Source organism: Clostridium sp. USBA 49 (genome assembly GCF_900167505.1).
Lineage (GTDB): Bacteria > Bacillota > Clostridia > Clostridiales > Clostridiaceae > Clostridium_AT > Clostridium_AT prolinivorans.
In genome coordinates this window covers 1-57671 of sequence record NZ_FUYD01000009.1, presented here as the reverse complement: position 1 = coordinate 57671, position 57671 = coordinate 1, and the positions used below count along the sequence as shown (strand labels likewise).

Sequence of the window (57671 nt, the reverse complement as noted above, 5' to 3'; positions counted from 1 at the left end):
TGAACCACCTCATTCTTGGTTTATAGGTTTTGCACCTTATGAAGATCCCAAGATAGCTATATCGGTTATTGTAGAAGAAGGAGGAACAGGAGGAAAAGCAGCAGCTAAAATTGCGGGTCAAGTTATTAAAGAAGCTTTAAAAAAATAGAGAATATAAGCATTTATAAGTATATGAACATATGTTTCTGTGATATAATAAAGTTAGGTATGTGTAAAATTTTGACGATACCTGACTTTTTTTAATTTATTAAGGAGAAATAACATGAATGGTAAGACACATGCAGGAATAGGATTGGCAGCTTTTGTAGCTCTCAGCAATAAATTGCCTGGTGGTTTTAGTTATTTAGGTATGGGAGTAGTTGTTATAGCTTCTTTATTCCCAGATATAGATCATCCTAAAAGTATTATAAATAAATATATACTTCCCTTTAAAAATAAAGGAGCAAAAATTACTTTATATATTTGCAGTGGTATAATTGTTTTATATTTCGATTATGTATATACAAATCAGCCAGCATATAAAGCGTTAGGTGTGGCACTTATTTCAATAGGCATATCTTCACACAGAAACGGGCTTACTCATAGCCTTCTTGGGATGATAACTTTTAGTTTTATAATCTCGTATATAAGTAATAAATATAGTTTAAAAAATATAACATATTATTTTATTATAGGATACAGTCTTCATCTCATTTGCGATATGTCTACAAACAGAGGAGTACCTCTTTTTTATCCTTTCAAAAATAAAAAAATAAAATTTCCTGTAACATATAGAGTAGGATCTAAATTTGGTAACTTTATAGAGCTAATATTGGTAATAGCAGGATTGATTTATATAATATACAGACTGCCAGGGATTTAATAAAAATTTTTAGTTTTAACTGGTATAGTGATATAATAATTAAGTAAATAATTGCACATTATTTTAAATTTACAATATGATTAACCTGCAATAAGACGTAAATTAAATTTAACTCTACAATTTATAGTGTTTCTAAATTTCTATTACGTCTATATATAAGCATTCAATATTTAATAAAAAGACTTTTCATAAAATAATCACAATATGAAAACTAAATATAATATAAAATGATAAAATTTCACTTTTATAAAATGGAGGTGAAAAAATTGTTTGATTTTGAATATCAATTAAAAATACTGCCGGAAAAGCCAGGAGTTTATATTATGAAAAATTCTTTAGGCGAAGTTATTTATGTTGGAAAAGCAAAAATACTTAAAAATAGAGTAAGGCAGTATTTTCAATCTTCCAAAAATCATTCTGATAAAGTTAAAGCTATGGTTAAGAACATAGCTGAATTTGAATATATAGTTACAGATTCTGAAATGGAAGCTCTTATACTTGAATGTAATCTTATAAAGAAGTATAGGCCTAGATATAATATTCTTCTTAAAGATGATAAACATTATCCTTTTATAAAAGTTACAATAAATGAGGATTTTCCTAGAGTTTTTATGACAAGAACACATGCTAAAGATGGAGGAAAGTATTTTGGACCTTATACAGATTATAGTGCAGTATATGAAACTTTAGATTTAATAAAAAAAATTTTCCCAGTTAGAACTTGTAAAATGACTATTAGAGATAGAGAAATAAAAGCAAGACCATGTCTTAATTATCATATAGGTTTATGTACTGCCCCATGTGCTGGACTTACAACAAAAGAAGAGTATAATAAAACTATACAAAATATTATAGATTTGCTTTCAGGTAAAGATAAACAGATAACAAAAGATTTAAGAATTCAAATGGAAAAGGCTGCTGAAAACTTAGAATTTGAAAAGGCAGCTTCATATAGAGATAAGATAATTGCTGTGGAAAAAATTATAGAAAAGCAGAAAATTATTATTGGAAATTTTGAAGATGAAGATTTTATAAATATTTATAGTGATGAAACTGATACTTGTGCTATGATATTTTTTTTAAGAGATGGAAAGATAGTAGGAAGAGAACATTATATGCTTGAAGACACATCAGGAATAGAATCTAAGGAGATAGTATCAGATTTTATTAAAGAGTTTTATGGTGGTACTGCATTTGTTCCTAAAAATATATATGTTAATGAAGTTGAAGACTCAGAACTTTTAGAACAATGGCTTACAATGAAAAGAGAAAGTAAAGTTTATATTAAAGTCCCTCAAAGAGGAGAAAAAAAAGAAATTTTAGACATGGTATTTAAAAATGCTAAGATTACTTTAGAGCAATTTAAATCTAAACTTAAAGCAGATAAAGAAATACACAAAACAGCACTTAAAGAATTAGCTGAACTTTTAGATTTAGAAAATCTACCAAATAGAATAGAGGCTTATGATATATCAAACATTCAAGGATTAGATTCAGTTGGAAGTATGATAGTATTCGAAGATGGTAAACCTAAAAATAGTGATTATAGGAGATTTAAAATAAAAAGCGTAATCGGAGCAAATGATTATGAAAGTATGAGAGAAATTTTAAATAGACGTTTTAAGCATGGACTTGAAGAAGTTAAAAAAATTAAAGAAAGAAATTTAGAATTAAGTGCAGGTAAATTTTGTATATTTCCTGATTTAATTTTAATGGATGGAGGAAAAGGGCAAGTTAATGTAGCATTAGAAGTTTTAAAAGAACTTAATATAGATATACCTGTATGTGGTATGGTTAAAGATGATAAACATAATACAAGAGGACTTATATATAATAATAATGAGATGATAATTAAGCAAAATTCTAATGTTATGCATCTTATTACAAGAATACAAGATGAAGTTCATAGATTTGCTATAACTTATCATAGAAGCTTAAGAGATAAAAGAATTTTACACTCTGTCCTTGAAGATATACCAAATATTGGAGAAAAGAGAAGAAAAGAACTTTTAAAAAAATTTGGTAGTATAGAAAATATTAAAAATGCATCTATTGAAGAATTAGAAGAAACACCAAGTATTAATAAAAAAGCTGCAGAAAGTATTTTTAATTATTTTAATAAAAATAAGGACAATAAATAAATTTATATGAAATATTTATAAAATTGAATTTTAAAAAAGGAGTGACAAAGTTGAAGTATGTTTTAGATACGCATACTCATACAGTTTCTAGTGGGCATGCATATAATACTTTATTAGAAAACTTAAAAGAGGCTAAAGAAAATGGAATGGAACTTGTAGCAGTTACTGATCATGGTCCTAATATGCCTGGAGGACCTCATATTTTTTATTTTTCAAATTTAAAGGTTCTACCTCAAGAAATTTATGGAATAAAGCTTCTTAAAGGATGCGAAGCTAATATAATAGATTATGAAGGAAATTTAGATATACCTCTTAGAATTCAAGAGAGATTAGATATAATAATAGCTAGTTTACATGATGTATGCATAGAAACATCAAGTAGAGAAAAGAATACAGAAGCTCTTATAAATGCTATGAAAAATCCATATGTAGATATTATAGGACATTGTGGTAATCCATATTTCCCTATATATGAAGAGGAAGTAGTAAAAAAGGCTAAAGAAGAAAATGTACTTATTGAGATAAATAACAGTTCTCTTACTCCTGGTGGTTCTAGAGAAGGAAGTGTTGAAACTTGCACAAAAGTAGCTAAATTATGTAAACAGTATGGGGTAAAAATAGTAATAGGAAGTGATGCTCACTGTGCTTTTCAAATAGGTAAATTTGATTCTGCTCATGAAATGCTTATGGAAGTTGGCATGCCAGAAGAACTCATAATAAATACTGAAACAAAAAAACTTATTACATATTTAAAAAATAAAGGTAAATTAGTAAATTTTAATATTGATTAATTTGTTAATTATACATTATACTGAATAAGTAAGCATTAATGTTGTTAAGGAGATATGTGATGAATCAATGTAAAAATTTTATTAATGATTTTAATAATATTTTGGGGAAAGAAAATATATCAATTGATGAACCAATGAAAAATCATACTTCATTTAAGGTTGGAGGACCTGCTGATATATTAGTTACACCTAAAAATTATGAAGAAGTAGTTAAAATTATTAAATTTTGCAATCAAAAAAACTTACCTTATTATATAATTGGGAGAGGTTCTAATCTTTTAGTAAAAGATGGTGGCTTTAGGGGAGTAATAATAAAACTTACATCATTAAATAAAATACAAGTTTTAGATGAAAAAATTATAGCACAAGGGGGAGCAGATTTATCTGCAGTTTCTGATGAAGCACTTAAGCACAGTTTAACTGGTTTTGAATTTGCATGTGGAATTCCTGGAACTGTAGGTGGAGCTGTTACTATGAATGCAGGAGCATATAATGGTGAGATAAGTCAAGTTATTGAAAGTGCTCTTGTAGTAGATAAAAAAGGAAATTTAATAACTTTAAATAAAGATGAACTTGAATTGGGATATAGAATAAGTGCTATACAAAAATATGAATATACTGTTCTTGAGGCAACTTTTAAGCTTACTAAAGGAGAATACAATAAAATAAAAGAAAGAATAGATGATTTAACTTTAAAAAGGCAGGAAAAGCAGCCTTTAGAATATCCTTCAGCAGGAAGCACATTTAAAAGACCAGAAGGTTATTTTACAGGTAAGCTTATAGAAGAAAGTAACCTTAAAGGTTATACAATTGGAGGAGCTCAAGTTTCAGAAAAACATGCAGGTTTTGTTATAAATAAAAATAATGCTACTGCAGAAGATATAATAAATTTGATAAAACATATACAAAATACTATAAAAACAAAATATAACGTAGAACTCCAACCAGAAGTAAGAATAATTGGAGAAGAAGCCTAATAATATAAAAAACAATAATTAATCTACTGTACTAAATCTAGTACAGTAGATTAATTTTTAAATTTTAATAAAATACAATAGGAGGAATTTTTATGACCCATTTTGTAAGAAAAGAAGTGCTTGGACTTGAAATGTATGTGGCAGGAAAACCTATAAGTGAAGTAAAAAGAGAGCTTGGGCTTACAGATGTTATAAAGTTAGCTTCAAATGAAAATCCATTAGGTTGTTCTCCTAAAGCAAAAGAAGCTTTAAAAGAAGCTATAGAAGAAGCTCATTTATATCCTGATGCTTCAAGCTTTGAACTTAAAAATGCTATTGCAAAACATTTAAATGTTAAACCAAGTCAAGTTTTTTGTGGTACTGGTTCAGATCTTTTAATAAGAATAATTTGCAGTACTGTTTTAAACCCTGGAGATGAAAGTATAATGGGAGAAGTAACATTCTCACGTTATGATGCATCAACTAAACTTATGGGAGGAAAATCTGTAATTGTTCCCATGAAAGACAATGCTTTAGATATTGATAAAATGGTTGAAGCTATAACTGATAAAACTAAATTAATATGGTTTTGCAATCCTAATAACCCAACTGGAACTATATTTAAAAAAGCTGATTTAGAAAGAGTTATTAATAAAATTCCTGAAAGTGTTCTTATAATTTTGGATGAAGCTTACATAGAGTATGTTACAGATCCAGATTATCCAGATTCTTTAAGTTTACTTGAAAAATATCCCAATATTATAATACTAAGAACATTTTCAAAAGCATATGGGCTTGCAAGTTTAAGATGTGGCTATGGAATAGCTAATGAAGAACTTGTACAATATTTTAATACAGTATTAGGACCATTTGATGTAAATTTATTTGCACAAAAGGCAGCTGTAAAAGCTCTAGAAGATAAAGAACATATAAAATTGGTATATGAAACAAATAAAGTTGGGAAAGAATATTTATATAAAGAATTTAGTAAACTAGGTTTAGAATATATAGAAACAAATGCTAACTTTATAATGGTAAAAAGTAAATTAGACGATAAATTAGTTTTTAATGAACTTTTAAAGAAAGGAATAATAATAAGACCAGGTGCTTTCCTTGGAATGCCAGGTTGGATGAGAGTTACAATAGGAACTCAAAATCAAAATGAAGCATTTATAAAAGCACTCACAGAAGTTTTTAAAGAAAACATATAAATATTTTGATATTATAATTAAATTTACTACTATCATAGTGTTTTTAGAGAAAGTATGTAAATATTTCAAAACAAAAGCTATGCATAAATCAGGGAAATCCTTTTTGTGCATAGCTTTTTAATTTATTTAAAGTATTTTTAGTTTTTTAAAATTATTTTTTATAAAAATATACTTATATGTTTGAAAAGATAGTTTTATATTCAAAAATAATTATTTTTTATAATTTATTAATAAAGTTATTTAAATAAAATAACTACTAACCAATTAAAAAAAAATCTGAAAAAGTTTACAAAAATAATTGACATGGTTATAAAGATGATATAAAATATACTTAACCGGTTCAATAAACCGGTTAAGTAGAAAAGAGGTGTAGAAAAATATGAATAAAATTTGTATTTTAGGAAGCATAAATATGGATTTAGTATTAAAAGTAGATAAAATGCCAGAGGCAGGACAAACTATATTATCTAAAGAATACAGCAAGTTACCTGGAGGAAAGGGTGCTAATCAAGCTGTTGCCGCTCAAAGATTAGGAGCTAATGTTTGTTTTATAGGTAAAGTTGGAGATGATGAAAATGGCAAATCATTATTAAAATCTCTTAAAGAAGATAAGATAGATGTAAAAAATGTAATGATAAGTAACAACAATCCTACTGGTATGGCGATTATTACTGTTGATGATGATGGAAGAAATTCAATTGTAGTAGTTCCAGGTGCTAATATGGATGTAGATGGAAATTTAATAGAAAATGCTAAAGATATTATAAGGGAATCTGATGTTATAATTACACAATTTGAAACTCCTATAAAAACTGCAATAAATGCTTTTAAAATTGCTAAAGAAAATGGAGTTATAACCATATTAAACCCTGCACCTGCAAATAAAATACCAGATGATCTTTTAAAACTTACTGATATTATAGTTCCAAATGAAAGTGAAACTTTTGAAATAACAGGAATTAATGCAATTAATGAAAACGATATAAGAAAAGCTGCAAATAAATTTATAGAAAAAGGAGTAAAATTCGTAATAATCACTTTAGGAGAAAGAGGAGCGGCTTTAATAGATAGTGATAATTTCAGCATTATAAAAGCACATAAAGTAAAAGCTATAGATACAACTGCTGCAGGAGATAGTTTTATTGGGGCATTAGCTAGCAGATTAAAAACAAAAGAAAATATAAATTTTAAAGTTATAGAAGAAGCAGTTAAATTTGCTAATAAAGTTTCATCAATAGTAGTTCAAAGAAAAGGTGCTCAACCTTCACTTCCTTACATGGAAGAAGTTATAAAAATATATGGTGGTGAATAAAAAATGAAAAAAACAGGATTATTAAATTCAAATATTTCTGAAGTTATATCTAAAATGGGGCATACAGATGCTTTAGCAATAGGGGATTGTGGTCTTCCTATTCCAAATGAAACTCAAAGAATAGATTTAGCACTTATAAAAGATGTGCCGAGTTTTATCGATACATTAAAAGCTGTTTTAATGGAATTACAAATAGAAGAAGTAGAATTAGCAAAAGAAACAATTGAAGTTAGTAAAAATTTATATGAAGAAATAAAAAAAGAAATAGGTGATGTTAAGATAAAAATTATTACACATGAAGAACTTAAACAAAAATTAAAAGAATGTAAGGCAGTTATAAGAACAGGAGAACAGACTCCTTATGCAAATATAATATTAAAATCAGGAGTTGTTTTTTAAATAGATTTTAGGAGGAGAGGATATGAAGGATAAAAAACCTCTTTTAGAAATGGTTAATATATCAAAATCTTTTCCAGGTGTAAAAGCACTTGAAAACGTAAATTTAAAAGTTCATGCAGGAGAGGTATTGGCACTGCTTGGAGAAAATGGGGCTGGAAAATCTACTCTTATGAAAGTATTAAGTGGAGTTTATAAAAAAGATTCGGGTAAAATTTTAATAGAAGGAAATGAAGTTGAAATTCATGGTATTAAACATGCAGAAAAATTAGGAATTACTATAATACATCAAGAGCTTAGTGTTCTTCCTAATTTAACAGTAGCTGAAAATATATTTTTAGGTAATGAAAAATTTGGTAAAGTAAGCAGAAAAATAAATAAGCAATGGATGAGAGAAAGAAGTATAAGCTTTTTAGAACAAATAGGCTGCAATATAGATCCAGATACATTAGTAAAAGATATAAATGTAGGGGAAATGCAAATGATTGAAATAGCAAAAGCTTTGACCAAAAATTCTAGCGTAATAATTATGGATGAACCTACTACAGCCCTTACAGATGTAGAAACTAAAAAACTTTTTGAAGTAATTAAAAAACTAAAAAATAAAGGTATTGCAGTTATATATATATCTCATAGGATGGATGAAATTTTTGAAATTTGCGATTCTATAACAGTTTTAAGAGATGGTAAATATGTTGGACATGTAGAAACTAAAAATGTAACTAAAGATGAACTTATCACAATGATGGTAGGAAGAAAACTAGAAGAACAATTTCCATATAAAAGTGTTAAAAAATCAAAAACCTTATTAAAAGTTGAAAATATATCATTAAAAAATAAAGTAAAAAATGTAAGTTTTGAAGTAAAGGCAGGAGAAATTTTAGGATTTGCAGGATTAATGGGAGCAGGAAGAACAGAACTTGCAAAAACTATATTTGGTGATTACAAAAAATCTTCGGGAGAAATATATATAAATGGTGAAAAAGTAACAATTAACTCTCCTAAAGATGCTATAAAACATGGAATTTGTTATCTTTCAGAAGATAGAAAAAAGGAAGGTTTAATTTTAAATATGTCTGTCAGAGAAAATATGACACTTCCTAATTTAAAAAATTATGAAAACAATTTAATGAAGATTAATAAAAAAGCTGAAAAAGAAGAAGTAGATGAATATATACAAAAGCTTTCTATAAAAACTCCTAATCAAGATCAAATAATAAAAAATCTTAGTGGAGGAAATCAGCAAAAGGTAATTATAGCTAAATGGCTTATGCTTTCACCAAATGTTTTAATTATTGATGAACCTACTAAAGGCATAGATGTAGGTGCTAAAAAAGAAATTTATGAAGTATTGAATGAATTAAAAAGTATGGGAAAAGCAGTTATAATGATTTCTTCTGATATGGCAGAAATTATAGGAGTTAGTGATAGAGTACTAGTAATGCATGAAGGAGAAATAACAGGAGAGTTAAGTAGAAATGAGCTTACTCAAGAAAATATAATGAAATATGCTGTTGGAATTTAATTTTCAGCTGGCATTTTAAAGTAAAGGGGAGTGTAACATGGAAAATAATATAAAAAATTTAATTATAAAATATAAATCTTTAATAGGTTTAATAATACTATGCCTAATAATATCCATTATTACACCTAGATTTTTAACTATAACAAATATTTTAAATGTTCTTACTCAAGTTTCAGTTAATGCAATAATAGCTGTAGGTATGTGTTTTGTAATATTAACTGGAGGAATAGATTTATCTGTAGGTTCAATACTTGCTATAACAGGAGCTATAGCAGCTACACTAGCTACTAAAAATGTAAATGTAATTTTAAATTTATTAATAGTTTTATTAATAGGTGCTTTTATAGGTTTTTTAAATGGAATAACAGTTGCAAAAGGGAAAATACAAGCATTTATAGTTACATTAGCTACTATGACTGTATTTAGAGGAGTTACTTATGTTTATACTAAAGGTACTCCTATATCTGTAATTGATTCAAAATTCACATTTGTAGGAAATGGAAAAATAGCAGGAATACCTATGCCTATAATTTTAATAATAATAGTAGTTTTAGCTGCATGGTATATATTAAATCAAACAAGATATGGAAGATATGTATATGCAGTTGGAGGAAATGAAGATTCTGCAAGACTTTCAGGAATAAATACAGTTAAAATTAAGACTTTAGTTTATGTAATTTGTGGTATGACTGCAGCATTAAGTGGTGTTGTAGTAACAAGCAGAATAGGATCAGCATCTCCAAATGCTGGAGTTGGATTTGAACTTGATGCTATAGCAGCAGTTGTTTTAGGAGGAACAAGTCTTTCAGGTGGAGAAGGTTCTGTTATAGGAACAATAATAGGTGCTATGATAATAGGAGTGCTTAACAATGGATTAAATTTAATAAATGTATCACCATTTTATCAGTCAATAGTAAAAGGATTGGTTATATTATTAGCAGTTATGCTTGATAAAAAAAATAAATAAAATTTATATATTTTAAAATTTAAGGAGGAATTATCATGAAAAGAACATATATAAAAATGTTATCAATTGCTTTAACTAGTGTTATTGCTATGGCAGGCTTTGCAGGATGTAATAAAGCTCAAACTGGTGGAGATAAAAAGAAAATAGGAATGGTAGTGTCAACTTTAAATAATCCATTCTTTGTATCCATGAAAGATGGAGCTACTAAAAAAGCAAAAGAGTTAGGATATGATTTAGTAATTGTTGATTCACAAAATGATGCAGCTAAAGAAAGATCTAATGTAGAAGATCTTTTGCAGCAAGGAGTATCTGTTCTTATTATAAATCCAACAGATAGTGATGCAGTTGGTAATTCAATTCAAGTTGCAAATAATAATAAAGTACCAGTTTTAACTGTTGATAGACAGGCAAATAAAGGTGAGGTTACAGCACATATAGCTTCAGATAATGTACAAGGAGGAAAGATGGCTGCAGAATTTATTCTTGAAAAACTTGGAGGCAAAGGCAACATAGTTGAACTTCAAGGAATACCAGGGGCATCAGCTACAAGAGATAGGGGTAAAGGATTCCACGATGTAATTGATGGAAAAGATGGTGTTAAAGTTGTAGCAAGTCAATCAGCAGATTTTGATAGACAAAAAGGATTAAATGTAATGGAGAATATAATACAGGCTACTCCTCAATTTGATGCAGTATTTGCACATAATGATGAAATGGCATTAGGTGCAGTTAAAGCATTAAAGGATAAAAAAGTATTAGTAGTTGGATTTGATGGTAATGATGATGCAAAAAAAGCAGTTGAAAGCGGTGATATGGCAGCAACTATTGCACAACAGCCAGATTTAATGGGAAGCTTAGCAGTTGAAACCGCTGTAAAAGTTATAAAAGGAGAAAAAGTTGAAAAAGAAATACCAGTTGATTTAAAACTTATAAAAAAATAATGTAAAATCCAAGGCTTTGTCCTTGGATTTTATAAAATAAAAAGTTATAGTATATATAAGTTAGTATTTAAATTTATAAAATATTAATATAAAATATAACTTAATATATAAAGTAGAGTAGAGGAATTAATATGAAAAAAATTACTATGATGGATATAGCGAAAAGAGCTGGAGTATCAAAAACAACAGTTTCTATGGTTTTAAATAAAAGAGATGAATCTATAAGTGAAGAAACCAAAAATAAAATATTAAAGCTAGCTGAAGAATTAAATTATATTCCTAATTCATTAGCAAGAGGGTTAACTATTAATAAAACATCTACAATAGGAATAATTCTTCCTGATATTACAAATCCCTTCTTTTCATACATTGCAAGAGCTATTGAAGATGCAGCTAGTTCTTTTGGATATAATGTAATATTTTGCAATACGGATAATAAAGTAGAAAAAGAGTTAGACTATATAAAACTTTTAATAAGTAAATTAGTTGATGGGGTTATATTTATATCTGGAGGGCAAAGTCGTAGCAGTATAAAATTACTAAAGGATAATGATATTCCATTTATTCTTGTAGATAGATATATAGAAAATTTTAGAGATGAATATGGAGTATATTCGTTAAATAAAGAAGGAGTTATAGAAGGTATTGAATATTTATACAATAAAGGAAATAGAAAAATAGTTTTTGTAAAAGGACATGAAAATCTTCAAATCTCAAATGAAAGATTAGAAGGATATAAATACGCAATGAAAAAACATGGTATATTTGATGAAAATCTTATATTTAAAGGTAACTTTACTATAGAAGGAGGTATTAAAGCCACAGAACAAATTTTACAAAGAGTAGATAAAATTGATGCTATATTTTATAGTAATGATATAATGGCGTTAGGTGGCATGAAAGTACTTTTGAGGAATAATTTTAAAATTCCAGAAGATATACGTATTATGGGTTTTGATAATATAGTTATATCTGAAATTTTTGAACCTGAGTTAACTACTGTTTCTCAGCCTATATATGATATGGGGAAAAAAGCTTGCGAATTATTGATAAACATAATAAATAATATTGAAATACCAAGTAAACAGATATATTTTAAAACAGAACTTATTATTAGAAAAACAACTTAAGTGCATACTTATTGTGATAATTGTATATGTTTAACTTTAAATTATAACTGTGAATATTGTATTATGTTATTTTGTTTTGATATTTACCTAACAATGATTCAATTAATATGTAATAAAAGACTAAATTAATTTTATATAAAAAATTAATTTAGTCTTTTATTACATATATTTTAAAAAATTAGAATTTAAATTTGTTCACATGTTCTAGCATATCTTTTGTCATATTACTCAAATTTTGTGCTGTTGAAGCCACTTCTTCGGTAGATGCATTCATTTCTTCGGAAGAAGCTGATATTTCTTGGGATGATGATGAAACCTCTTCAGCTACAGTAGATACTTCTTTTAAATTTATTAAAATAGAATCCTTTTGGTTATTTATATTTAAAGCGGAATAGTTAACTGCTTCTATTTTAGGTATTATTAAGTTTATAACAGTAATTATTTTATTGTAGGAATCTAATGCGGTTTTAATAATCATAGATTGGTTATCTAATTGATTATTCATATTGTTAGTAGTATTTTCAATTGTTGTACTGAACTCATTTGATATATTATTAATTAATTTATTTATATCTTCTGATGATATTTTTGTCTGTTCAGCAAGCTTTCTTATTTCTTCAGCTACTACAGAAAATCCTATTCCTGCTTCACCAGCTCTAGCAGCTTCAATAGCTGCATTTAACGCAAGTAAGTTTGTTTGATTTGCAATGTTATTTATAAAACTGGTTATTTCGTTTATTTTTATTATATTTTCACCAAGGCGTTCAATCTTGCTTATAAATTCTTTAAAGGAATTGGTAAATTTAATTACTGATTCTTGAAGGAACTTCATATTTTCATTTGTTTTGTCTGCCGTGTTTTTAATTTCCTTAGAATCTGAATTTATATTTTTTATCGATTGTACTATATTTTCTAATTCTGAATTGAAATTATTTAGTATTCCTGTAATTTGAGCCAAACTTTCCGCTTGTAAACATGTACTTTTAGTTACACTCTGTATTGCATTTGTAATATTTTCAGAAGAAGATGCAATTTCTTCTGATATTGCCGACAAAGTATCTGAGTGGTTATCAATATTTTGGGAACTTTCTTTAATTATTTTAATCATACTTTTTATTGAATCCTGTGTAGTTTTTACAGCTCTTGCTATTTCTCCAAATTCGTCACTTTTATTTAAATATTTTTGTTGAATGTCAACAGATAAATCTCCAGTTGAAATTAATTTTAATTGTTCATTTATATATCTAATTGGATTAATAATAATTTTTGAACATATAACTATAACTAATATTATAGTTAATAAAATTAATAATACTGTAAGTATTACAATTTTAAATAATATATTATTTATTTGATTATCAATTAATTTTTGATCAATTCCAATAAAAAACATTCCTATATTAGAACCATTAGCATCTTTTATAGGGATATATATTGCTTCATAAGGTACATTTAGAATAGTTGTAGAACCTATATATTCACTACCTTCACCTATAACTTTTTTTGTTATTTCTATATTTGCTTTTGTTCCTATTGCTCGAGTACCATTATTAATTATAGTTGTAGATATTCGTGTATCTTTTAAAAATATGGTACAATGAATGTTTGCATTTTTTTTAATCATGTCTACTATTGCAAAATCATTATTAATTAGTTTATTTCCTTTGTACAGTTTATCATTTTCTATTTTCCAGTATCCAGGATATTTTTCGTTAATCAATTGAATACTTAAATTGGCGTTTGTTTTAAGAAGATTATTTGTTATAAAATTATTAAATTGAAAATATATTATAATATTAACAATTATACTAAATAATATTATAATAGAAATAATAAATGTGAGTAATTTACCTCTTGTTTTTATTTTCATATTTTCTAGTATCCCCCTTATATGTTGATTATAAAAATAAATATTTTTTTCAATTTATTTTTAGTATAATATAAATTTTATTAAAAATTATATTTTTTAAATTGTTTTAAAGTTAACTGTTTATTGATAATTTCAAAACAATTATATATTTTTACCATATTATTTTTCAATAGCATATGCATAAATTTTAATAACTTTTTAATGCAAATTAACATCTTCCTTTCATTTTCATAAGTTTTTACTTTCTCTCACATGTTATTTCCAATCACTTTCTGTTACATATAAATGTATAAGCAGTTATCCAAATTAATTTAAGGTATTATAAGAATGAATTTAGTTATTATGCAATTATTTGCATAATAACTTTTATTAAACTTAATTAACGTTAAGAATAATACAAAGTTATATATCTAAGTTTTTTTATTTAACCCTTATATCTTTTGTGTTATAATTATAAAATAAAGCTGTACTATAATAATACTGATTTGGTTCTCACAAGGAGGTAAAAATGAGATTTGTTATAATTACTGGATTATCAGGAGCAGGGAAAACTCAGGCAGTAAGATGCTTAGAAGATTTAGGATATTTTTGTGTTGATAATTTACCTGCAACATTGATACCTAAATTTGCAGAAGCTTGTTATCAAACAGATGGAAAAATAGATAAAATAGCACTTGTTATAGATATACGAGGAGGCAAATTCTTTGATAATTTGTTTGAAAGTTTAAATTTCTTAAAAGAACAAAATTTTAATTATGAAATACTTTTTTTAGATGCTAATGATGAAACACTAATAAAAAGATTCAAAGAATCTAGAAGAAAGCATCCTCTTGCTCCAGAAGGAAGAATATTAAACGGCATAAATATGGAAAGAAATAGGCTTAAAGAACTTAAAGATAGAGCTAATAACATAATTGATACTACAAAACTTTCTCCTAGAGAACTTAGAGATAAGCTTATTTCTATATATTCGGAAGAAGGGCAAGTGGAAAACAAACTTATTATAACTGTATTATCCTTTGGATTTAAATATGGAATACCAGTAGATTCAGATTTAGTATTTGATGTAAGATTTTTACCTAATCCTTTTTATATACCAGAATTAAAGCCTTTTTCTGGAAATGATAAAGAAGTTTATAATTATGTATTTAATTTTGAAGAAACTAAAATTTTTATTAATAAACTTGAAGATATGATAGAATTTTTAATCCCTAATTATTTAAAAGAAGGGAAAAGGCAGCTTATTATATCTATAGGATGCACAGGTGGAAGACATCGCTCTGTAGCAATAGCAAATGAATTATATAAAAGATTGAAAAATAAAGGGCACAATATAACTATTGATCATAGAGATATAAATGAAGATATAAATAGGGGTGGAATAAAGTTATGAAATTTATCGACTGGATAAGACCAGGAATTAGAGTTAAAAGATGGATTTTGCTTGGAGCCCTTGGAATTTTTTTAATAGCTTTTGGTCTTGTTGAATGGATACAGCACAGATTTTATAGTGCATCTTATATTGCTTTTTATATTTTTCTTATAGTATTAGGTTCTTTTATACTTTATCTGGCTGTTTCACAAGGTATGCGTTCTTTTATATTTTTAATTAATAAAGGGTATATAAATGTGTCTATTGATTCAAAAAAACTTGAAAATTTAATATATGAAAAGAGACTTTTGGTTAAAGGACCTAAAATAGTTGTAATTGGAGGAGGTACTGGCTTATCCACTATGCTTAGAGGATTAAAACATTACACTTCCAATATTACAGCTATAGTAACGGTGGCAGATGATGGAGGAGGATCTGGAGATTTAAGAGAAGATTTAGGTATACTTCCTCCAGGAGATATAAGAAACTGTATATTAGCTTTAGCAGATACAGAACCTCTTATGGAAGAACTTCTTCAGTATAGGTTTAAAGGTGGAAGGCTTGAAAATCAAAGCTTTGGGAACCTTTTTCTGGCGGCTATGGATGGAATTTCTTCAAATTTTGAGGAAGCTGTTCAGAAAATGAGTTCTGTACTTGCAGTAACAGGAAAAGTTTTGCCAGTTACATTAGACAATGTAATACTTAAAGCAAGGCTAAAGGATGGCACTATAGCTGAAGGGGAGTCTAAAATAGGCAAAGAAGTACTTGAAAGAAACAGCCCTATTGATAGGGTTTTTTTAGAGCCTTCAAATGCAAGAGCGCTTAAAGAAGCTGTAAATGCAATAAAAGAGGCGGATGCTGTAATTTTAGGACCTGGAAGCCTTTATACTAGTGTTATACCAAATCTTTTAGTTGAAGATATTTCATCAGCTCTTAAAAAAACAAAGGCTATAAAAATATATGTAGCTAATATAATGACTCAACCTGGAGAAACTGATAATTATGGTGTTAAAGAACATCTTCAAGCTATATTTAAACATGCAGGCGGCGAAATAGTAGATTATGTAATAGCTAATAAAGGCAAAATTGAAAAATCTTTAGAAGAAAAATATTTAGAAGAAGGCTCAAAACTTGTAACTGTAGATGAAGAAGAAATTGAAAAGATGGGAGTTAATGTTATAGAAGGAAACTTTATTAAAGTTAAAAATGGATATGTAAGGCATGATTCTGAAAAGCTTGCATCAATACTTATTGAAACTATAATGGATAAAAAACTTTTATATGATAAGAAAAAAATAATAGAATATTTTTATTTATCAGAGAGACTTAAAGAAATAAAAGGAACAAAAATAAAATAAAAACTGAGGAGGAAACTATATGTCATTTTCGGCCAAAGTTAAAGGTGAAATTTGTAGAATAGATGAATTAACAAAAGAAGAAATTAAGGCCGAGCTTGCAGCTATAATGAAGGTTAGCGGAACCTTATCTTTAGGTTCTAATAAACAGCTTAGCTTTAGAATTACAACAGAAAATCCTTCTATTGCAAGAAGAATATTTAAAATGTTTAAAAAATATTTTAATATTCACAGTAAACTTTTTGTAAAAAAAAGTAATTCTTTTAAAAGAACTAATATATATATGGTTGTTATAACTGAGGAAATGGGTGTTAGAGATTTACTAAAAGAAATGGGAGTACTTAATATTAATGGAATAGAAGGAGTTATATCTTTAGATTACAATATTCCTAAAGAACTTATAAAAACAGAAGAATGCAAGCGTGCCTATATTAGAGGATCTTTTTTAGGAGGAGGAAGCATAAGCAATCCTGAAAAAGCTTATCATCTTGAGTTCGTAACACACAATAGTGATTATGCAAAAGAACTAAGTATGCTTATAAATTCTTTTTCTCTTTCTTCTAAAGTTATACAAAGAAAAGGAAGTTATATAGTTTATATAAAAGAAGGAGAACAGATAATTGATCTTTTAAATATAATAGGTGCACACTCTTCTCTTTTAGAACTTGAAAATATAAGAATTATGAAAGAAATGAGAAATAATGTCAATAGACTTGTAAATTGTGAAACTGCAAATTTAAGTAAAACTGTAAATGCTGCAGTAAGGCAGGTTGAAAGTATTAAACTTATACAAAAAACAATAGGACTTCAAAGACTTCCTAAAAATTTAAGAGATATTGCTAAATTAAGACTTTTATATCCAGATGAATCTTTAAAAGAGCTTGGAGAACTTTTGGATCCCCCAGTTGGGAAGTCAGGGGTAAACCATAGATTAAGGAAAATTGAAAAAATTGCACAAGAGCTTAGAGGAGAGGAGTATTAATTTATTATGTCAAAACATGAAGATATTATAAAGTATATATTATCTTTAGATGTTGGTACTAAAATTTCTGTAAGAAGTATAGCAAATGAATTATCAGTAAGTGATGGTACTGCATATAGAGCGATAAAAGATTGTGATGCAATGGGTATTGTAACAACTATACCAAGGGTTGGAACTGTAAGGGTTGAAAAGGTAGAAAAAAAAAGTATAGAAGCTTTAACTTTCGGGGAAGTTGTTAATATAGTTGATGGTACTATTCTTGGTGGTAAAGATGGAGTTCATAAAATTTTAACTAAATTCATAATAGGTGCTATGACTACAGATGCTATTTTAAAATATATTACTCCAAATTGTCTTGTAATTGTAGGTAATAGAGAAGAAGTTCAAAGACTAGCTCTTTTAAATAATTGTGCAGTACTTATAACAGGAGGTTTTACCTGCAGTGATGAAATTAAAAATATTGCTAACGAAAAACAACTTCCTATAATTTCATCAAGCTATGATACTTTTACTACAGCAAGCATGATAAATAAAGCTATGTCTGAAAATCTTATAAAAAAGGATATAATATTGGTTGAGGACATAATGATAACAGAGCCAGTATTTTTAAGGGATACTGATATAGTAGCTCATTGGAAGGGGCTTATGATTGAAACAAAACATGAACGTTATCCAGTTGTAGATAGTGAAATGAAAGTAGTTGGGATAGTTACTTTAAAAGATATGTCTATTGAAAATATAGATGATGATGAGCCTATAAGTAAGTTTATGACTAAAAATATTATAACAGTAACGCCTAAAACTACAGCGGCTTATGCTGCACATATAATGGGCTGGGAAGGCATTGAGATGTGTCCTGTAGTTAATGGGAGAAAGCTTATAGGAATTGTAAGCAGGCATGATGTTATAAAGGCTCTTCAGTATATGTCGCGGCAGCCGCAAGTTGGAGAAACTATCGAAGATTTAATACTTAAAAATTTTGAATTTGATGATAAAGGAGATAAAATGCATTTTTGGGGAAAGATTATACCCGAAATGCTTGATTCAGTCGGCACAGCATCTTGGAGTGCTCTTAATATGATGCTTTCTACTATGGGAATTATGACTCTTAGGCAGAGAAATAATATAAATATATCTGTAGATAGTATTTCTACATATTTTATGAAACCTGTTCAAATAGATAGTCAAATTGATATACTTACAGAAATTATAGATATGGGTAGAAATTTTTGCAAAGTTGAAGTAACTATGGTTGATACTAAGAAAGAACTTATAGGTAAAGCACTTATTTCAGCTAAAATTATGAAAAAATAAATTATTTCATTTTATTTAAAAATCTATTTAGAAAGGGGCGAAACTTTGAAAGAAAAATTTGATAGAGATTTTGTTCATTTACATGTACACACAGAATACAGTCTTTTAGATGGTTCAGGGAAAATACCTGATTTAATTGCCCGGGCAAAGGAACTTGGAATGAAAAGCATAGCTATAACAGATCATGGAGCGATGTATGGCTGTGTTGATTTTTATAAAGCAGCAAAAGAGCAAGGAATAAAGCCTATAATTGGATGCGAAATATATGTAGCTTCAAAATCTATGTATGATAAAAGCAGTAATAAAGGGAACAATACTTATCATTTAGTTCTTCTTGTAAAAAATGAAATAGGATATAAAAATTTAATGAAAATAGTTTCAAAAGCCTCTATAGATGGATTTTACTATAAGCCTAGGGTTGATCATGATTATTTAAAAAAGCATAGTGAAGGAATAATTGCATCTAGTGCCTGTCTTGGAGGTGAAGTTCAGTCAGCTCTTTTAAACGGTAATAGAAAAAAAGCAGAAGAAATAGCACTTTTATATAAAGATATATTTAAAGATGGATTTTATTTAGAACTTCAAAATCATGGAATAAAAGAACAACTTGCAGTAAATGAAGAACTTATAAAATTATCTAAAGAATTAAATATTCCATTAATATGCACTAATGATGTTCACTATATAAATAAAGAAGATGCAAAGGCACACGATATTTTGCTTTGTATTCAAACTGGAAAGACAGTAGATGAAGAAAATAGAATGAGATATCCTACAGATGAGTTCTATTTAAAATCCCCTGAGGAAATGTATGAAATATTTTCTTATATACCTGAAGCATTAGAAAATACAGTTAAAATAGCAGAACAATGTAATTTTGATTATGAGTTTCATGTTTCTAAATTACCTAAATTCCCTCTGCCAAGTGGTTTAAATGCTTATGACTATCTTAGAGAAAATTGCTACAAAGGATTAAAAGAAAGATATAAAACAATAAGCAAAGAACTTACAGATAGGCTTGAATATGAACTTGAAGTAATAAAAAGTATGGGTTATGTAGATTATTTTCTTATAGTTTGGGATTTTATAAGATTTGCAAGAGAAAATCAAATACCAGTTGGTGCAGGGAGAGGATCAGCAGCAGGCTCTTTAGTTGCATACACTTTAGGAATAACTAAAATAGATCCACTTAAATATGGATTAATATTTGAACGTTTTTTAAATCCAGATAGAGTGTCCATGCCAGATATTGATTCTGATTTTTGTTATGAACGTCGTCAGGAAGTTATTGATTATGTTGTAGAAAAATATGGAGTAAATAATGTATCTCAAATAATAACTTTTGGAACAATGGCGGCTAGAGCCTGCATAAGAGATGTTGGAAGAGCTATGAATTATTCTTATGCAGAAGTAGATAAAATTGCAAAAATGATTCCGTCTATGCTTGGAATAACTATAGATAAAGCTCTTGAAATAAATCCAGAGCTTAAAAGTGCTTATAAAAATGATGATAGAGTAAAAGAACTTATAGATGTTGCAAGAGCTTTAGAAGGTCTTCCAAGACATTCAGGTACTCATGCTGCAGGTGTTGTTATAGCTTCTGAGCCTTTAGTTAATTATGTTCCAATGCAAAAGAATGATGGTAATATAGTAACTCAGTTTCCTATGGGTACTTTAGAAGAACTTGGTCTTTTAAAGATGGATTTTCTTGGCCTTCGTACACTTACAGTAATGAGAGATGCTGTAGATATGATTAAAAAAGGGCGAGGCATAGATATAGATTTAGATAAAATTGATTTTAATGACAAAGAAGTATATAAAATGATTGGAGACGGAAAAACTGTAGGGGTATTTCAATTAGAATCTCCAGGCATGACTTCATTTATGAAAGAATTAAAGCCAGATAATCTTGAAGATATTATAGCAGGGATAAGCCTTTATAGACCAGGTCCTATGTCTGAGATACCTAGATATATAGAAGGAAAAAGGAATCCAGAAAAAACTCACTATGAAACACCTGAACTTGAATCTATTCTTAACGTAACATATGGAGTAATGGTATATCAAGAGCAGGTTATGGAGATAGTTAGAAAACTTGCAGGATATTCTATGGGACGTGCAGATTTAGTACGTCGTGCTATGTCAAAGAAAAAACACAAAGTTATGGAGCAGGAAAGACATAATTTTATATATGGTATTGTAGATGAAAATGGGAATGTAGAAGTACCAGGTTGTGTTAGAAATGGCATAAGTGAAGAAATAGCTAATAAAATATTTGATCAAATGATGGATTTTGCATCTTATGCTTTTAATAAATCTCATGCTGCAGCTTATGCTGTATTAAGTTTTCAGACAGCCTACCTTATGTATTATTATCCTACAGAATATATTGCAGCAATGTTAAACAGCGTTATGGGGATTAATGAAAAGATAGCTTTTTATATACGTTTTGCAAATGAACTTGGAATTGAAGTACTTCCACCAGATATAAATGAAAGTTTTGCTAAATTTACAGTTAAAGATGGAAAAATACGTTTTGGTATGGCATCAATTAAAAATGTAGGTATAAACGCAATTGAAAGTATAGTAAAATCTAGAGAAGAAAAAGGAAAGTTTAAAAATTTAAATGATTTTTATAATAAAATAGATATATCTGTTATAAATAAAAGAGTTATTGAAAGTCTTATAAAAGCTGGTGCATTTGATAGTTTTAAAGTATTTAGATCACAGATGTTAGCTGTTTATGAAAAATTTTTAGATAGTGCAAACAATGATAGAAAAAGGAATATACAAGGGCAGATTAGTTTATTTAATGATTTTAATACAGATCTTAGTAATTTTGAAATTAAATATCCTAATATAAAAGAATTTGATAAAAAATATATTTTAGCTATGGAAAAAGAAATGACAGGAATATATTTATCTGGCCATCCTCTTGAAGAGTACGAAGAAACTTTAAAACTTCAAACTAATACAAGGATATCTGATATAATAGTAAATGAAAGCCTTGAAGAAGGAAATTTAGAGGAAACATCTAAAATAAAAGATGGTGATAAAGTTATAATAGGCGGGTTAATATCAGAAGTAAATAAAAAAATTACTAGAAATAATGACATGATGGCTTTTATAAAACTTGAAGATATGTATGGGGATATAGAAGTTATAATATTTCCAAAAACTTTTCAAAATTATAAAAATATTATTTTGGAAGATAATGTTGTAATTATAACTGGGAGAATAAGTATTAAAGAAGAAGAGCAGCCTAAAATACTTTGTGAAAGCATAGAACCTTTAATAAAGATTAATAATGAAAAAGTATATATTTTAATAGAAGAAGAAAAACTAAGGAAGGAAGCTTTTAAAAAAATAAAAGAAAAACTTCTTCAAAATAAAGGGAATCAGCCTGTTTATATTTGTACCAAAAAGGAAAGAAAAAAATTTAGGCTTGATAGAGAATTTTGGGTAAAACCTAACGAAGAAATAATATCTTTTTTAAAAGATGAATTTGGAGAAAACAATGTAAAGGTGCAGTAAGACAAAGATATGACAAATATATATTAAAATTTTATACAAAAAATATTGTAAAATTGTAACTTAACTTATTTACTTATATTATATTGTATATTGCATATTTCGTCATATTAAGCTAAAATTAGATTGATAATTGTAAGTTTGCAGCATATGTAGTACAAAATTATATCTATGCGGACTATATGAGGAGGGAAATTATGAAAACAATCGCCATATTAACTAGCGGAGGAGATGCTCCTGGAATGAATGCTGCTATAAGAGCAGTTGTTAGAGCAGGATTGGATAAAGGCCTTAAAGTAATGGGAATTCAAAGAGGATATAGCGGCCTTTTAAACGGAGAAATTTTTGAAATGAACAGAAACAGTGTATCTGATATAATTCATAAAGGTGGAACTATATTAAAAACAGCCAGATGTGATGAATTTAAAAAAGAAGAAGTAAGAAAAAAGGCTGCTCAAATATTAAAAATTTTTGGAATAGATGGACTTGTTGTAATAGGAGGAGACGGTTCATTTACTGGAGCAAAGCTTTTATCTGATTTGGGAGTTAAAACTGTAGGAATTCCTGGAACTATAGATAATGATCTTCCATATACAGATTATACTATTGGTTTTGATACTGCTTTAAACACAGTTTTAGATGCTATAAATAAACTTAGAGATACATCAACTTCACATGAAAGAATAAGTATTGTTGAAGTTATGGGAAGAAATTGCGGAGATATTGCACTACATGCTGGCCTTGCAGGTGGAGCAGAAAGCATAATTGTTCCTGAAAAGGGATATGATTTAGATGAAATCTGTAAAGTAATACTTGATGGAAAGCAAAAAGGAAAGCTTCATAATCTAATAATACTTGCAGAAGGAGTAGGTGGAGCTAACGAGCTTGCAGAAAAGGTTGAAAATATAACAGGCATTGAGACAAGAGCTACAATACTTGGTCATATACAAAGAGGTGGAAGTCCATCCGCTTTTGATAGAATACTAGCTTCAAAGATGGGTGCTAGAGCTGTAGAACTTTTAGTAGAAGGTAAAACTGCAAGAGTAATTGGAGTAAGAGGCAATGAGATTATTGATTTAGATACTACTGAAGCTCTTGCTATACCAAGAAAGTTTGATGAAAAAACTTTTGAAATAGCAAAAACTCTATCATATTAATACATATAAGGGGAAATTATTATGAGAAAGACAAAAATAATCTGTACGGTAGGTCCAGCAAGTGAAAGCGAAGAAACAATTTCTAAATTAATAGAAGCAGGGATGAATGCTTCAAGACATAATTTTTCTCACGGAGATCATGAAGAGCATAAAAGAAGAATTGAAACTGTTAAAGCATTAAGGGCAAAATATAATAGACCTATAGCTATAATACTTGATACTAAAGGCCCTGAAATTAGAACTGGTAAGTTTGAAGGAGGAAGTGCAGAACTAAAAGAAGGAGATGACTTTACTGTAATATGTGGTGAAGATATTTTAGGTAATAGTCATATGTGTTCTGTAACTTATAAAGACTTATGCAAAGATGTAAAGATAGGAGATTCTATTCTTATAGCAGATGGTCTTGCAGGACTTGAAGTACAATCTATTGAAGGTAATAGAATATATTGCAAAGTAAAAAATAATAGTGTTATAGGAAATAATAAAAATGTTAATGTACCTGGAGTTGTTACAAATCTACCACCTGTAACTGAAAAAGATATAGAAGATTTAAAATTTGGTATTGAAGTAGGGGTAGATATAGTTGCAGCTTCATTTATAAGAAAAGCTTCAGATGTACTTACAATAAGAAAGGTTCTCCAAGAAAATGGAGGAGAGGATGTTTTAATTTTTTCAAAGATAGAAAACCATGAAGGTGTAAATAATATAGATGAAATAATTAAGTTTTCAGATGGTATAATGGTAGCAAGAGGAGATCTTGGAGTTGAAATACCTACTGAAGATGTTCCAGTAGTTCAAAAGATGATAATAGAAAAGTGTAACATAGCAGGAAAACCTGTTATAACTGCTACTCAAATGCTTGACTCTATGATTAAAAATCCAAGACCTACAAGAGCAGAAGCATCAGATGTTGCTAATGCTATATTTGATGGTACTGATGCTATAATGTTAAGCGGAGAAACAGCAAATGGTAAATATCCTGTTGAAACAGTTATAACTATGTCTAAAATAGCTGAAAGAGCTGAAAAAGCACTTAATTATGAAGAAAAATTAAAGAAAAGAAGAAGAAATCATATACCAAATGTACCAAATGCTATAAGTTTAGCAACTTGCAATACTGCTATGGATTTAAAAGCTTCAGCTATAATAACTGCAACTCAAAGCGGGCATACTGCAAAGATAGTTTCAAATTACAGACCAGAATGCCCAATAATAGCTGTTACACCATATTGGAAAGTAGCAAGAAAGCTTGCACTTAATTGGGGAGTATTCCCAATAGTTTCTGAAAAGATGGAATCTACAGATGAAGTTATTGAAAAATCAGTTAATATAGCTCAAAATGCTGGATATGTAAAAAATGGAGATCTTGTTGTTATTGCAGCAGGAATACCTGTAAATTACATTGGAACTACAAATATGATGAAAGTACATGTTGTTGGAGATATATTGGTTCAAGGTAAGGCTTTAGGTTCAACTCATGGATACGGAACAGCAAATGTAGTTGAAAACTTAAAAGAAGCTGAAGAAAATATCCAAGATGGAGATATTCTTGTTGTAAAACATCTTACTGAAGATCATGTGGAATTATTAGATAAAGTTTCAGGAATAGTAACAGAAGAAAAGGAAGTTTCATCAGATATATCAATCAAATGTATAGCTAGAGAGATACCTCTTATATATAATGCAGTTGGAGCAGCTGATATTATAAAAACAGGTTCATTTATTACTCTAGATATAAGAAGAGGAATTGTATACAGCGGAAAAGTAAATTTAGTATAATTAAATTTATTTAAAAATTTTTTATAATAAAAGGTATGCTTATAAATTATTTAAGCATACCTTTTATTATACATTTTTTAAAGTTATAATTAGTGTTACCGTCATTTTTAAAATAAAAATAGTTAAATTATATATTAAATTGAATAAAATAATTTATAAAAAAACTATTGACTGAATATACAAAATAATATAAAATTAATTTAACATCAATGATCAGAAAGAGTAAATACAGAAATTTAGTCTTAGCGAGTCTGGGATGGTGCAAGCCGGATACTGTAGTCTGTATTGAATGGGTCTGTGAGATGAAGTGCGAATTTATAGTAGCATTTTCCGGGAGTCTTCCGTTAAAAGGACAGGGTATCGATTAATTCTGTACCTGATAAAGATAAATTTCCATTTAGGTGGCATAGCGAGTACAACATCTCGCCCTATGTGAGGGCTAGGTGTTTTTTTATTTACTTTAAAATTTATGTAAGCTTTGCTATTATTAAATTGGAAATTTAATATGGGTGGCACCACGAGTCACTTCGTCCCATAACTTAGACGAAGTGGCTTTTTTTATTTTATAAAATAGGGGGCTAAAATATGTTGAATTTAAATGAAAATGAATTTTATGACTTAAAAAAAAGCAATAAAGTTTTTCCTGTAATATATGAAGCGTATGGAGATGAACTTACTCCAATTATAATGTTTTATAACCTTGAAGGAAAATATAGATGTCTTTTAGAAAGTGCTTTGGCAACTAAAGATAGCGGCAGATATTCATTTATGGCAGAAAATCCTTATCTAAAAATTAAAAGTTACAAAAATAATATAACCATTATAAAAGATGATGGAACAAAAATAGAAAAGCAAGGAAACATATTAGACGAAATTAAAAAAACATTAAATGTAGAATATAAAGCTGTAGATTTACCTTTTAGTGGAGGTGCTATAGGTTATATAGGATATGATGTTATAAGACAATATGAAATACTTCCTGATAAAAATAAAGATGAAATAAATATACCAGAAGCTTATTTATTATTTTATAAAACAGTTATTTGCTATGACCATTATAATCATAAGGTTTATATAATTTATAATGTACTTCCTGAAGACAACCTTAAATATGAAGAAATAAAAAATATTTTATATTTAACTTATGAGAAGATAAAAAGCAGAAGGCAAATTCATACACTTAACAGCAATGGATCATCTAACAGCATAAAATCTAATTTAACTAAAGAAGAATACTGCAAAATTGTAAATAAAGCTAAAAATTATATAAAAAAAGGAGATATATTTCAAGTAGTTTTATCTCAAAGATTTAATATCCATACAGATGAAAATCCTTTTGAAGTATATAGAAGATTGAGATCTAAAAATCCTTCACCATATCTTTTTTATATAGAGTTTGAAGATTTTCAGGTAGTAGGCTCATCTCCAGAGAGCCTTGTAAAAGTAATTGATAATACAGTAATTACTAATCCTATAGCTGGTACAAGACCTAGAGGAGAAAATAGCGAAGAAGATAAATTATTAGCACAAGATTTACTGTCAGATAAAAAAGAAAGAGCTGAACATGTAATGCTTGTTGATTTAGGAAGAAATGATATTGGAAGAATAAGTGAATTTGGTACTGTTAAAGTAGATAAATTTATGGAAATAGAGCTTTATTCACATGTAATGCATTTAGTTTCAAAAGTTACAGGTAAATTAAAAAATGGATTAGACTGCTTTGATGCATTAAAAGCCTGTCTCCCAGCAGGAACAGTATCTGGTGCTCCAAAAATAAGAGCAATGGAAATAATAGATGAACTTGAAAATGTAAGACGTGGTTTATATGCAGGAGCTTTAGGGTATTTCTCATATGATGGCAATATGGATATGTGTATTGCTATAAGAACTGTAATTTTCAAAAATAAAAATGCATATCTTCAAGCGGGAGCCGGAATAGTATATGATTCAGATCCAATTAAAGAGTACGAAGAAACGATAAATAAAGCCAAAGCGTTAAGGGTGGTGATTTAATGCTTCTTTTAATAGATAATTATGATTCATTTACTTTTAATTTATATCAAATGTTAGGAGAAATATACAATGATATTAAAGTTATTAGAAATGATTCTATTACTATAGAAGAAATATTTAATATGAATATAGATGGAATTATTATTTCTCCAGGTCCTGGAAGGCCAGAGAAAGCAGGTATTTGTGTTGATGTAATAAAAAATTTTGCAGGTAAAATTCCTATATTAGGTATATGTCTTGGGCATCAAGCTATAGGCTATGCTTTTGGAGGGAGAATAATAGGTGCAGAAGAAATAATGCATGGAAAAACTTCAGAGATTTTTGTTTATGAAAGTGACATATTTAAAGATATACCAAAGAGTTTTAATGTAATGAGATATCACTCATTAATTATTGAAAAAGAGAGTTTGCCAAAAGAACTAAAAATAATAGCAAAAACAAAAGATGATTTAATAATGGGAGTAAAACATAAAAATTTTGATTTATATGGACTTCAATTTCATCCTGAATCTATTTTAACAGAATATGGTGATAAAATATTGAAAAATTTTATAGAGGTGATTTGTAATGTTAAATGAAGCTATTAAAAAAATTGTTGCGGGAGAAAATTTAACAATTGAAGAAGCAGAAAAATCTATGAATGAAATAATGAAAGGAGAGTGTACTCCTTCACAAGTAGGAGCTTTTCTTATAGCTCTTAGAATGAAAGGAGAAACTATAGATGAAATAACAGGATGCGCTAAATCTATGAAACAAAATGCAAAAAGTTTTAATGTGTATTCTTTTGCTATAGATACTTGTGGTACAGGAGGAGATGGTGCAAATACTTTTAATATATCTACGGCTGTAGCTATAATTGCAGCTGCTGCAGGTATAAATGTTGCAAAACATGGTAACAGAGCAGTTTCAAGTAAAAGCGGCAGTGCAGATGTGCTTTGTGAGTTAGGTTTTAATATAGATTTTGAAACTAAAATTTCTGAGCAATGTCTTAAAGAAACAGGAATGACATTCTTATTTTCACAAAAATATCATCCTGCAATGAAAAATGCAGCTCCTATAAGAAGCGAATTAGGAATAAGAACTATATTTAATATTTTAGGACCTCTTACAAATCCTGCAGATATAAAGGGGCAGGTGCTTGGTGTATTTGATAGAAATTTAACTCATCTTCTTGGAGAAGTACTTTTAAAACTTGGAAGAGAAAGAGCACTTGTAGTACATGGAAATGACGGTTTAGATGAAATAACAACTACTACTATTACAACTGTAACAGAAGTAATAAATGGAAAAGTTATAGATTATACTATAAATCCTTTAGATTATGGTATACCACTTTGTACAAAAGAAGAAATAAAAGGCGGAAATTCAAAAGAAAATGCAGCTATAATTTTAGATATATTTAAAGGGGAAAAAGGGGCAAAACGTAACATAGTAGTAATGAATTCTGCAGCTGCTTTATATGTAGGAAAGGCAGTAGATAATTTTAAAGATGGAATTGTTATGGCAGAAGAAATTATTGATTCTGGTAAGGCTTATGATAAGCTAAATGAAATAGTAAACTTTAGCAAGAAGGTGGCAGTTTGATGATATTAGATGAAATTGTTGAAGTTAAAAAGAAACAGCTTAAAATAGAAAAATCAGAAAGATCTTTAGATGATTTAATTAAAAATATAAAACCAAGAAATATTAGAAATTTTGAAAAAGCTCTTAATAAAGATTCTATATCTATAATAGCAGAGATAAAAAAAGCTTCTCCTTCAAAGGGGGTTATTATAGAAAATTTTAATCATAAATCTATTGCAAAAATATATGAACAAATTGATATAGATGCTATTTCAGTACTTACGGAAAAACATTTTTTTAAAGGTAATGATAAATATGTAAAAGATGTAAAAGAAATATCTAATAAGCCTGTGCTTAGAAAAGATTTTATTATAGATGAATATCAAATATATCAAGCTTTAGATATAGGCGCAGATGCTATTCTTCTTATAGCAGCTATTTTACCTGGAAAACTTAAAAAATTTTATGATTTAGCATCAAGTTTAGGCCTTCATGTACTTATTGAAGTTCATAATGAAAGTGAGCTTTATGAAGCACTTGAAAGCGGTGGAAAGATAATAGGAATAAATAACAGAGATCTTAAGACATTTAAAGTTAGTTTAGATAATACTGAAAAACTTGTAAAATCTATACCTAAAGATAAAATAATAGTTTCAGAAAGTGGAATAGCTAATGCTGAAGATGTAAAATATTTAAAAAGTTTTGGAGTTAATGCTATATTAGTTGGTGAAACTTTTATGAGAAATATTGAAAATAGAATTAAAGTTGATGAATTTGTAAGAGCTTGTAAAGATGGTGTTAAACTATGATAAAAATTAAAATTTGCGGTTTAACAAGAGATATTGACATTGAATATGTAAATAAATTAAAACCAGAATATGCAGGTTTTGTATTTGCTAAAAGCAGGAGAAAAGTAAGTATAGATACAGCCTTAAAGCTTCGGCAGAAACTAAATAAAGATATAAAAGCTGTAGGAATTTTTGTAAATGAAGATATTGAAATTGTACGAGAAATTGCAAAAAAAGTTAAATTAGATGTATTACAATTTCATGGCGAAGAAGATATTGAATATATTAAGAATTTTAAGAATTTTGAAATTTGGAAGGCAGTTCCAATTAAAAATAAAGATGACATTTCTAATATATATAAATATAAAAATATAAGACTGCTTCTTGATTCAAAGGTTGATGGAATAAAGGGAGGCAGTGGTAAAAATTTTGATTGGAATATATTAAAAGGACATAATTTAGAGGATAAAATAATTCTTGCAGGAGGTTTAAACTGTGAGAATGTACAAGATGCTATAAAAACTATACATCCATTTGCAGTAGATGTATCTAGTGGAATTGAAGTTAATGGGTTTAAAGATTTTAATAAAATGAAAAAATTTATAGATAAAGTGAGGGAATTTAAATGAATGGAAGATTTGGACAATTTGGAGGACAATATGTACCAGAAACTGTTATGAATGCAATAACAGAATTAGAAATTGAATTTAATAAAGCTATTAATGATAAAAGTTTTTTAGATGAATATAAATATTATTTAAAAGAATATAGTGGAAGAGAAACTCCACTTTATTATGCAAGAGCTTTAACTGAAAAATACGGGGGAGCTAAAATTTATTTAAAGAGAGAGGATTTAAACCATACTGGAGCTCACAAAATAAACAATGTTTTAGGTCAAATACTTCTTGCTAAAAGAATGGGCAAAAAAAGAATAATAGCAGAAACAGGTGCTGGACAGCATGGCGTTGCTACAGCTACTGTTGCTGCAATGTTTCAGATGGAATGTGAGATATTTATGGGAGAAGAAGATATAAAAAGGCAGTCACTTAATGTATTTAAAATGAAAATATTAGGTGCAAAGGTTAATTCTATAACCAGTGGAACAGGTACTTTAAAAGATGCTGTAAATGCAGCTATGAGAGATTGGGTAGCAAATATTGATGATACTTTTTATGTTATAGGTTCAGTAATGGGACCTCATCCATATCCAACAATGGTAAGAGATTTTCAGAGAATAATAGGAGATGAAGCTAGAAAACAGATAATAGAAAAAGAAGGAAGACTTCCAGATTATATTATAGCTTGTGTTGGCGGTGGAAGTAATGCTATGGGTATCTTCTATCCTTTTATAGAAGATAAAGATGTAAATCTTATAGGAGTAGAGGCTGCAGGACTTGGACTTGATACGGATAAACACGCAGCAACTATTAACAAAGGATCTCTTGGAGTAATTCATGGAATGAAAACTTATGTTCTTCAAGATGAAGATGGTCAAATAATGCCAGTTTATTCTATATCAGCAGGACTTGATTATCCAGGAGTAGGTCCGGAGCATGCTTATTTAAAAGACACAAATAGAGCAGAATATGTGGCTGTAACTGATAAAGAAGCATTAGAAGCTTTTAAAGAATTATCATTAATGGAAGGTATAATACCTGCAATAGAAAGCTCCCATGCTATTGCTTATACATTAAAATTAGCACCAAAGCTAAGTAAAGATAAAATTATTATAGTTAATCTTTCAGGCAGAGGGGATAAGGATATTGATACCGTAGCTAAAGAAATGGGGGTAGAATTATAATGAACAGGATAGATTTAAAATTTAATGATTTAAAAGAAAAAAATGAAAAAGCATTAATAACTTTTATAACAGCAGGCGATCCCGATAAAGATGCTACTGTTGATTTAGTGTTAGCTATGGAGAGAGCAGGAGCAGATATAATAGAACTAGGAATACCTTACTCTGATCCTATGGCAGATGGAATAGTTATACAAGAATCTTCTCAAAGAGCACTTAAAGCTGGAATAAAAATAAAAGATATAATGGGTATTGTAAAAGACATAAGAAAGCAGTCTAATATACCTATTTTATATTTAGTTTATTATAATTGTATTTTTAAATATGGTATAGAAAATTTCATAAAAGAATGTAATGAATGCGGCATTGATGGACTTATAATTCCAGATCTTCCTTTAGAAGAAAAAGGAGAAATTGCACAAATTGCTTATGAAAATAATGTGCATATTATTCCAATGGTAGCACCTACTTCAGAAGAAAGAGTTAAAAATGTTTTAAAAGTTGGCGGTGGATTTGTATATTGTGTATCAATAAATGGTGTTACAGGGGCAAGAGATAATATATCTACAAATTTAGAAAATTACATGAAATTAGTAGGTCAATATAGTAAAATACCAAGAGCAATTGGTTTTGGAGTATCTAATGCTAAAATGGCAAAAGAATTTGCAAAATATGCTGAAGGTGTGATAGTTGGAAGTGCTATAATAAAAATTATAGCTGAAACAGAAAATAAAGAAGATGCTGTGTATAAAGTTGGAAATTTTGTTAAAGAACTTAAAAATGCTATTTCTAGTGTATAACTTTATAATAATAATTAATGTTATATATATTAAACCATTTTATAATTAATTAAAATTTACTAAAAAATCATAGTACCAAATACCACTTTATTAACAATACTAATCTTGAATAAATATAGCATTGCTACAGGAGGTAGATGCTACATATGATTAATATTGACGAAAAATCTATAATTAAAACAATAAATTTTATAAATATGTATAATTTAATTAAAAATTGATAAGAATATTTTAATAGAAAATAAAAGCAACTGATTTCTTTTAATTACTTAGCAGCTTAGCTGCTATTTTTTTTATATAAAATATACATTTAAACAAAAAATTTTTAAATATATATTTTGATTAACCTACAATAAGCTTTAAATTAATTTATATTATATATATTCTTTTAAATTTCTATTGTATCTATATATAGTATTCATTCTTTAATAAAAAGACTTTTGAGAGATAACTATAGCTTAATTAAAAATTATATTGGTTAAATTTACTTTATTTTTAAGAATAAATTTTACAGTATGTGATAAAATATAATTATAAGAAATATGAATAATAATATAATGATTTTATTTTTAATGTAATATAAAATCATCCCAATATACATATAAATTGTGATGGAGGGTGTGTTTATGAGTTGTAAATTAAGTTGTAATGCTTTAAATTGTGTTAATAATGTTAATGGGTTATGTTCTGCAACTATTATACATGTAATAGGGGCAGGTGCTCATAACAGCAAAGAAACTATGTGTAATACCTTCGCCCCTAAAGGATTTATAAATGCTGTTGCAAATCTTCCAAATATGAATGTAGTTGGAGAAATAAAACAAGTATTTACAACAGAAAGTATAGAAATGAGCCCTGCTATAAAATGTGAAGCAATTAACTGCAAATATAATGAAAACAGAAAATGTAAATCTTTAAATGTTCAAGTAATTGGTTCTAAGGCTGGCAGTAGCGAAGAAACACAGTGTGAAACTTTTAAAATCGAATAAAGTTATATATAAGAATGAAGTTTTAAAGCTTCATTCTTAATTTTTTGCCTAATATATTTAATTTATATATATAATAAAGTATAATTATCTAATGTAAGTTAAAGTAAATATAAATTTTAATAAAGCAATAAATAAGCAGGTGAATATATATGAATCAAAATTTAGCCATTGAAAAAAATAAAGATTACATTATAAATATAACAAGTATGGGATATGAGGGAGAAGGAGTAGGTAAGATAAATAATTTTACAGTATTTGTACATGGAGCTATAAAAGGAGAAACTGTAAAGGTAAAAATAGTAAAGGTATCTAAAAATTTTGCTTATGGGAAACTTTTAGAGATTATAGAAAAATCAAGTTATAGACAAGAGCCCAAATGTCCTGTATATAAAAGATGTGGAGGCTGTCAAATTCAGCATATGTCTTATGAAGGTCAGCTTAAGTTTAAAACTCAAAGGGTAAAAGATGTTGTAGAAAGAATAGGAAAGTTAGATATTAACGATATTAATGTTCATGAAACATTGGGCATGGATAATCCATATAGATATAGGAATAAAGTTCAGTTACCAGTAAAATTAGTAAATGGAGAAATTAAAATTGGATTTTATGCTCCAAGGACTCACAATATTATTTCTATGGATAGTTGTTATATACAAGATAAGACAGCAGATGAAGTAGTAAGGCTTACTAAAGAATGGTTAAATAAATATAATATTGAGCCTTATGATGAAGAAAAAAACAGTGGTAACATAAGACATATAATGATAAGAAAGGGATTTAAAACTTCTGAAGTAATGGTAGTTATAGTAACAAAAGAAGAAAAAATTCCATATATCGATGAATTTATAAACTTAATGATTAATAATATTCCAGGTATTAGAAGTATAGTACAAAATATAAATACTAAAAAAACAAATGTAATACTAGGACTTACTAACAAAGTCCTATGGGGAGATCCAATTATAAGTGATTATATAGGTAAATTTAAGTTTAATATTTCTCCACTTTCGTTTTTTCAAGTAAATCCTGTTCAAACTGAACTTTTATATAATAAGGCCTTAGAATATGCAAATTTAACTGGGGATGAAATAGTATTTGATGCGTACTGTGGTACAGGAACTATATCACTTTTTTTATCTCAAAGGGCTAAAAAAGTTTATGGAGTAGAAGTAGTTTCAGAGGCTATTAAAAATGCACGAAAAAATGCAGAAGAAAACAATGTAAATAATGTAGAATTTTTAGAAGGGGAATCAGAAAAAATAATACCAAAACTTATTAAAGAAGGTATAAAAGCTGATGTCGTAGTAGTAGATCCTCCAAGAAAAGGCTGCGAAAAAAGTTTACTAGAAGCTATAGCAAAAATGAACCCTAAAAGAATAGTTTATGTTTCTTGCGATCCAGCTACTTTAGCAAGAGATTTAGCAATACTTCAGAATCTTAACTATAAAACTTTAGAAATTCAGCCTATAGATAATTTTCCACAAACTGCACACGTGGAGTGCGTTGCGTTGATAGAGAAGAAATAGCTTGAAATCAAAGGCTTGGGGCAATTTGCCCCTTTTTTTCATGTGTGTTTTATGTTTCCGTAGACTAAGGTTTTGAGGGGATTTGAACCCCCGGGGGTGCACTTTTTGGCAAATATAAATTGAGAGATAGAAATATGAGGGGGAGTTGGTGAAGGTATGAGAGTATGCAAGATTTATGAAATTGCATGAACAAAATACACTTTATATCAACAAGAATGGAAGGCTATGTGCTTTTTTGTTGTATTAATGCATAAATTTAATTTCATTCATGTGTTGCTAAACAAAATAATTGACAGTATAAAATAAAACGTTTATACTTAGAGAAGATTTTCACTTATTATGGGGTGGGAAAGATGAAAATTTCAGAACAAATTAAGGTACTGTGCGTTAGAAGTAATATCAGTGTAGCAGAATTAGCAAGGAGGTTAGGAAAATCTCCTCAAAATCTTAATTCAAAACTAAAAAGAGAAAGTTTTACAATAGCAGAATTAGAACAAATAGCAGAAGCTGTTGAAGCAAAATTTGAGAGAAACTTTATACTAACAAATGGTGAAAAAGTATAGACAAGAGAGGGATTTTAAATGAAATTTGAATTAGGAGAACTGTTTTGTGGTCCTGGAGGGCTGGCTTATGGAGCAAAAACAGCAGAAATAGAAAATAAGGAATATAGAATAATTCATAAATGGGCAAATGACTATGACAGAGATACTTGTGATACTTACATACACAATATATGTCCGGATAATCCTGAATCGGTTATATGTCAGGATGTAAGGAAGTTGAACATAGATTCTTTGCAACCCATAGATGCCCTTGCATTTGGTTTTCCATGCAATGACTTTTCGGTTGTAGGCGAACAAAAAGGATTTAATGGAGAATATGGACCATTGTACACTTATGGGGTAAAAGTATTGAAAAAGTTCAAACCAATGTGGTTTCTTGCTGAAAATGTAGGCGGTTTAAAGTCGGCAAATGATGGTGGAGCGTTTAAAAAGATACTTAATGATTTAGGAGAGGCTGGATATAGATTATATCCTCATTTATATAAGTTTGAAGAATATGGTATACCGCAGGCACGTCATAGAATAATTATTATAGGTATTAGAAAAGATTTACCGTATGAATTTAAAGTTCCTTCTCCGGTTCCGTATAAAGACTTAGATAATACCTGTAGAACAGCATTAGAAGTACCACCAATTCCGAAAGATGCACCGAATAATGAATTGACAAGACAATCAGCAATAGTAACAGAGAGATTAAAATATATAAGACCTGGAGAAAATGCTTTCACGGCAGATTTACCTGAGCATCTTCGATTGAATGTTAAAGGGGCAAAGATAAGTCAAATATATAAAAGATTAGATCCTAATAGACCAGCCTATACAGTAACAGGTTCAGGCGGCGGTGGAACTCATATATATCATTATGCTGAGCCAAGAGCATTAACTAATAGGGAAAGAGCAAGACTGCAGACATTTCCAGATGATTATTTATTTAAGGGTTCAAAGGAAAGTGTAAGAAGGCAGATAGGGATGGCAGTCCCAGCTAAAGGAGCAAAGATAATATTTGAAGCTGTATTAAGAACATTTGCAGGTATTGAATATGAAAATGTTCCATGTAATGTTAATGAATAGGGGGTAGCAGGTTTGTTAAATTACTGGTGGGTAACAAGACCAAAGCGAAAATTAAATTCTGTTCCTGAAGTATTATCAGCATTTGCTGAATTATCATTAGATCAAGAATGGCAGGGACAGAGAGAGTCTCATTTATCTTTTGAAGATGCCTTAGAGCAGGCAGGTTTAAAGCGTAAAGGGGAACGCAGAGATCAGACAGGCGGAGGAGCACGAACATATAAGGCATGGCTTACAAGCTTAGGGTTGATATTCACACAGGAATCAACAGGAAAGATAAAGTTAACATTAGCAGGTGAAGCCATAATGGCAGGTGACTCTCCTGTTGAAGTTTTGAAAAACCAAATTTTAAAATATCAGTTTCCATCTTCTTTTTCATTGAGCAGAGGAGTTCAAGTCGCCCCAAGATTTAAAATCAGACCATTTAGATTTTTATTGAGACTATTAAATGATCCAGAGATAGAATATTTGACAGAAGAGGAAATTGCAAAAATTATAGTTACGAAGGCAGAAAATGAAACAGATAAATGTTATAGATATATTGTAGGTAAAATTTTAGAATTCAGACAAAGCGGCGATATGATTCATGAAGAAGATTTTTTTGATAAATATAAATCTTCAAAAGGTGATATCAATCTTGAACATCCATATAGGCATTTAATGGATTTAGCAAATACTATTGTAAACTGGTTAGAATATACACAGCTTGTAAAAAGAGATAATGGTGAAGTACGTATTCTTGAAGATAAACGATTAGAAGTTCAGCAGATTTTATCTGTTTCACCGCCTTTTATTGATCGACCTGAACAACATGAATATTTTCAAAGAAAATACGGCCTTGACCCTAAGCACAAGAAAGATACTAGAAATCTTACAGAAACTAAGACTATTACAGCTAAAATTATTGCTGAACAGAAGATTAAAAAAGCATATATTGTTGAATCTTTAAAACAGCCGATAACCAAAATAACGACAGATCTTATAGATAAAATTTCTGAGCAGACAGGTTTTGAGGACAAGCTGGTAGAAGAAACCCTTTTGAAACTGTATCCAAGAGGGTCTGTTGGTGCATTTATGACAGAGTACTTTGAAATGGCTTTTAAAGGGAGAGATGAGGCTTCAGACTTTGAAAAAGCAACTGTGCAATTATTTCAAAATGTTTTTGGTTTTGAAGCAAAACATGTAGGACCTATAGGCCTTACGCCTGATGTTTTAATTTTATCTGATAAAGATGGATATCAGGCTATTATAGATAATAAGGCATACAGTAAATATACAATTAGCAATGACCATCATAATAGAATGGTTCACAATTATATAGGAAATTTAAATCGTTATAGTAATTCTAGTGATCCGCTTGCCTTTTTTTCATATATTGCAGGTGGCTTTGGAAAGAACATTAATTCTCAAATTATAGATATTGTTAATGCTACTGGTGTTTCTGGTTCAGCAATGAGTGTATCTAATATGATTAAACTTGTTGAATCATACGAGTCCAAGCATTATACACATAAAAACATTAGAGATATATTTTCTGTTAATAGGCAGATATTGTTATCTGATTTATAACCGAATTATAAGAATATGAACAAAAGCAAAAATCCACTTTGACAGATAATTTATCAAAGTGGATTTTAAATTAAATTATTTCAAGAAGAATATCTGTTGGGGATGTCCAAGTAACTCTTACTAAATTGTTAGTTGTTGCATTTTGACTCGCATACCATGCCCCAATCATCTTAAGATTACCATGTACAGAAAATTGTTTAGCATATATATCTCCAGCAGTTGAAGAACCTTGGGCCAGAAGCGTTACGTTATTTAAAAAACCATCAACAGATGAAGCACGAAATAAATTATATCCCAGGCCTGTAGCAGAATAATTCGAGTTAAATATATTAAATGCTTTAGCATATGGTTTGGGTAAAGGAATATATCCTTCTCCGTAGATAATATCTCTCGTATTTGTATACCGATAATCTCCCCAACCAAGATGAGAAGGCTTTAATTGTATTGTATAACTGTTTCCAGCAATGGCCACTAGCATCAACCCCTTTATTACTCATATAATACATTATATTAAAAAAATGGTATTAGTACAAGCAGAATAGATTTAAATGTAAGCATAGTGTACAAAAAATGGTAAATTAAAATTAGCATTAATTAAACAAGTCAGTTTTTATCTAATAAATTTGAGGTGAAAATAGTGGATAATTTAACTCCAGAACAAAGAAGAAAAAATATGAGAGCAATAAAAAATAAAGACAGTAAGAGTGAATGTATTCTAAGAAAAGCACTGTGGAGCAGAGGTTATCGTTATAGAAAAAATTATAGGAAATTAATTGGAAAGCCTGATGTTGTATTTGTGGTTAAAAAAGTTGCTGTATTTTGTGATGGAGAGTTTTGGCATGGATACAATTATAAGGAGAATACAGATGTTGCAGGTACAAATAAAGAATACTGGAATAAAAAGATAAAAAGAAATATGGAAAGAGATTTAGAAGTAACAAGGAAGCTTGAAGAAGAAGGATGGATTGTACTGAGGTTCTTTCTGGTCTAAGCAGATTATCAAAGATTTGGATGGCTGCATAAATAAAATACCCCCTGTGGTAAGATAGTTGTCGTAAGGAATTGATTATGGTATTCTCGAACAAAGGAGAGATGATCGTTAATGAAGAGAGAGATTAAGAGGTATACCAAGGAAGAGATAGCTAGATATGTAGCTAGGCTACTTCCGCCAGAGAGTAAATCTTTAGGAGAGTTATCGATAGAAACAGGGATAAGTAAGTCAACTTTAGCAACATGGAAGAAGAAGGCTCAGAGTGAGAAACTTGATCTTAAGCAAAAGAAAAACTTCACGCCAAAGGATAAGTTTTTAGTAGTTATGGAGACTTACGCTCTGTCAGAGGTTGAGCTATCAAGGTACTGCAGAGAAAAAGGATTATACTGTGAAGAAGTTAAAGCGTGGATTAGAAATTGTGTAAATGCCAACAATAGTGTCGCAGACAGAGAAGACATAAAGAAACTAAAAGCTATTAAAACAGAAGATTCAAAGCGAATTAAGGAACTTGAAAATGAACTTAATAGAAAGGAAAAAGCGCTAGCGGAAGCTGCTGCTCTATTGATACTTAGAAAAAAGTTACAAGCGATCTTAGGGGAAACCGTGGAAGATTAATAAACCTCTCTGATCGCAGTAAAATAGTTACTTTAATCAATAAAGCAAGAGAAGCCGGTGCAAGGTTATATGAGGCTTGTGATACCGTCGGCATAAGTGCCAGAACCTACGAGAGATGGTATGTTGATGGTGAGATAAAGGAGGATAAAAGACCAACAGCAGAGAGACCAGAACCTTCAAACAAACTCACCAAAGAAGAATATAAGAGCGTCCTTAATGTGCTAACAATGCCGGAATATGCAGATTTACCACCATCACAGATAGTACCAGCGCTAGCTGACAAAGGGGTGTATATAGCTTCTGAATCAACAATGTACAGAATTTTAAGGAATGAGAAACTACAAAGGCACAGAGGTCGGTCAAAACCACCAGAAAAGCGCAAATATCCACAGACTCACATTGCTAAATCGCCAAATGAAGTGTGGACCTGGGATATAACTTGGTTACCCACTTATATAGTTGGAATGTACTATAAACTATATATGATTGTGGATATCTTTAGCAGAAAGATAGTTGGATGGGAAGTGTGGACTGAAGAAACTGGAGAATTAGCATCAATCCTTGTGGAAAAAGCTATAGTTAACGAAAAAATCATAGGAGAACCACTAGTCCTTCATTCTGATAATGGCAGTCCAATGAAGTCATGCACCCTAAAAGCTAAGCTTGAATCTCTTGGTGTTATGTCCTCTTTTTCAAGGCCTAGGGTGAGTAATGATAACCCCTATTCAGAATCTTTATTTAGAACCTGTAAATACAGACCAGGTTATCCACAGGATGGTTTTGCCAATATAGAACAGGCTAGAGAATGGGTGCTGCAATTTGTGGATTGGTACAACAATAAACACTATCACAGTGGGTTAAATTTTGTAACTCCAAGTTCAAGACATAACGGACAAGCAGAGAAAATAATGTTAAACAGAAAAAAAGTATACATGACAGCCAAAATGCTACATCCATTAAGATTTAAGCGAGGTATTAAAAATTTTGATTTACCAGAAAGTGTTTCACTAAACCCGGTAAAAGAGGATGATAAGGAAAATATTGGTTAAAAATACAGCTTTTATTTACGCTATATTTGCATCAGCAATTGCTTGAAAATTCAGAAATATATTAAGAGATATCGTACATGAAAAATTTATACGACAACCCATTTGACAAACACCGAATAATAGAGGTACTGAATACTAAAAGTTAGAATTTTGTTGGAGTCTACCTTTGTTTAATAAAATGTAAAGCTATCTTTGAAAATGTATCACAGTTTGGCAAGGTTCAAGGAATATTTCTTAATATTAGGCTATGTTTTAAATCAATGTTGAAATTTGATATGGATTCGTGAATATGCTATAATTATGCTATATCTAACGAAAGGAGGGCATGATTATGGCAAATTCAAGTGATTTAATAAAACAAATACAAGGACTACCGTTACACCAACAACAGCATATCTATTCTTTTTTAGAAGAAATGCTTATATTAGGTTCGCAAGTAAGCCAGATTACACAGGAAGTTAAAGAATTTAGATTTGCCAAGGGAAAAGTTTGTCCTCATTGCGGTTCTGAAACTGTATCAAGAAACGGAAAATATAATGGTAAACAAAGATATATCTGTAAGTCATGTGGAAAAACCTTTACTGACTTTACTAACTCTGCTACTTACAAGAGCAAGAAAACGTTAGATATGTGGCTTAAATATGCAAAGTGCATGATAAATGGTTATTCTATTAGAAAGAGTGCAGAAATAGTCGGTATTAACATAGCAACAAGTTTTTTTTGGAGGCATAAAATCCTTGACTGTATAAGAGCATTTTTTGGTATAGGCTCTGTTGATGGAGTTATTGAGGCTGATGAGGTATTCTTTGCCGAAAGTTTTAAAGGTACAAAACCATCAAAAATGCCGAGAAAATCTCGTAAGAGAGGGAAACAGGTTAAAAAGAGAGGTATATCTAACGAACAAGTATGTATAGCCACTGCAATTGATAGACAGGGTAATTTAATCATTGAACTAATATGTAAGGGTAGAATGACACACAAAGAATTAGAAAGACTCTATAATGGGCGTATAGGGGATACCTCTATCCTTTGTACTGATAGTCATAAGAGTTATGTTCAGTTCGCCCATGATTTTTCGTTAGAACATAAGCGTATAAAAAGAGGAAAGCATAAAGAAGGAATATACCATATTCAGCACATAAATGCTGTTCACAGCAAATTAAAGAAATGGATGAATAGGTTTAATGGTGTTGCTACGAAATACATTAGTAACTATATGTACTGGTTTAAATGGCTCGAACTGTTTGAAAATGATAAAGAAGCAGTAAAAGTAAAGAACTTTATGGTTCAATGCAATGTAGCCCGTGCCTATACAAAAACAGTAGACTTTAAGGAAAGAGAACCAGTATTTGTATAAGCATATACATTATCTTGAAATTGATGTTATAATTAGGATATAACTTAACTATAATTTATTGCACAATTGTAATCTATGGTGAACTAATGAAAAATCAAGTTATATGAGGGGTGAGAATATATTGGAACTTATAGGTGCTGTTATTATATTAGTAATAGTTTTAATTGTAGTTTTAGAAATATGTAGATTTTTTAGACGTATAGGTAATTTGCCAAGAGAAATAGATGATTTGAAGAAGAAAATAAGTAATATTGAGGAAGTCCTCAATAATCAAAATAAATAAGAGTATATTTGCTTCACAATATTCTACAAAGGCGAATTAAGGGAAGTCAAAATAACTTCCCTTAATAATTTATATATTTTCAACACTATTTTAAAACATAGCCTAATATTAAAGAAGCAATTGAAAGGTATTGTTATGGCACTAGCAAAAATATTAGAGAAGAATTAAAAAAGCTATGTGTGAAAAGTAAGACAGCTTAATAAAATTGTCTTACTTTTTGTTTTTTTGTCTTAAATTGCAATATTAAATGCAACACCCCTGTGAAAAAATCATGTAGAATAGGACTGACAATAGTCAACTTTTCCCTTTGACATATAGCCATTCATAATGTAAAATTGTAATGTAAACAACAAATTTGTTTATGTTACAATTAAAAATCGTGATTTTGGAGAAGTTCTCCTGAGATCTCTATGTGCAAGTTTGCGAGGCCTGACATAGAGATTTTTACTTTTTTTGTATATTTATCGAAGTATTTATCTATTCATATCTAAAATTTTACTTTATAATCAAAGATTCTTCAACTATTTTATTTTTTATATTAATCTTATAATTCTAAAATCAGATTTTGTAATGATATGATAGGGATATCCAGTATGGAATAATATAATTTAACATGAAAGATAGGTGCAGTAATAATTTATGACAAATAAAGAAAACTCTCTAATTAGCTTACTTGTAGATAATAATTCAGTAAATAACAAACCTGAAACGGTATACGAATCAAATGAACATAAGTATATAGATATTATAGAAAGCCTTATAGCTATTATTAAAGATCTCAATATAAAAATTGATAATTTAAAGAAGGAAACTGAAAGTCTGAGAAAAAGAAATAAATAAGTATCTCACTAAATACCTCTACCACTCCCCTGGCTTATTAAAGGTGCAGCACAGAAATATGCATTATGCATTGCTATGATTAATCTATAATGGTTACTTAATTGTAGCTATTGGATTACAATTACAAAATATGCTATAATAGTAATTGAGATTTTTATATTAGGAGGAGAAAACTTATGAGGAAAATTGGAGTAACTTTAACAAGCTTTTGCATGGTTTTCTTATTAACTTTTGGCGTGCAAAATCATGTTCTAGCAGCTGCATCTATGCAAGATGACTGGACTTATAGCTCTTGGATAGGTTGGAATTATACTACTAAAGGTGGTATAGTATTTGCTGCACAAAAAATATTAAATTCTGCAGGAATGAGTTTAAAAGTGCCAGGATTTACAGTTAGTGATGGTTACTATGGGGAAAATACTGCTGCAGCGACTAGACAGTATCAAAGAGATTATGGATTGTTAGCTGATGGTGTAATAGGCAACGGAACATGGTCAAGCTTTGAGGAGCACAAGTATTATGCAGGAAATTTAGGTTCAATTCAGCGTTGGAATGTGAATTATAGAAGTGATTGGTCTACTGTATATTTTGAAAGAGATTATATAAATGGATGGTGTGTATATGCCGAATCAACAGGTAAATTCTATCTTTGTAATGATGTTAGATATAAAGAAAGAACTCTTATACCACTATAAAAACATAAAATAGGGAGGACTATAACATGAAAATCTTAAAAAATAAAAACTTTATACCTTTGGCAGTTCTTACTTTAATTTTTGTTTTTGGTGCTTTACTCACTACTCGTGGAATTACCTTTGCAAAAGAAAATATTGCAAAAAATACATCAACATCTGACAAGCCTAAAACTATGGAATCAGATAAATTTAACAGTAAAGTTAAAAACTTAGATAATGAAGATGAAGTTCTTAAGAATATTAATTTTAAGCCAAAAGAACCAGAATATAAATATAAAAATATGAAAAAGGTAAAAGTTACAGGCCAGAAGCATAGTGCATCTACTGGATCGTTTGATCTTTCTGTATCTTATTATCAAACTGATGATGGCAAAGAAATTAGAATTCAGCAAGCTCCTGATACAGGCAAACCTGAAGATACTTTAGCAAGAGCACAAAAAATTTCTATAAACGGAACTGACGCATGGGTTTATGGAAACAAGAATAAACAAATTATGTTTTGGAAAGATGGAATATACTACAATATAGCTGCTGAAGATGTTGAGTTAGATGAGCTAATAAAAGTAGCAAGTTCTCTTAAGTAATAAAATAATTGAGGGTGTGAAATTTTCTCTGTAAATAGCTTTCTATGATAAGTTTTATTAAGGCATGAAGGTCTAAGATGGTCTCTCATGCCTTTGTTTTAATATAGCCATAAATTTATGGCATGTCAAGAACATCCTTTGAGAGGATGTTTTTTAACGAATATAGTTGGGAGTTACTTAAGCCTGCCTTCATACATTATGGACAACTCTCCGTAGACTCTTCCCCAGTTTCTTAGTGGAAGAGTCCATTTTTTAGTGGCCTCAAAGGTAGCAAGATACAGAGCTTTTAAAAGAGCTGTATCGTTTGGGAATACGCTTCTTTGGCTGTTAAGGCGACGATAAGTGCTGTTAAGGCTCTCAATTGCATTAGTAGTGTATATAACCTTTCTTACCTCAGAAGAGAACTTAAATATTGGGCTGATAACATCCCAATTTGTTCTCCAGCTCTTCATAGCATTAGGATATTGATCCTGCCATTTCTCAGTTATCTTTTCCATAAGCTGATAACCAACTTCCTCCGAAGGAGCATGGTATATAGTTTTAAGATCAGCTGCAAATTCCTTCTTATGCTTATCGGCTACATACTTTAGCGTATTTCTTACCTGATGAACCAGACAACGCTGATATTCAGTATTAGGAAAGGCTACTGCTATAGATTCCTTTATACCTGTTAATCCATCTGCACATAGTATGATAATATCATTTACGCCTCTATTCTTGAGTTCGTTCAGAACGCTTAACCAGTACTTGCTGCTCTCATTCTCGCCAATCTGTATGGAAAGCACTTCTTTTTTACCTTCTTCGTTTATTCCAAGAATAACATAAGCTGCAAGCTTTCGTATAACATTATTATCCCTAACGGAAAAGTGAACAGCATCTATAAAAACAATTGGATAGACATATTTACACAATTAATAAAATGCAAATGACATTATTTGATAGTGCTATCCCAAATGAGCCAGTGATAAAATGCCGTACAACCGATATTGAAAGTTCAGGGAAAAGACAGCTTGTAACTGATGATGATTGGATTGAATGGCAGGCGGATTATATGGCTTCAGCATTATTAATGCCTAAGAAAATCTTTACCAGATATGTAACAGCTAAATTTAAGTCAGCAGGTATGGTGAGAATGTGTTATGAAATAGGAACTGATTTTGAAAAAGATTTATGGGCAGATGTCTTAAGTCGTGAAATTGCAGATACATTTGACGTATCTTTAACAGCTGCAAAGATAAGACTTAAAAATTTGAATTTCATTAAGGAAAAACAGGAATATAAGCAGTTTTCTATTATCTAAGTGTTCAAAACTCAATTTTAAATAAATAATGCTGACAGTGGAAGGAGGTGTATATTATGAGTAGTAAGTTTGGGGATTTTATTGCAGAAAAAAGAAAACAAAAGGATATAAGTCTAAGAAAGATGGCAGAGCTGTTAGATATCTCTCCGGCTTATTGGAGTGATATTGAAAAAGGGAGAAGAAATCCACCTAATATAAATAAGATGGAGGAAATAGCAAAAATATTAGGATTAACACCAGAAGAAACAGATTATATGATTGATATAGCATCTGAAGATAGGGATGAAATCCCTATGGACTTACCTGATTATATAAAAGAAAGTGGTTTGGCTAGAACTGCCCTTAGAAAAGCACGTAAAATTGAAAGTGAGGGAAAAAGTGATATTACAGAAAAGGCTTGGCTTGAATTTATTAAAGCTTTAGATGAGAAAGAGTAGAGAGGGGGATACTCATGAATGACTATTTTAAAGGTATGATAGAAGAACAATTTTACCAACAAATTTTTGATGCCCTACAAGATGAAATAATGAATAACTATTCTGAGTATGACTTAACATTAAGAGCTAGAGATGTAATAGAAGTTTTAGAAGCTACATTGGATAATATAGAAATACTAAGGGTCAATAACATCAAGCAAGATGATGAAGAAGTAAGTTTTGATATACTTGTTAATTGTGATATAGAAATAGGGGATTATTTTGCTAAAGAAAATATTTCAGAGTCAATACGCCAATGGTTTAAATTAAGTTGCAGTGCAGTATTAGATAATGCTTCATTAAGTGATTTTGTTATAAATGACATAGAAGCTTACAATAAATAAAGGGGATGGGGTTATAATGAATTTGAATAATGATTTAGTTCCCATCATCAGAAAAGGGGATATAGATAAAGAAGCAGCTAAATTTTTGCAAAAATACTATCCACAAGGTTTGAAAGAACCAATGGCAATACCAGTAGAAGATATTGCAGAGCTTAAAATGGGACTTGAAATAGACTATGTAAATATCGATAGAAACTGTGATACTTTAGGGATGATGATATTTTCTGATGGATGTGTGGAACTTTATGATAAGGATACTCAGCAAAATATTGTAAGACAATATAAAAAAGGAACTCTTCTAGTTGAAAGCGATCTTTCTGAAATAGCAAATAGAGGCAGAGAAAGGTTTACTGTTACACATGAAATGGTTCATTGGGACAAGCATCAATTAAGATTTATGACCCTGTCCTATAAAGATAAAGCTATGGCAAAAGCCTGCAGATGTCCTAAACAAAGAGCATACAAGCCTAAAACAGCAGATGAGTGGATAGAGTGGCAGGCCGATAACATAGCAGCAGCAATCCTAATGCCAGCAGAAATGTTTAGAATAAAGGCAGAAGAGTTAAGAGGAAGATACAAAGCAGGAAAAAGAATAAACGATTTTATGTGGAGAGGATTAAGTCCGGAAATTATTAGAGAATTAATTATTGATGAATTAGCATCCACATTTGAAGTATCAAAACAGGCTGCAGGAATAAGATTAAATACTTTGGGAATTTCAATATAAAGATAACAGCAGGAGCTATAGCTCGTGTTGTTATTTTAAAACAATATGTTCGCATGTAAGCGTGCATAACACAAATGTATCAATTTTACTCTTGCATTATGTTAATGACTAAATGCATACAAGTTATAAAAGTAAGACAAAATTTTTTTAGCTATATGTTTGCTAAAAAGCTGACATGACACGATTAGAGAAAAAGATGGAGGTGCCTATGGTATTAGAAGAAGTGAGAGACAAAGGAAAACATAAAAAGCTATTATTTAAAATTCTTATTGAAGAAGATTCTTTTTTAATATCAATAAAATGCAGAGAGCATAAGGAACCTGTTTTAATTGATATTAATTCTGTTATAAGTCCATATGTAGATAAGACGACAATGGTACGAATTAAAGAAGTCTGTAAGTCTATTTATAAAAAGAAAAGAGAAGAAGCATCTTAAATAATATAAAAATCAAATAAAATTCAATCCCTTGTGAGCTGCTTAGATAGCCGGATTGAAATGTAAATGTGCATTTAAGGATTGTTCCTTAGCACATAGCATTTCTCCGGCTATTTTTTATTGCTGCAGGAACTAAAATTTTTTTAAATAAGCAAAAAGTCTGCATATTTAACTTTTATTCTTAAATCACAGAGCAAAGGAAAGGGGGTGAGAAAGCGATGGGACCAAATGAAAGACGCATAGAAATCATAGAAAGATTATGTCATAGAAGGCAAGACACAATGGCTAACTTAGCAAATGAGTTTGGGGTTAGTATTAGAACCATTAAAAATGATATTGATATCCTATCGCTTTCTTACCCCATAGAAACTATTCGAGGACGACATGGTGGAGGTATCAAGATTACAGATGGTTATAAGTTAAATCAAAAATATTTAAAACCTGAACAATTGGAATTATTAAAAAGATTAAGTATCCTGCTGTCAGGTGACGACCTTGCAGTAATGAATAGCATTATCAAAGACTTTGCTCTAAAAGCATAAGGGTGAAGGAGGTGGAATTTATGACTGATATAAATTTAGTTCTTGCAGAAGAACTGGAAAGACTTGCAGCAGAATATCGAGCAAAAGCAAAGAACCATACAATGAATGATCAAATAAGCATTCAAGATATAAGCATGGTACTAACAGAGAAAATGAAAAAAGGTAAGATAACAGAAATTAAAGCACTATTAAGAAAATATGGTGCAGAGAAGTTGATAGAAGTTAAACTTGAAGATTATGCTGATATTTTTGAAGATGCTAAAAAAATATAAGGGAGGAAAAAGTTATGAATGAATTAATTAAAGTAAATTACAGTACAGAAGAACCAACAGTATCAGCAAGAGAACTTCATAAGTTTTTAGAAATAGCAACAGAGTTTAGGCATTGGTTTCCAAGGATGTGTGAATACGGGTTTAAAGAAGGAATAGATTATACCCCGGTCATTTTTGACCACCCTCAAAACCATCAGCCAACAAGGGACTATTGTTTAACAATACCTATGGCAAAAGAAATATGTATGATTCAAAGGACTGAAAAAGGGAAAATGGCAAGGCAGTATTTTCTTTCTATTGAAAAGGCATGGAATACACCTGAAATGGTAATGTCAAGAGCTTTGAAAATGGCGGAGAATCAGATTCAATCTCTAAAATTAGTAAATTCAAGGTTAAACGTTGAAAATGAAATTATGAGACCAAAGGCAGAGTATTTTGATGAACTGGTAGACAGGAATCTTCTTACTAATTTTAGAGATACAGCAAAAGAATTAAAGATAAAGGAAAAGGACTTTATAAAATTTCTAATTGATAATAAATATATTTATCGAGATAAGAAGAGAAATTTAAAACCATATGCTGATAAAAATAACGGTTTGTTTGAAATAAAAGAATCGAAGAATGATAAAACCGGCTGGGTAGGAACACAAACGTTAATTACACCTAAAGGTAGAGAAACATTTAGATTATTAATTAAAGGATTAGTTGATAGAAATGTTGTTTAGGCAGGTGATAAAAAATAAATGTGAATGGAGGTTACAGGAAAGTTAATTTATATGATAAGCGTGGTAAATGTTCAAAAAAATATGTTCATAGACTTGTGGCTGAAGCATTTATTCCAAACCCTGAAAATAAACCAAATGTAAATCATATTGATTGTAACCGTGAAAACAATAAAGCTAGCAACCTTGAATGGTGCACTCAAAGTGAAAATATAAAACATGCAGTTAAATGTGGAACATATGTATCAAATCTTTCAAACATAAGAGGGGGTGATGCCAAATGTTCAAGATAATTTTATACCCACATCAGGAAAGAACACTGAATCAGTCAAAGGATCACAGAAGGGTTGCATATTATCTTGACATGTAACCTAGTGGGATTAGGCAAGACATTTTTAGGTTCAGAGAAAATGAAACAATTAAATGCACCCTATAATCTTCTAATCTGCCAAAAGTCCAAAATCAAAGATTGGGAAGAACATTTTAAAAACTACTATGACTTAGAAATTATAATTTTTAAGAATCAATCCATAGAGAGTATACCGCAAAATAGTGTAATTATTATTAATTATGATTTGGTATGGCGAAGGAAGCAATTACAAAAGCTAAAGGATTTTACATTAATACTTGATGAATCGCAGTATATCAAAAATGAAACATCCAACAGGGCAAAATTTATTTTAAGTCTTAATCCTGAAAATGTAATTCTTCTTTCTGGTACTCCAACAGGTGGAAAATATGAGGAGCTGTGGTCACAGCTTAGACTTCTTGGATGGAGCATAAGTAAAAAGTCCTTTTATAATCACTACACAATTACAGAAAAGATTGATGTTGGAGGATTTAAAATTCCAGTTGTAAAAGGCTATAAAAATGTTGATAGGTTAAAGGAAAAACTAAAATCCCATGGTGCAGTATTTATGAAAACAGAAGAAGTATTTGACCTGCCGGAGCAGATTGAAACCTTAGTTAGTGTTGCTAATACAGCAGAATATAAAAAGTTTAAAAAAGACAGAGTTATTACAATTGATGGTGAAACTTTAGCAGGAGATACAGCACTTACAAAGTTATTGTATCTAAGGCAGTTAACATCTATTTACAACTTAAATAAACATCAGGTGCTAAAAGATATCTTTGAATCCAGTAATGATAGATTTGTTATCTTCTACAATTTTAAAAGAGAGTTTGAGATTATAAAAAACATATGTTTTAAGATAGATAGACCCATTTCCTATATTAATGGAGATGGGATAGATCTTGAAAATTATGAAAACAAATCAAACAGTATTACTTTGGTTCAGTATCAAGCAGGGGCATCTGGAGTTAATCTGCAGAAGGCAAATAGAATTATTTATTTCAGCCTTCCACTATCTAGTGAATTTTGGATGCAGTCAAAAAAGAGAATACACAGGATAGGGCAAAATAGGACCTGCTTTTACTACTATCTTATTACAGAAAACAGCATAGAAGAAAAGATACTTGAAGTATTAAAACAAAGGCGGGATTTTACTGTGGAGCTATTTGAAAAGGTGATGTTATGACAGAAAAGCAGTTTCAAACTAAAGTTATAAGATATTTAAAATCACTTCCTAATACTTGGTTTTTCAAGATGTGGGGCGGAGGATTCCAAAGAAGTGGTATTCCAGATTTAATCTGTTGTATAAATGGAGTTTTTGTAGCAATTGAGCTTAAGGAAGAAAAAGGAAAACCAACGGAACTTCAAAAGTTAAACATAAAAAACATAAATGCAGCAGGAGGCATTGGAATAATTTTATACCCTAAAGGATTTGAAGAATTTAAAAAACTCACAGAGGAGGTGTTAATGTGCAATTTTCCCACAGCAGAGTTGAGTGCTTTGAAAAGTGTAAGTACCAATTCAAACTGCGATATAAAGACAAATTAAAAACAATACCTTCACCGGCAGCAGATAATGCTTTAATTGCAGGTTCAGCATTACATCTTGGGATTGAGAAAGGTATAGAGGCAATGGAGCAATATTATTATAATCAGTATCCGGTTATTACTGATGCTCATGTAAATGAAGTAATTAAGCTTACATCATTAGTAAAAAAGGCTCAGATTGTAATAAATAAAATGCTTCATAATAAAGAGCCGACAGAAAAATATGAGTTTAAAATTGATTTTCCAGAATTTATAGGATTTGTAGACTTTATTATTCAAACACAGGATGGAAGTATTAGCATTTATGACTTTAAATACAGCAATAATATAGAGCATTATCTGGAGTCAAAACAGCTGCACTTATATCAGTATTACTTAGAAAAACTTGGATTTAAGGTATCAGAAATAGGATTTATTTTCATTCCTAAAACAGCTATAAGGCAAAGGAAGACTGAGGATTTATATCAGTTTAGAAAAAGGCTTCATGAAACTTTAGAAACTATGGAAGTTAAGGTGATTCAAATTCCATATAATGAGGCTAAGGTTCAAGAATTTAAGCTAAGATGCAAAGAAATTATTAATGAAAAAGAATATGAAAAAACACCATCAAGACTTTGTGATTGGTGTGAATATCAAAATTATTGTGAGGGAGGACAAACATATATGTTATTACCACAAAATGTTAGGAGAGAACTGCAAATAGACAGGTATCCGGATATGTGGATATATGCCGACAGTTACGTTGGTAAATCAACTTTTGTTGATCAGTTCGATGATTTATTATTCTTAAATACTGATGGAAATACGGATAATACCACAAGTCCAGTTATAAGGATAGCTGATGAAGTAACTTTTGAAGGAAGACTTAAAAAAGTCAAAATGGCTTGGGAAGTATTCTTAGATGTTATAACTGAGCTTGAGAAAAAAGATAACACATTTAAAAGAGTATGCATTGATTTAGTTGAGGATTTATATGAACACTGCAGGCTCTATATGTATAACAAATTAGGCATAGACCATGAGCAGGATGCAGGTTTTGGTAAGGGATGGGATATGGTAAGGACTGAATACTTATCAGCTATCAAAAGACTTAAGAACTTAGGCTACCAAATTATATATATTTCTAAGGAAGTAACCACAGAAATAACTCTTAAAAATGGAGCTAAGCTTACAACAATTAAACCTAATATTAATGAAAAAATAGCTAACGTTTTAGCAGGAACAGTAGATTTAACTGTAAGAGCTTATATGGATGGTGAAGAAAGATTCTTGCAGCTGGAGAAAAAGGAGAACGTCTTCGGTGGTGGCAGATTTAACTTCAAAGTTCCAAAAGTAAAGCTTGATAAAGATGAGTTTATGAAAGCTTTAGAAGATGCTCAAGAAGGTATAAAAACTTATTCTAAAGCAGAAAAAGATACTTCTGATAATACAGCAGTAGTAGATAATACAACTGTATTAGAAACATCTGAAGTTAAAGAAGAATCAGTAAAAAAGAGCAGACGCTCTAGAAAATAAAAAATAGGAGGAGATAATTATGGCAACAAAAAATTTATTTGCTAAGTTTGATAAGGAATTTGATATTAAGGGTTTAAAGGAAGACTTAAAAAATGTAGGAACAGGAGAAGGACAATACAAAGATGTACCCCTTGGAACATATGAGGTAAAAATTGAAAAAATGGAACTTGTAGAGTCAAAGACAGGTAAACCTATGTTATCCTGCTGGATGAAAATCTTATCTGGCGAATATCAAAATTCCATATTGTTTATGAACCAAGTTATAAACACAGCTTTCGGACTTCATAACGCTAATGAATTTTTAAGATCTCTTGAAGCTGGAATAGAAGTAGAGTTTGAAAGTTTTTCACAATACTACGATTTAATACTTGATATCCATGAAGCAATTGATGGCAATTTAGAATATGCAGTAGAGTATGGGGAAACCAACAAAGGATTTAAAACTTTTAAAATTACTGAAGTATTTGAGGTTTAATAGGTATGATTCTATTCTTTGACGCAGAGGTTTTCCTGCAAGATTGGCTCTTCGTCGTAATAGACCCTATTAATCATCAAAAATATGTCTTTATAAATGATGCTAAGAAATTAGCATCATTTTATGAAGAACATAAAGAACATATCTGGATTGGCTATAACAGCCATCATTATGATCAGTATATTTTAAAAGGTATCCTTTGCGGTTTTGACCCACATAGTATCTCCAGCTTCATTATAGCAGAAAAAAATCAAGGATGGCAGTACAGCTCTCTATTTCAAAAGATACAGCTTTATGAATTTGATATTATGACAACAACTCACGGTTTAAAAGAACTAGAAGGATTTATGGGAAATGATATTAGAGAAAGCACTGTAAGCTTTTCAATAGATAGAAAGTTAACAGAAGAAGAATTAGAGGAAGTAGTAAAATACTGTACCCATGATGTTGAGCAGACTATAGAAATATTTTTACATCGTAAAGAGGAATTTGATAGTCATATAGCTTTACTTAAAGCTTTTAAACTGCCGCTTAAATATATAAGTAAAACAAAGGCACAGCTTGCAGCAGTTATTTTAAAAGCCAATAAAATAAATCGCTGTGATGAATTTGAACTTAATATACCAAATAATTTAAAAATAAATAAATACAATGAGGTTGTTGATTGGTACAAAAATTCAAGTAATCACAGTTATGATAAATCATTAGAAATAAATATAAGTGGTGTACCTCATGTATTTGCATGGGGTGGGCTTCATGGTGCAAAAGAAAAATATACAGGTGAAGGAATTCTTTTAAATGTGGATGTAGTTTCTTTTTACCCGTCTTTGATGATAGAGTATGGATTTTTATCAAGAAATGTAGAAGACCCTGCATTTTATAAAGAAATATATAAGGAACGTATAAAGCTAAAGGCTGAAAAGAACCCAATGCAGCAGCCTTATAAAATTGTTCTAAACAGTACCTATGGTGCTATGAAATACAAATACAATAACCTCTATGACCCAAGACAGGCTAATAATGTATGCGTAGCAGGACAGCTTTTACTTTTAGATTTAATAGAAAGGCTGGAACCGCATTGGACTTTAATTCAGTCCAATACTGATGGTTTAATAGGAAAAATAAATAGGAAATCAGATTTAGATAAAATCAAAGAAATCTGTAAGGAATGGGAAGATAGGACTTTTATGAAGCTTGATTTTGAAATCTTTAAGAAGATATATCAAAAGGATGTAAATAACTACATCATTATTAAAGAAGACGGCGGTTTTAAATCTAAAGGTGCCTATGTTAAGGAACTAAACAGTATTGATAATGATCTGCCTATAATAAACTTAGCTTTAAAGAAATATTTTATAGAAGGTTTTCCAGTAGAAAAAACTATAACGGAATGTAAGGAGCTTTTAATGTTTCAAAAGGTTGTAAAGCTTACTTATAAATATTCTCATGCTCTTTATGGGGACAAACCTTTAAAGGAAAAGACATTAAGAGTATTTGCATCAAAGAATGAAGATGACAAAGGAGTTTTTAAAGTAAAGCCTAGTGGCAGAGTTGAAAAAATAGCAAATACACCTGATAGATGTTTTATAGTAAATGACAGTGTTATAGAAAAAAGAGTCCCAAGACGCCTTGATAAGGAGTGGTATATAAATTTAGCAAAGAAAAGAATTGAAGATTTTGTTGGTGAAATCATATAAAAATTAATAGGAATTTGGGAGGTATATCCCAAAATACATTAAAAATTGGCTAGTTTCAGTACAAGAAAAGTAAAAAAACAGGCTGAATTTAATATTATTTGGGATATTTCATATGTAATTTGGTATAAAAACCTCCCAAAATATATGGCAATTTGGTATAAAAACCTTCCAAATTATAAAGCAAAAAGGTGGTGAATATTAAAGTGGAAATTTTCAAAGGGTATATTCCACTTAAGGGTAAGAAACCTATTGAAGAATATAAAAATAGAAAAGAATTTTACAACTATGATTATATAAGGAAAACAAGAAATGATTATGGCGGCATATTAAAAGATGATATTGTCCAGATAGATTTGGATTCTATGGAAGAGGCTGAAATTATTAAAGCTATGATTATAGATTTAAATGTTAAGTGCAGTATTTTAAAAACCGACAGAGGTATGCATTTTTATTTTAAAAATACAGATTTAAAAACAAGAAAAGTAAAAGTTAAAACACCTATAGGGTTAACAGTTGATGTAGGCCTTGGCTTGAAAAATGCAGTTGTTCCATTAAAAGTTGGTGGCAAAACACGAAGATGGTTAAATAAAACTGACGAAGTTGATTTTCTTCCAGAATGGCTAAAACCAATAAAATTCGCACCTGACTTTTCTAATTTAGATGAAGGAGATGGGAGAAACCAAGAACTTTTTAATTATATTCTTACTTTACAATCAGAAGGTTTTAGTAAGGACAGTATTAGAAACATCATTACATTGATTAATAGATATGTTTTAAAGACACCAGTGGATCAAAGGGAGTTAGATACTATTCTTCGTGATGGAGCTTTTCTTAAACAGTCTTTTTATAAGAAATCAAAATTTCTTCATGACCAGTTTGCAAAATTCTTAAAAGAAGAAGAGCACATTATTAAAATTAATAACCAGCTCCACGTTTATAAGGACGGAATTTATAAAAATAGTACTTTGGAAATTGAATCAGCTATGATTAAACATTTATCAGAGCTTAATAAAGCAAAGAGGAATGAAACTATAAATTACCTAGAACTTATTACTAATAACGTCATTCCAAGCTTTGAAGATTATAATCGCATAGCATTTAACAATGGAATTTATAACATAATAGATGATTCTTTTACAGAACATTCTCCAGATTTTATCATCACTAACAAAATTCCATGGGATTATAACCCAAATGCTTATTTCGAATTAGCAGATAAAACCTTAGATAAAATCAGCTGCAATGATGCTGAAATTAGAAGTGTACTTGAAGAACTTATAGGATACACATTTTATAGAAGAAATGAAATTGGAAAAGCTTTCATTTTAACTGGTGAAAAACAAAATGGGAAATCAACATTTTTGGATATGGTAACTACTCTTATAGGTATTTCTAATATTGCTGCTCTTGATTTAAAGGAGTTGGGAGAGCGATTTAAAACAGCAGAATTATTTGGAAAGCTTGCAAATATTGGTGACGATATTGGAGATGAATTTATTGCAGAGCCTTCAATGTTTAAGAAGCTTGTTACAGGGGATAGAGTTAATGCAGAGAGGAAAGGCAAAGACCCTTTTGATTTTAATAATTACTCCAAGCTTTTATTTTCAGCCAATAATGTTCCAAGGGTTAAGGATAAAACAGGAGCTGTCCAAAGAAGACTTCTTATAATTCCGTTTAAGGCAAAGTTTACAGCAGATGATCCTGATTTCAGACCAGATATTAAATATGAATTAAGGACAAAAGAGTCCATGGAATATTTGATTTTATTGGGTTTAAAGGGGCTTAAAAGAATCCTACAAAATAAAAAGTTCACAAAATCCATACAAGTGGAGCATGAGCTTAAAGAATATGAGAAGACCAACAATCCAATTATTGAGTTTTATGAAGAATATGAAACACAAGTGGAAAATGAGCCAACGAAAAATGTCTATAAGAATTATTTGGAGTTTTGCTTGAATAATAATCTGCAGCCTTTAAGTCATATAGAATTTTCAAGACAGATTACCAAGAGGTTCGGTTATAAAATTATAGATAAAAAAATTGATGGTAAAAAATACAGGATATTTGTGAAACTGTAAGTACAAGATGGGTTTTATATCAGTTCAACATAGGTACAAGATTAAAAGCAAGTAAAATCAACGGGGTACAAGATGTCTAAGATGTATATACCTTTTATATAACAAAATATAGTATATATAAAAATATTATTATATAAAAAAGAAATATATATATATAACTAGGTATCATGTACTCCCTGAGTATAAATGTCAAGATTAAAATGTAACTTTTTGATCATTTAAGAATGTAGCTTTTTTACTCATCCTCTTGTTTAAAATGATCTTTTAAGCGATATGATTTTCCATTAATAGAAACAACATGAGCATGGTGTAAAATCCTATCTAAGATAGCATTTGCAATAACTGGATCATAGAAAACATCATCCCAAGCATTAAAATTTATATTAGTTGTTAATATCGTACTCTTTTTTTCATATCTCATATCAATAAGTTGAAAAAACAACTTAGAATCTTCCTTATCTATTGGTAAATAACCTAATTCATCTATTATTAGAAGCTTATACTT

The 57671-nt window shown here is 29.6% G+C and carries 57 protein-coding genes, 1 pseudogene and 1 other annotated feature (1 of these 59 running past the window's edge); of the genes and pseudogenes, 54 read left to right on the top strand and 4 right to left on the bottom strand.

Annotated elements, in window-relative coordinates:
* The 12 genes from B5D11_RS09280 to B5D11_RS09225 form a co-directional block, all read left to right on the top strand.
* A protein-coding gene (locus tag B5D11_RS09280; RefSeq protein ID WP_078682752.1) for a peptidoglycan D,D-transpeptidase FtsI family protein crosses the window boundary here: on the top strand, nt 1-148 show its 3' end. The gene continues 1295 nt to the left of window position 1, outside the view; the window shows 148 of its 1443 coding nt (coding positions 1296-1443); its start codon lies off the left edge, out of view; its stop codon occupies nt 146-148.
* 114 nt (nt 149-262) lie between these two features.
* Complete coding sequence (locus B5D11_RS09275) at nt 263-862, top strand: metal-dependent hydrolase (RefSeq protein WP_078682751.1); 600 nt, start codon at nt 263-265, stop codon at nt 860-862.
* Nucleotides 863-1128: 266 nt separating this feature from the next.
* On the top strand, nt 1129-3003 hold the full coding sequence (gene uvrC / locus B5D11_RS09270) for an excinuclease ABC subunit UvrC (protein WP_078682750.1): 1875 nt from the start codon (nt 1129-1131) through the stop codon (nt 3001-3003).
* A 50-nt stretch (nt 3004-3053) separates the two neighbouring features.
* Nucleotides 3054-3794 carry a phosphatase gene (locus tag B5D11_RS09265; protein WP_078682749.1) on the top strand — a complete coding sequence of 247 codons (741 nt, stop codon included), beginning with the start codon at nt 3054-3056 and terminating at the stop codon, nt 3792-3794.
* A gap of 59 nt (nt 3795-3853) precedes the next feature.
* Nucleotides 3854-4771: a UDP-N-acetylmuramate dehydrogenase gene (murB, locus tag B5D11_RS09260; RefSeq protein WP_078682748.1), complete on the top strand. Its 918-nt coding sequence runs from the start codon at nt 3854-3856 to the stop codon at nt 4769-4771.
* A gap of 92 nt (nt 4772-4863) precedes the next feature.
* Nucleotides 4864-5961: a histidinol-phosphate transaminase gene (gene hisC / locus B5D11_RS09255; RefSeq protein ID WP_078682747.1), complete on the top strand. Its 1098-nt coding sequence runs from the start codon at nt 4864-4866 to the stop codon at nt 5959-5961.
* A 379-nt stretch (nt 5962-6340) separates the two neighbouring features.
* The gene (rbsK, locus tag B5D11_RS09250) at nt 6341-7273 is read left to right on the top strand and encodes a ribokinase (protein WP_078682746.1); all 933 of its coding nucleotides are present in this window, start codon (nt 6341-6343) and stop codon (nt 7271-7273) included.
* 3 nt (nt 7274-7276) lie between these two features.
* The gene (rbsD, locus tag B5D11_RS09245; protein ID WP_078682745.1) at nt 7277-7672 is read left to right on the top strand and encodes a D-ribose pyranase; all 396 of its coding nucleotides are present in this window, start codon (nt 7277-7279) and stop codon (nt 7670-7672) included.
* Between the two features lie 22 nt (nt 7673-7694).
* Nucleotides 7695-9194, top strand: a complete 1500-nt coding sequence (locus tag B5D11_RS09240) for a sugar ABC transporter ATP-binding protein (protein WP_078682744.1) — start codon at nt 7695-7697, stop codon at nt 9192-9194.
* Between the two features lie 37 nt (nt 9195-9231).
* Nucleotides 9232-10161, top strand: a complete 930-nt coding sequence (gene rbsC, locus B5D11_RS09235) for a ribose ABC transporter permease (protein WP_078682743.1) — start codon at nt 9232-9234, stop codon at nt 10159-10161.
* Between the two features lie 35 nt (nt 10162-10196).
* Nucleotides 10197-11102, top strand: coding sequence for a ribose ABC transporter substrate-binding protein RbsB (gene rbsB, locus B5D11_RS09230; protein WP_078682742.1), 906 nt, complete (start codon nt 10197-10199; stop codon nt 11100-11102).
* Between the two features lie 131 nt (nt 11103-11233).
* The gene (locus tag B5D11_RS09225; protein ID WP_078682741.1) at nt 11234-12232 is read left to right on the top strand and encodes a LacI family DNA-binding transcriptional regulator; all 999 of its coding nucleotides are present in this window, start codon (nt 11234-11236) and stop codon (nt 12230-12232) included.
* A 178-nt stretch (nt 12233-12410) separates the two neighbouring features.
* On the opposite strand, the gene B5D11_RS09220 is transcribed toward B5D11_RS09225, so the two are convergent.
* Nucleotides 12411-14102 carry a methyl-accepting chemotaxis protein gene (locus B5D11_RS09220; RefSeq protein WP_078682740.1) on the bottom strand — a complete coding sequence of 564 codons (1692 nt, stop codon included), beginning with the start codon at nt 14100-14102 and terminating at the stop codon, nt 12411-12413.
* Between the two features lie 508 nt (nt 14103-14610).
* Between B5D11_RS09220 and rapZ the strand changes: the two genes are divergently transcribed.
* The 19 genes from rapZ (at nt 14611) to B5D11_RS09120 (ending at nt 38269) form a co-directional block, all read left to right on the top strand.
* Complete coding sequence (gene rapZ / locus B5D11_RS09215; protein WP_078682739.1) at nt 14611-15495, top strand: RNase adapter RapZ; 885 nt, start codon at nt 14611-14613, stop codon at nt 15493-15495.
* Nucleotides 15492-16832, top strand: a complete 1341-nt coding sequence (locus tag B5D11_RS09210) for a gluconeogenesis factor YvcK family protein (RefSeq protein ID WP_078682738.1) — start codon at nt 15492-15494, stop codon at nt 16830-16832. Before rapZ ends, B5D11_RS09210 begins: the two co-directional genes overlap by 4 nt.
* Before the next feature lie 19 nt (nt 16833-16851).
* Nucleotides 16852-17811 carry a DNA-binding protein WhiA gene (gene whiA, locus B5D11_RS09205; protein WP_078682737.1) on the top strand — a complete coding sequence of 320 codons (960 nt, stop codon included), beginning with the start codon at nt 16852-16854 and terminating at the stop codon, nt 17809-17811.
* Nucleotides 17812-17817: 6 nt separating this feature from the next.
* Nucleotides 17818-19125, top strand: coding sequence for a DRTGG domain-containing protein (locus B5D11_RS09200; protein ID WP_078682736.1), 1308 nt, complete (start codon nt 17818-17820; stop codon nt 19123-19125).
* 45 nt (nt 19126-19170) lie between these two features.
* Complete coding sequence (locus tag B5D11_RS09195) at nt 19171-22659, top strand: DNA polymerase III subunit alpha (RefSeq protein WP_078682735.1); 3489 nt, start codon at nt 19171-19173, stop codon at nt 22657-22659.
* 194 nt (nt 22660-22853) lie between these two features.
* On the top strand, nt 22854-23813 hold the full coding sequence (pfkA, locus tag B5D11_RS09190; protein ID WP_078682734.1) for a 6-phosphofructokinase: 960 nt from the start codon (nt 22854-22856) through the stop codon (nt 23811-23813).
* A gap of 21 nt (nt 23814-23834) precedes the next feature.
* Nucleotides 23835-25592, top strand: a complete 1758-nt coding sequence (gene pyk / locus B5D11_RS09185) for a pyruvate kinase (protein ID WP_078682733.1) — start codon at nt 23835-23837, stop codon at nt 25590-25592.
* Nucleotides 25593-25792: 200 nt separating this feature from the next.
* Nucleotides 25793-26130 (top strand) — a binding site (T-box leader).
* 47 nt (nt 26131-26177) lie between these two features.
* Nucleotides 26178-27605, top strand: a complete 1428-nt coding sequence (trpE, locus tag B5D11_RS09175; protein ID WP_078682732.1) for an anthranilate synthase component I — start codon at nt 26178-26180, stop codon at nt 27603-27605.
* A complete protein-coding gene (locus tag B5D11_RS09170; RefSeq protein ID WP_078682731.1) occupies nt 27605-28183 on the top strand; it encodes an anthranilate synthase component II in 579 nt (192 codons plus the stop codon). The genes trpE and B5D11_RS09170 overlap by 1 nt, the downstream gene beginning before the upstream one ends.
* Nucleotides 28173-29189: an anthranilate phosphoribosyltransferase gene (gene trpD / locus B5D11_RS09165; RefSeq protein ID WP_078682730.1), complete on the top strand. Its 1017-nt coding sequence runs from the start codon at nt 28173-28175 to the stop codon at nt 29187-29189. Before B5D11_RS09170 ends, trpD begins: the two co-directional genes overlap by 11 nt.
* A complete protein-coding gene (gene trpC / locus B5D11_RS09160) occupies nt 29189-29977 on the top strand; it encodes an indole-3-glycerol phosphate synthase TrpC (protein WP_078682729.1) in 789 nt (262 codons plus the stop codon). The genes trpD and trpC overlap by 1 nt, the downstream gene beginning before the upstream one ends.
* On the top strand, nt 29974-30585 hold the full coding sequence (locus B5D11_RS09155; RefSeq protein ID WP_078682728.1) for a phosphoribosylanthranilate isomerase: 612 nt from the start codon (nt 29974-29976) through the stop codon (nt 30583-30585). Before trpC ends, B5D11_RS09155 begins: the two co-directional genes overlap by 4 nt.
* Entirely contained in the window at nt 30582-31757 is a 1176-nt protein-coding gene (trpB, locus tag B5D11_RS09150) for a tryptophan synthase subunit beta (protein ID WP_078682727.1), read from the top strand. The genes B5D11_RS09155 and trpB overlap by 4 nt, the downstream gene beginning before the upstream one ends.
* Entirely contained in the window at nt 31757-32554 is a 798-nt protein-coding gene (trpA, locus tag B5D11_RS09145) for a tryptophan synthase subunit alpha (RefSeq protein ID WP_078682726.1), read from the top strand. The genes trpB and trpA overlap by 1 nt, the downstream gene beginning before the upstream one ends.
* Nucleotides 32555-33180: 626 nt before the next feature.
* A complete protein-coding gene (locus B5D11_RS09140) occupies nt 33181-33543 on the top strand; it encodes a DUF1540 domain-containing protein (protein ID WP_078682725.1) in 363 nt (120 codons plus the stop codon).
* 149 nt (nt 33544-33692) lie between these two features.
* Nucleotides 33693-35069, top strand: coding sequence for a 23S rRNA (uracil(1939)-C(5))-methyltransferase RlmD (rlmD, locus tag B5D11_RS09135; RefSeq protein ID WP_078682724.1), 1377 nt, complete (start codon nt 33693-33695; stop codon nt 35067-35069).
* A gap of 353 nt (nt 35070-35422) precedes the next feature.
* Nucleotides 35423-35632, top strand: coding sequence for a helix-turn-helix domain-containing protein (locus B5D11_RS09130; RefSeq protein WP_011838251.1), 210 nt, complete (start codon nt 35423-35425; stop codon nt 35630-35632).
* An 18-nt stretch (nt 35633-35650) separates the two neighbouring features.
* The gene (gene dcm, locus B5D11_RS09125; protein WP_011838250.1) at nt 35651-36703 is read left to right on the top strand and encodes a DNA cytosine methyltransferase; all 1053 of its coding nucleotides are present in this window, start codon (nt 35651-35653) and stop codon (nt 36701-36703) included.
* A 243-nt stretch (nt 36704-36946) separates the two neighbouring features.
* On the top strand, nt 36947-38269 hold the full coding sequence (locus B5D11_RS09120) for a restriction endonuclease FokI C-terminal domain-containing protein (protein WP_242942265.1): 1323 nt from the start codon (nt 36947-36949) through the stop codon (nt 38267-38269).
* 70 nt (nt 38270-38339) lie between these two features.
* Here the strand turns inward: B5D11_RS09120 and B5D11_RS09115 are convergent, their stop codons facing one another.
* Nucleotides 38340-38747, bottom strand: a complete 408-nt coding sequence (locus B5D11_RS09115) for a hypothetical protein (protein ID WP_020458090.1) — start codon at nt 38745-38747, stop codon at nt 38340-38342.
* A 159-nt stretch (nt 38748-38906) separates the two neighbouring features.
* Here B5D11_RS09115 and B5D11_RS09110 point away from each other — a divergent pair, with 159 nt between their 5' ends.
* The 8 genes from B5D11_RS09110 (at nt 38907) to B5D11_RS09080 (ending at nt 44683) form a co-directional block, all read left to right on the top strand.
* A complete protein-coding gene (locus tag B5D11_RS09110) occupies nt 38907-39260 on the top strand; it encodes a very short patch repair endonuclease (RefSeq protein WP_078682723.1) in 354 nt (117 codons plus the stop codon).
* 111 nt (nt 39261-39371) lie between these two features.
* The gene (locus B5D11_RS09105; RefSeq protein ID WP_078682722.1) at nt 39372-39875 is read left to right on the top strand and encodes a transposase; all 504 of its coding nucleotides are present in this window, start codon (nt 39372-39374) and stop codon (nt 39873-39875) included.
* Nucleotides 39875-40924, top strand: coding sequence for an IS3 family transposase (locus B5D11_RS09100; protein ID WP_143327694.1), 1050 nt, complete (start codon nt 39875-39877; stop codon nt 40922-40924). Before B5D11_RS09105 ends, B5D11_RS09100 begins: the two co-directional genes overlap by 1 nt.
* A gap of 331 nt (nt 40925-41255) precedes the next feature.
* A complete protein-coding gene (locus B5D11_RS09095) occupies nt 41256-42281 on the top strand; it encodes an IS1595 family transposase (RefSeq protein WP_078682720.1) in 1026 nt (341 codons plus the stop codon).
* Nucleotides 42282-42402: 121 nt separating this feature from the next.
* Nucleotides 42403-42564, top strand: a complete 162-nt coding sequence (locus tag B5D11_RS12565) for a hypothetical protein (RefSeq protein ID WP_242942264.1) — start codon at nt 42403-42405, stop codon at nt 42562-42564.
* A 639-nt stretch (nt 42565-43203) separates the two neighbouring features.
* Nucleotides 43204-43404 carry a hypothetical protein gene (locus B5D11_RS09090; RefSeq protein WP_078682719.1) on the top strand — a complete coding sequence of 67 codons (201 nt, stop codon included), beginning with the start codon at nt 43204-43206 and terminating at the stop codon, nt 43402-43404.
* Nucleotides 43405-43580: 176 nt separating this feature from the next.
* A complete protein-coding gene (locus B5D11_RS09085; protein ID WP_078682718.1) occupies nt 43581-44099 on the top strand; it encodes a peptidoglycan-binding domain-containing protein in 519 nt (172 codons plus the stop codon).
* 26 nt (nt 44100-44125) lie between these two features.
* Complete coding sequence (locus B5D11_RS09080; protein ID WP_078682717.1) at nt 44126-44683, top strand: DUF4367 domain-containing protein; 558 nt, start codon at nt 44126-44128, stop codon at nt 44681-44683.
* A 173-nt stretch (nt 44684-44856) separates the two neighbouring features.
* Here the strand turns inward: B5D11_RS09080 and B5D11_RS09075 are convergent.
* A pseudogene (locus tag B5D11_RS09075) lies at nt 44857-45594 on the bottom strand (IS256 family transposase); the annotation flags it as partial.
* A gap of 50 nt (nt 45595-45644) precedes the next feature.
* Here B5D11_RS09075 and B5D11_RS09070 point away from each other — a divergent pair.
* The 15 genes from B5D11_RS09070 to B5D11_RS09000 all read left to right on the top strand — a co-directional run bounded on the left by B5D11_RS09070 (nt 45645) and on the right by B5D11_RS09000 (nt 57166).
* Nucleotides 45645-45983 (top strand): ImmA/IrrE family metallo-endopeptidase, encoded by a 339-nt coding sequence (locus B5D11_RS09070; protein WP_242942263.1) that lies wholly within the window; start codon nt 45645-45647, stop codon nt 45981-45983.
* A 56-nt stretch (nt 45984-46039) separates the two neighbouring features.
* Complete coding sequence (locus tag B5D11_RS09065) at nt 46040-46420, top strand: helix-turn-helix domain-containing protein (protein WP_078682716.1); 381 nt, start codon at nt 46040-46042, stop codon at nt 46418-46420.
* A 14-nt stretch (nt 46421-46434) separates the two neighbouring features.
* Nucleotides 46435-46803, top strand: a complete 369-nt coding sequence (locus tag B5D11_RS09060; protein ID WP_035380416.1) for a hypothetical protein — start codon at nt 46435-46437, stop codon at nt 46801-46803.
* 16 nt (nt 46804-46819) lie between these two features.
* Entirely contained in the window at nt 46820-47530 is a 711-nt protein-coding gene (locus B5D11_RS09055; protein ID WP_078682715.1) for an ImmA/IrrE family metallo-endopeptidase, read from the top strand.
* Between the two features lie 208 nt (nt 47531-47738).
* Nucleotides 47739-47966, top strand: coding sequence for a hypothetical protein (locus B5D11_RS09050; RefSeq protein WP_078682714.1), 228 nt, complete (start codon nt 47739-47741; stop codon nt 47964-47966).
* Between the two features lie 218 nt (nt 47967-48184).
* A complete protein-coding gene (locus B5D11_RS09045; protein WP_011838243.1) occupies nt 48185-48508 on the top strand; it encodes a helix-turn-helix transcriptional regulator in 324 nt (107 codons plus the stop codon).
* Nucleotides 48509-48528: 20 nt separating this feature from the next.
* Nucleotides 48529-48780, top strand: coding sequence for a hypothetical protein (locus B5D11_RS09040; protein WP_011838242.1), 252 nt, complete (start codon nt 48529-48531; stop codon nt 48778-48780).
* Between the two features lie 14 nt (nt 48781-48794).
* A complete protein-coding gene (locus tag B5D11_RS09035) occupies nt 48795-49505 on the top strand; it encodes an antA/AntB antirepressor family protein (RefSeq protein WP_180376995.1) in 711 nt (236 codons plus the stop codon).
* A gap of 20 nt (nt 49506-49525) precedes the next feature.
* Complete coding sequence (locus tag B5D11_RS09030; protein WP_242942262.1) at nt 49526-49795, top strand: HNH endonuclease; 270 nt, start codon at nt 49526-49528, stop codon at nt 49793-49795.
* 117 nt (nt 49796-49912) lie between these two features.
* A complete protein-coding gene (locus B5D11_RS09025; protein ID WP_078682791.1) occupies nt 49913-51040 on the top strand; it encodes an SNF2-related protein in 1128 nt (375 codons plus the stop codon).
* Entirely contained in the window at nt 51037-51402 is a 366-nt protein-coding gene (locus B5D11_RS09020; RefSeq protein WP_078682712.1) for a VRR-NUC domain-containing protein, read from the top strand. Before B5D11_RS09025 ends, B5D11_RS09020 begins: the two co-directional genes overlap by 4 nt.
* Nucleotides 51324-52916: an AAA family ATPase gene (locus B5D11_RS09015; protein ID WP_078682711.1), complete on the top strand. Its 1593-nt coding sequence runs from the start codon at nt 51324-51326 to the stop codon at nt 52914-52916. Before B5D11_RS09020 ends, B5D11_RS09015 begins: the two co-directional genes overlap by 79 nt.
* Nucleotides 52917-52935: 19 nt before the next feature.
* Entirely contained in the window at nt 52936-53391 is a 456-nt protein-coding gene (locus tag B5D11_RS09010; RefSeq protein WP_078682710.1) for a DUF669 domain-containing protein, read from the top strand.
* Between the two features lie 5 nt (nt 53392-53396).
* A complete protein-coding gene (locus tag B5D11_RS09005) occupies nt 53397-55088 on the top strand; it encodes a hypothetical protein (RefSeq protein ID WP_078682709.1) in 1692 nt (563 codons plus the stop codon).
* Between the two features lie 203 nt (nt 55089-55291).
* Nucleotides 55292-57166 (top strand): DNA primase family protein, encoded by a 1875-nt coding sequence (locus B5D11_RS09000; protein WP_078682708.1) that lies wholly within the window; start codon nt 55292-55294, stop codon nt 57164-57166.
* 235 nt (nt 57167-57401) lie between these two features.
* Here B5D11_RS09000 and B5D11_RS08995 read toward each other — a convergent pair.
* Nucleotides 57402-57671: ATP-binding protein (locus B5D11_RS08995; RefSeq protein WP_180376994.1), on the bottom strand; the 270-nt coding region annotated here is incomplete at its 5' end.

Excerpts from the sequence above, each read along its gene's own strand:
- B5D11_RS09010 (WP_078682710.1), top strand. The coding sequence starts at position 52,936 with ATGGCAACAAAAAATTTATTTGCTAAGTTTGATAAGGAATTTGATATT.
- trpA (WP_078682726.1), top strand. The coding sequence starts at position 31,757 with ATGAACAGGATAGATTTAAAATTTAATGATTTAAAAGAAAAAAATGAA.
- murB (WP_078682748.1), top strand. The coding sequence starts at position 3,854 with ATGAATCAATGTAAAAATTTTATTAATGATTTTAATAATATTTTGGGG.
- pfkA (WP_078682734.1), top strand. The coding sequence starts at position 22,854 with ATGAAAACAATCGCCATATTAACTAGCGGAGGAGATGCTCCTGGAATG.
- B5D11_RS09210 (WP_078682738.1), top strand. The coding sequence starts at position 15,492 with ATGAAATTTATCGACTGGATAAGACCAGGAATTAGAGTTAAAAGATGG.
- trpB (WP_078682727.1), top strand. The coding sequence starts at position 30,582 with ATGAATGGAAGATTTGGACAATTTGGAGGACAATATGTACCAGAAACT.
- whiA (WP_078682737.1), top strand. The coding sequence starts at position 16,852 with ATGTCATTTTCGGCCAAAGTTAAAGGTGAAATTTGTAGAATAGATGAA.
- rapZ (WP_078682739.1), top strand. The coding sequence starts at position 14,611 with ATGAGATTTGTTATAATTACTGGATTATCAGGAGCAGGGAAAACTCAG.
- rlmD (WP_078682724.1), top strand. The coding sequence starts at position 33,693 with ATGAATCAAAATTTAGCCATTGAAAAAAATAAAGATTACATTATAAAT.
- B5D11_RS09090 (WP_078682719.1), top strand. The coding sequence starts at position 43,204 with ATGACAAATAAAGAAAACTCTCTAATTAGCTTACTTGTAGATAATAAT.
- B5D11_RS09065 (WP_078682716.1), top strand. The coding sequence starts at position 46,040 with ATGAGTAGTAAGTTTGGGGATTTTATTGCAGAAAAAAGAAAACAAAAG.
- B5D11_RS09045 (WP_011838243.1), top strand. The coding sequence starts at position 48,185 with ATGGGACCAAATGAAAGACGCATAGAAATCATAGAAAGATTATGTCAT.
- B5D11_RS09170 (WP_078682731.1), top strand. The coding sequence starts at position 27,605 with ATGCTTCTTTTAATAGATAATTATGATTCATTTACTTTTAATTTATAT.
- B5D11_RS09140 (WP_078682725.1), top strand. The coding sequence starts at position 33,181 with ATGAGTTGTAAATTAAGTTGTAATGCTTTAAATTGTGTTAATAATGTT.
- B5D11_RS09130 (WP_011838251.1), top strand. The coding sequence starts at position 35,423 with ATGAAAATTTCAGAACAAATTAAGGTACTGTGCGTTAGAAGTAATATC.
- B5D11_RS09035 (WP_180376995.1), top strand. The coding sequence starts at position 48,795 with ATGAATGAATTAATTAAAGTAAATTACAGTACAGAAGAACCAACAGTA.
- B5D11_RS09055 (WP_078682715.1), top strand. The coding sequence starts at position 46,820 with ATGAATTTGAATAATGATTTAGTTCCCATCATCAGAAAAGGGGATATA.
- pyk (WP_078682733.1), top strand. The coding sequence starts at position 23,835 with ATGAGAAAGACAAAAATAATCTGTACGGTAGGTCCAGCAAGTGAAAGC.
- rbsC (WP_078682743.1), top strand. The coding sequence starts at position 9,232 with ATGGAAAATAATATAAAAAATTTAATTATAAAATATAAATCTTTAATA.
- B5D11_RS09200 (WP_078682736.1), top strand. The coding sequence starts at position 17,818 with ATGTCAAAACATGAAGATATTATAAAGTATATATTATCTTTAGATGTT.
- B5D11_RS09050 (WP_078682714.1), top strand. The coding sequence starts at position 47,739 with ATGGTATTAGAAGAAGTGAGAGACAAAGGAAAACATAAAAAGCTATTA.
- B5D11_RS09155 (WP_078682728.1), top strand. The coding sequence starts at position 29,974 with ATGATAAAAATTAAAATTTGCGGTTTAACAAGAGATATTGACATTGAA.
- B5D11_RS09080 (WP_078682717.1), top strand. The coding sequence starts at position 44,126 with ATGAAAATCTTAAAAAATAAAAACTTTATACCTTTGGCAGTTCTTACT.
- rbsB (WP_078682742.1), top strand. The coding sequence starts at position 10,197 with ATGAAAAGAACATATATAAAAATGTTATCAATTGCTTTAACTAGTGTT.
- B5D11_RS09240 (WP_078682744.1), top strand. The coding sequence starts at position 7,695 with ATGAAGGATAAAAAACCTCTTTTAGAAATGGTTAATATATCAAAATCT.
- rbsD (WP_078682745.1), top strand. The coding sequence starts at position 7,277 with ATGAAAAAAACAGGATTATTAAATTCAAATATTTCTGAAGTTATATCT.
- B5D11_RS09225 (WP_078682741.1), top strand. The coding sequence starts at position 11,234 with ATGAAAAAAATTACTATGATGGATATAGCGAAAAGAGCTGGAGTATCA.
- B5D11_RS09040 (WP_011838242.1), top strand. The coding sequence starts at position 48,529 with ATGACTGATATAAATTTAGTTCTTGCAGAAGAACTGGAAAGACTTGCA.
- B5D11_RS09085 (WP_078682718.1), top strand. The coding sequence starts at position 43,581 with ATGAGGAAAATTGGAGTAACTTTAACAAGCTTTTGCATGGTTTTCTTA.
- trpE (WP_078682732.1), top strand. The coding sequence starts at position 26,178 with ATGTTGAATTTAAATGAAAATGAATTTTATGACTTAAAAAAAAGCAAT.
- B5D11_RS09005 (WP_078682709.1), top strand. The coding sequence starts at position 53,397 with ATGATTCTATTCTTTGACGCAGAGGTTTTCCTGCAAGATTGGCTCTTC.
- trpD (WP_078682730.1), top strand. The coding sequence starts at position 28,173 with ATGTTAAATGAAGCTATTAAAAAAATTGTTGCGGGAGAAAATTTAACA.
- dcm (WP_011838250.1), top strand. The coding sequence starts at position 35,651 with ATGAAATTTGAATTAGGAGAACTGTTTTGTGGTCCTGGAGGGCTGGCT.
- trpC (WP_078682729.1), top strand. The coding sequence starts at position 29,189 with ATGATATTAGATGAAATTGTTGAAGTTAAAAAGAAACAGCTTAAAATA.
- B5D11_RS09275 (WP_078682751.1), top strand. The coding sequence starts at position 263 with ATGAATGGTAAGACACATGCAGGAATAGGATTGGCAGCTTTTGTAGCT.
- B5D11_RS09020 (WP_078682712.1), top strand. The coding sequence starts at position 51,037 with ATGACAGAAAAGCAGTTTCAAACTAAAGTTATAAGATATTTAAAATCA.
- rbsK (WP_078682746.1), top strand. The coding sequence starts at position 6,341 with ATGAATAAAATTTGTATTTTAGGAAGCATAAATATGGATTTAGTATTA.
- B5D11_RS09105 (WP_078682722.1), top strand. The coding sequence starts at position 39,372 with ATGAAGAGAGAGATTAAGAGGTATACCAAGGAAGAGATAGCTAGATAT.
- hisC (WP_078682747.1), top strand. The coding sequence starts at position 4,864 with ATGACCCATTTTGTAAGAAAAGAAGTGCTTGGACTTGAAATGTATGTG.
- B5D11_RS09060 (WP_035380416.1), top strand. The coding sequence starts at position 46,435 with ATGAATGACTATTTTAAAGGTATGATAGAAGAACAATTTTACCAACAA.
- B5D11_RS09220 (WP_078682740.1), bottom strand. The coding sequence starts at position 14,102 with ATGAAAATAAAAACAAGAGGTAAATTACTCACATTTATTATTTCTATT.
- B5D11_RS09115 (WP_020458090.1), bottom strand. The coding sequence starts at position 38,747 with ATGCTAGTGGCCATTGCTGGAAACAGTTATACAATACAATTAAAGCCT.
- B5D11_RS09025 (WP_078682791.1), top strand. The coding sequence starts at position 49,913 with ATGAAACAATTAAATGCACCCTATAATCTTCTAATCTGCCAAAAGTCC.
- B5D11_RS09095 (WP_078682720.1), top strand. The coding sequence starts at position 41,256 with ATGGCAAATTCAAGTGATTTAATAAAACAAATACAAGGACTACCGTTA.